This is a genomic window from Pseudomonas sp. PVC-5-1 (assembly GCF_057444345.1).
Map to the genome: position 1 here is coordinate 3,710,598 of NZ_CM172024.1, position 57,671 is coordinate 3,768,268.

Annotated in this window: 42 protein-coding genes (2 of these 42 cut by a window edge); 23 read left to right on the top strand and 19 right to left on the bottom strand. The window is 63.9% G+C overall.

Annotated features, from left to right (window positions below):
• Window positions 1-16, top strand: partial view of a P-loop NTPase family protein gene (locus AC2T3R_RS17120; RefSeq protein ID WP_085720536.1) — the end only. It extends 524 nt beyond the left edge of the window; only the last 16 of its 540 coding nucleotides appear in the window; its start codon lies off the left edge, out of view; it ends in the stop codon at window positions 14-16.
• 141 nt (window positions 17-157) lie between these two features.
• Here the strand turns inward: AC2T3R_RS17120 and AC2T3R_RS17125 are convergent, their stop codons facing one another.
• Window positions 158-1,441 (bottom strand): Zn-dependent hydrolase, encoded by a 1,284-nt coding sequence (locus AC2T3R_RS17125; RefSeq protein ID WP_486743997.1) that lies wholly within the window; start codon window positions 1,439-1,441, stop codon window positions 158-160.
• A 137-nt stretch (window positions 1,442-1,578) separates the two neighbouring features.
• Window positions 1,579-3,069, bottom strand: coding sequence for an NCS1 family nucleobase:cation symporter-1 (locus tag AC2T3R_RS17130; protein WP_410952364.1), 1,491 nt, complete (start codon window positions 3,067-3,069; stop codon window positions 1,579-1,581).
• Window positions 3,070-3,408: 339 nt separating this feature from the next.
• Between AC2T3R_RS17130 and hydA the strand changes: the two genes are divergently transcribed.
• From hydA to preA, 3 genes are all read left to right on the top strand, one after another.
• Complete coding sequence (gene hydA, locus AC2T3R_RS17135) at window positions 3,409-4,848, top strand: dihydropyrimidinase (protein WP_013973312.1); 1,440 nt, start codon at window positions 3,409-3,411, stop codon at window positions 4,846-4,848.
• 165 nt (window positions 4,849-5,013) lie between these two features.
• Entirely contained in the window at window positions 5,014-6,381 is a 1,368-nt protein-coding gene (locus tag AC2T3R_RS17140; protein WP_054573016.1) for an NAD(P)-dependent oxidoreductase, read from the top strand.
• A complete protein-coding gene (preA, locus tag AC2T3R_RS17145) occupies window positions 6,382-7,656 on the top strand; it encodes an NAD-dependent dihydropyrimidine dehydrogenase subunit PreA (RefSeq protein ID WP_102083428.1) in 1,275 nt (424 codons plus the stop codon).
• Window positions 7,657-7,803: 147 nt separating this feature from the next.
• Here the strand turns inward: preA and AC2T3R_RS17150 are convergent, their stop codons facing one another.
• The 4 genes from AC2T3R_RS17150 to gnd all read right to left on the bottom strand — a co-directional run bounded on the left by AC2T3R_RS17150 (window position 7,804) and on the right by gnd (window position 13,201).
• Entirely contained in the window at window positions 7,804-8,424 is a 621-nt protein-coding gene (locus AC2T3R_RS17150; protein WP_015270992.1) for a TetR/AcrR family transcriptional regulator, read from the bottom strand.
• Window positions 8,425-8,723: 299 nt separating this feature from the next.
• Window positions 8,724-10,520, bottom strand: coding sequence for a glycoside hydrolase family 15 protein (locus AC2T3R_RS17155; RefSeq protein ID WP_410952366.1), 1,797 nt, complete (start codon window positions 10,518-10,520; stop codon window positions 8,724-8,726).
• A 144-nt stretch (window positions 10,521-10,664) separates the two neighbouring features.
• Window positions 10,665-12,170, bottom strand: coding sequence for a glucose-6-phosphate dehydrogenase (gene zwf, locus AC2T3R_RS17160; RefSeq protein WP_410952367.1), 1,506 nt, complete (start codon window positions 12,168-12,170; stop codon window positions 10,665-10,667).
• Window positions 12,167-13,201: a phosphogluconate dehydrogenase (NAD(+)-dependent, decarboxylating) gene (gnd, locus tag AC2T3R_RS17165; RefSeq protein ID WP_137109124.1), complete on the bottom strand. Its 1,035-nt coding sequence runs from the start codon at window positions 13,199-13,201 to the stop codon at window positions 12,167-12,169. The genes zwf and gnd overlap by 4 nt, the downstream gene beginning before the upstream one ends.
• A 152-nt stretch (window positions 13,202-13,353) precedes the next feature.
• Between gnd and AC2T3R_RS17170 the strand changes: the two genes are divergently transcribed.
• The gene (locus tag AC2T3R_RS17170) at window positions 13,354-13,521 is read left to right on the top strand and encodes a DUF6026 family protein (RefSeq protein WP_003258397.1); all 168 of its coding nucleotides are present in this window, start codon (window positions 13,354-13,356) and stop codon (window positions 13,519-13,521) included.
• 42 nt (window positions 13,522-13,563) lie between these two features.
• On the opposite strand, the gene AC2T3R_RS17175 is transcribed toward AC2T3R_RS17170, so the two are convergent.
• The 5 genes from AC2T3R_RS17175 to AC2T3R_RS17195 are packed head-to-tail and all read right to left on the bottom strand — an operon-like array spanning window position 13,564 to window position 19,535.
• A complete protein-coding gene (locus AC2T3R_RS17175; protein ID WP_410952368.1) occupies window positions 13,564-13,821 on the bottom strand; it encodes a PAAR domain-containing protein in 258 nt (85 codons plus the stop codon).
• A gap of 54 nt (window positions 13,822-13,875) precedes the next feature.
• Window positions 13,876-14,838, bottom strand: a complete 963-nt coding sequence (locus AC2T3R_RS17180; RefSeq protein WP_410952369.1) for a PoNi-like cognate immunity protein — start codon at window positions 14,836-14,838, stop codon at window positions 13,876-13,878.
• A 15-nt stretch (window positions 14,839-14,853) separates the two neighbouring features.
• Window positions 14,854-15,810 carry a PoNi-like cognate immunity protein gene (locus tag AC2T3R_RS17185; protein ID WP_486743998.1) on the bottom strand — a complete coding sequence of 319 codons (957 nt, stop codon included), beginning with the start codon at window positions 15,808-15,810 and terminating at the stop codon, window positions 14,854-14,856.
• Between the two features lie 9 nt (window positions 15,811-15,819).
• Complete coding sequence (locus AC2T3R_RS17190) at window positions 15,820-17,223, bottom strand: hypothetical protein (protein ID WP_486743999.1); 1,404 nt, start codon at window positions 17,221-17,223, stop codon at window positions 15,820-15,822.
• Window positions 17,220-19,535 carry a type VI secretion system Vgr family protein gene (locus AC2T3R_RS17195; protein WP_486744000.1) on the bottom strand — a complete coding sequence of 772 codons (2,316 nt, stop codon included), beginning with the start codon at window positions 19,533-19,535 and terminating at the stop codon, window positions 17,220-17,222. The genes AC2T3R_RS17190 and AC2T3R_RS17195 overlap by 4 nt, the downstream gene beginning before the upstream one ends.
• A gap of 885 nt (window positions 19,536-20,420) precedes the next feature.
• Between AC2T3R_RS17195 and glgA the strand changes: the two genes are divergently transcribed.
• From glgA to AC2T3R_RS17235, 8 genes are all read left to right on the top strand, one after another.
• Entirely contained in the window at window positions 20,421-21,980 is a 1,560-nt protein-coding gene (gene glgA, locus AC2T3R_RS17200) for a glycogen synthase GlgA (RefSeq protein ID WP_013973326.1), read from the top strand.
• Window positions 21,981-21,994: 14 nt separating this feature from the next.
• Window positions 21,995-23,737 carry a malto-oligosyltrehalose trehalohydrolase gene (gene treZ, locus AC2T3R_RS17205; protein ID WP_486744001.1) on the top strand — a complete coding sequence of 581 codons (1,743 nt, stop codon included), beginning with the start codon at window positions 21,995-21,997 and terminating at the stop codon, window positions 23,735-23,737.
• Window positions 23,734-25,803, top strand: a complete 2,070-nt coding sequence (malQ, locus tag AC2T3R_RS17210; protein ID WP_486744002.1) for a 4-alpha-glucanotransferase — start codon at window positions 23,734-23,736, stop codon at window positions 25,801-25,803. The genes treZ and malQ overlap by 4 nt, the downstream gene beginning before the upstream one ends.
• Window positions 25,800-28,574, top strand: coding sequence for a malto-oligosyltrehalose synthase (locus AC2T3R_RS17215; RefSeq protein ID WP_486744003.1), 2,775 nt, complete (start codon window positions 25,800-25,802; stop codon window positions 28,572-28,574). Before malQ ends, AC2T3R_RS17215 begins: the two co-directional genes overlap by 4 nt.
• 14 nt (window positions 28,575-28,588) lie before the next feature.
• Window positions 28,589-28,873, top strand: coding sequence for a DUF2934 domain-containing protein (locus AC2T3R_RS17220; RefSeq protein WP_367244568.1), 285 nt, complete (start codon window positions 28,589-28,591; stop codon window positions 28,871-28,873).
• Window positions 28,874-29,027: 154 nt separating this feature from the next.
• The gene (gene glgX, locus AC2T3R_RS17225) at window positions 29,028-31,181 is read left to right on the top strand and encodes a glycogen debranching protein GlgX (protein ID WP_402950280.1); all 2,154 of its coding nucleotides are present in this window, start codon (window positions 29,028-29,030) and stop codon (window positions 31,179-31,181) included.
• A gap of 184 nt (window positions 31,182-31,365) precedes the next feature.
• Complete coding sequence (locus tag AC2T3R_RS17230) at window positions 31,366-32,175, top strand: endonuclease/exonuclease/phosphatase family protein (protein ID WP_013973332.1); 810 nt, start codon at window positions 31,366-31,368, stop codon at window positions 32,173-32,175.
• Between the two features lie 300 nt (window positions 32,176-32,475).
• Window positions 32,476-33,552 carry an autotransporter domain-containing protein gene (locus tag AC2T3R_RS17235; RefSeq protein WP_486744004.1) on the top strand — a complete coding sequence of 359 codons (1,077 nt, stop codon included), beginning with the start codon at window positions 32,476-32,478 and terminating at the stop codon, window positions 33,550-33,552.
• Between the two features lie 117 nt (window positions 33,553-33,669).
• On the opposite strand, the gene glgB is transcribed toward AC2T3R_RS17235, so the two are convergent.
• The 3 genes from glgB to AC2T3R_RS17250 all read right to left on the bottom strand — a co-directional run bounded on the left by glgB (window position 33,670) and on the right by AC2T3R_RS17250 (window position 41,356).
• Window positions 33,670-35,880 (bottom strand): 1,4-alpha-glucan branching protein GlgB, encoded by a 2,211-nt coding sequence (glgB, locus tag AC2T3R_RS17240; protein ID WP_367244566.1) that lies wholly within the window; start codon window positions 35,878-35,880, stop codon window positions 33,670-33,672.
• Complete coding sequence (gene treS, locus AC2T3R_RS17245; RefSeq protein ID WP_486744005.1) at window positions 35,881-39,198, bottom strand: maltose alpha-D-glucosyltransferase; 3,318 nt, start codon at window positions 39,196-39,198, stop codon at window positions 35,881-35,883. It abuts the gene before it with no gap.
• Window positions 39,199-39,337: 139 nt separating this feature from the next.
• A complete protein-coding gene (locus AC2T3R_RS17250) occupies window positions 39,338-41,356 on the bottom strand; it encodes an alpha-1,4-glucan--maltose-1-phosphate maltosyltransferase (protein WP_410952580.1) in 2,019 nt (672 codons plus the stop codon).
• A gap of 140 nt (window positions 41,357-41,496) precedes the next feature.
• Between AC2T3R_RS17250 and AC2T3R_RS17255 the strand changes: the two genes are divergently transcribed.
• A complete protein-coding gene (locus AC2T3R_RS17255; protein ID WP_015271006.1) occupies window positions 41,497-41,658 on the top strand; it encodes a hypothetical protein in 162 nt (53 codons plus the stop codon).
• Window positions 41,659-41,798: 140 nt separating this feature from the next.
• Here the strand turns inward: AC2T3R_RS17255 and AC2T3R_RS17260 are convergent, their stop codons facing one another.
• Window positions 41,799-43,481, bottom strand: a complete 1,683-nt coding sequence (locus tag AC2T3R_RS17260) for an AMP-binding protein (RefSeq protein ID WP_486744006.1) — start codon at window positions 43,479-43,481, stop codon at window positions 41,799-41,801.
• 323 nt (window positions 43,482-43,804) lie between these two features.
• Here AC2T3R_RS17260 and AC2T3R_RS17265 point away from each other — a divergent pair, with 323 nt between their 5' ends.
• The 4 genes from AC2T3R_RS17265 to AC2T3R_RS17280 are packed head-to-tail and all read left to right on the top strand — an operon-like array spanning window position 43,805 to window position 49,363.
• Window positions 43,805-44,968: an isovaleryl-CoA dehydrogenase gene (locus AC2T3R_RS17265; RefSeq protein WP_013973339.1), complete on the top strand. Its 1,164-nt coding sequence runs from the start codon at window positions 43,805-43,807 to the stop codon at window positions 44,966-44,968.
• A 19-nt stretch (window positions 44,969-44,987) separates the two neighbouring features.
• A complete protein-coding gene (locus AC2T3R_RS17270; protein ID WP_013973340.1) occupies window positions 44,988-46,595 on the top strand; it encodes a carboxyl transferase domain-containing protein in 1,608 nt (535 codons plus the stop codon).
• Window positions 46,596-46,598: 3 nt separating this feature from the next.
• On the top strand, window positions 46,599-47,414 hold the full coding sequence (locus AC2T3R_RS17275; protein WP_100412904.1) for a gamma-carboxygeranoyl-CoA hydratase: 816 nt from the start codon (window positions 46,599-46,601) through the stop codon (window positions 47,412-47,414).
• On the top strand, window positions 47,411-49,363 hold the full coding sequence (locus AC2T3R_RS17280; protein WP_486744007.1) for an acetyl/propionyl/methylcrotonyl-CoA carboxylase subunit alpha: 1,953 nt from the start codon (window positions 47,411-47,413) through the stop codon (window positions 49,361-49,363). The genes AC2T3R_RS17275 and AC2T3R_RS17280 overlap by 4 nt, the downstream gene beginning before the upstream one ends.
• Before the next feature lie 134 nt (window positions 49,364-49,497).
• On the opposite strand, the gene AC2T3R_RS17285 is transcribed toward AC2T3R_RS17280, so the two are convergent.
• The gene (locus AC2T3R_RS17285) at window positions 49,498-50,112 is read right to left on the bottom strand and encodes a LexA family protein (protein WP_238066610.1); all 615 of its coding nucleotides are present in this window, start codon (window positions 50,110-50,112) and stop codon (window positions 49,498-49,500) included.
• Between the two features lie 86 nt (window positions 50,113-50,198).
• Window positions 50,199-50,864 carry a LexA family transcriptional regulator gene (locus tag AC2T3R_RS17290; protein ID WP_054572480.1) on the bottom strand — a complete coding sequence of 222 codons (666 nt, stop codon included), beginning with the start codon at window positions 50,862-50,864 and terminating at the stop codon, window positions 50,199-50,201.
• A 130-nt stretch (window positions 50,865-50,994) separates the two neighbouring features.
• Here AC2T3R_RS17290 and AC2T3R_RS17295 point away from each other — a divergent pair, with 130 nt between their 5' ends.
• Entirely contained in the window at window positions 50,995-51,306 is a 312-nt protein-coding gene (locus tag AC2T3R_RS17295) for a DUF6124 family protein (protein WP_025339827.1), read from the top strand.
• A 438-nt stretch (window positions 51,307-51,744) separates the two neighbouring features.
• Entirely contained in the window at window positions 51,745-52,260 is a 516-nt protein-coding gene (locus tag AC2T3R_RS17300; RefSeq protein ID WP_486744008.1) for a DUF4880 domain-containing protein, read from the top strand.
• A 53-nt stretch (window positions 52,261-52,313) separates the two neighbouring features.
• Here AC2T3R_RS17300 and AC2T3R_RS17305 read toward each other — a convergent pair whose 3' ends face one another.
• Window positions 52,314-53,504, bottom strand: a complete 1,191-nt coding sequence (locus tag AC2T3R_RS17305; RefSeq protein WP_486744009.1) for an MFS transporter — start codon at window positions 53,502-53,504, stop codon at window positions 52,314-52,316.
• Between the two features lie 239 nt (window positions 53,505-53,743).
• The gene (locus AC2T3R_RS17310; protein WP_054572477.1) at window positions 53,744-54,664 is read right to left on the bottom strand and encodes a LysR substrate-binding domain-containing protein; all 921 of its coding nucleotides are present in this window, start codon (window positions 54,662-54,664) and stop codon (window positions 53,744-53,746) included.
• Between the two features lie 197 nt (window positions 54,665-54,861).
• Between AC2T3R_RS17310 and AC2T3R_RS17315 the strand changes: the two genes are divergently transcribed.
• From AC2T3R_RS17315 to AC2T3R_RS17325, 3 genes are all read left to right on the top strand, one after another.
• On the top strand, window positions 54,862-55,611 hold the full coding sequence (locus AC2T3R_RS17315) for an SDR family NAD(P)-dependent oxidoreductase (protein WP_013973349.1): 750 nt from the start codon (window positions 54,862-54,864) through the stop codon (window positions 55,609-55,611).
• 76 nt (window positions 55,612-55,687) lie between these two features.
• A complete protein-coding gene (locus tag AC2T3R_RS17320; protein WP_486744010.1) occupies window positions 55,688-56,986 on the top strand; it encodes an MFS transporter in 1,299 nt (432 codons plus the stop codon).
• 23 nt (window positions 56,987-57,009) lie between these two features.
• Window positions 57,010-57,671, top strand: partial view of a transketolase gene (locus AC2T3R_RS17325; protein WP_486744011.1) — the 5' portion only. The gene runs 187 nt beyond the window's last position; 662 of the gene's 849 nt are visible here — the first part of the coding sequence; its start codon is at window positions 57,010-57,012; the stop codon falls past the right edge of the window.

Here is a 57,671-nt window from a genome sequence, read left to right on the forward strand (position 1 = left end):
AGCGCGGCCCCTGTAGGAGCGGCCTTGTGTCGCGAAAGGGCCGCAAAGCGGCCCCGGCGATGCCCGCGTCTACTTCAAGATCCTGGGGCTGCTGCGCAGCCCGATCGCGACACAAGGCCGCTCCTACAAAAAGCGCGTACTCCTGATACTGACGGCGCTAGGCCGCCAATCGGCCACTGGCAATCGCCTCCGACGCCGCCAGCATCGCGCGCAGCAACACTGCGCAGCCCGCAGCCAGGTCCTCGGGCGTGGCGTTCTCGATCTCGTTATGGCTGATACCGTTCTCGCACGGCACGAATATCATCCCCGCCGGCCCCAGTTCGGCCAGGAAGATCGCGTCGTGCCCCGCGCCGCTGACGATGTCCATGTGCGGCAGGCCCAGCGCCTGCGCCGATTTGCGCACGGCATCGACACAGGCATTGTCGAAGTACAACGCCGGGAAATCGGCTGTGGGTACCAGTTCGTGGCTCAGGCCATGCCTGGCACAGGTCGCCTCGATCACCGCACGCACATCGGCAATCATCGCATTCAGCTGCTCACCCTCCAGATGACGGAAATCCAGGGTCATGCGCACTTCGCCCGGGATCACGTTGCGCGAGCCCGGGTAGGCCTGCAGGCACCCCACCGTCCCACAAGCATGGGGCTGGTGGCCGAGGGCGGTGCGGTTGACTGCCTCAACCACTGCCGCCGCGCCGACCAGGGCGTCCTTGCGCAGGTGCATGGGCGTAGGGCCGGCGTGGGCCTCGACACCGCGCAAGGTCAGGTCGAACCACTTCTGGCCCAGCGCACCCAGCACCACGCCGATGGTCTTGCCCTGATCTTCGAGGATCGGGCCTTGCTCGATATGCGCTTCGAAATAGGCCCCCACCGGGTGGCCTGATACAGCACGCGAGCCGGCGTAGCCGATGGCGTTCAACGCCTCACCAACACTGACACCCTGGGCGTCGCGCTTGGCCAGGGTTTCCTCCAGCGTGAACTTGCCGGCGAACACCCCGGAACCCATCATGCACGGCGCAAAGCGCGAGCCTTCCTCGTTGGTCCACACCACCACTTCCAGCGGTGCTTCGGTTTCCACGCCGAGATCGTTGAGGGTACGAATTACCTCCAGCCCGGCCATCACCCCGAAGCAACCGTCGAACTTGCCACCGGTGGGCTGGGTGTCGATATGGCTGCCGGTCATCACCGGGGGCAGCTTGGGGTTACGCCCAGGGCGACGGGCGAAGATGTTGCCGATGGCGTCGATGGTGACCGTGCAACCGGCGGCCTCGCACCACTGCACGAACAGGTCGCGGGCCTGGCGGTCGAGGTCGGTCAAGGCCAGGCGGCACACGCCGCCCTTGGCGGTAGCACCGAGGCGGGCCAGGTCCATCAGGGACTGCCACAGGCGGGTGCTGTCGATGTGGTGGGCGGTGGTCTTCAGGATCTCTTTGACTGGGGTCACGGGTTTCTCCTTCAGGCTTTTTGTTGTATGTGCCGGCCTCTTCGCGGGCATGCCCGCTCCCACAGGATCACCACAGGTCTGGAAAACCGTGCAGTACCTGTGGGAGCGGGCGAGCCCGCGAAGAAGCCGGCGCGGTCTCACGGCAAAGGCTTGACCACCCGCGCCGGGCTGCGCGCGACCACACGGGCCAAGAGGTAATACAGCGCCCCACCCAGCAGCGAACCGGTGAACCAACCGTAGTCGTAGAACCAGCTGAAACTGCTGTTGCCAATCGCCATGACGGTCAGCGCCACCGGCAACGCAAAGGCGGCAAAACCGGCCCAGTTCCATGCCGGGTATACGTCGTCACGGTACAGCCCGGCCAGGTCCAGCTCCTGCCGGCGGATCAGGAAGTAGTCCACCACCATGATCCCGGCGATCGGCCCCAGCAGGCTCGAATACCCCAGCAGCCAGTTGGAGTACACGCTCTCCAGGCTCAGGTCGGAAACGATCCAGCCCAGCTTCTTCAGCAGCTCATGGCCCATCAGCGCCAGGCCGATGAAGCCGGTCAGCCACACCGCGCGGCTGCGCCCGATCAGGCGTGGGGCGATGTTCTGGAAGTCGTTGGTCGGCGACACGATGTTCGCCGCGGTGTTGGTCGACAGCGTGGCGATCACGATCAGCGCCATGGCCAGGGCCACCCAGAACGGGCTGTGGATTTTGCCGATCAGGCTGACCGGGTCGGACACGGTCTCGCCAACCAGCGATGCCGAGGCTGCGGTCAGCACCACGCCCAGCGCAGCAAACAGGAACATGGTCAGCGGCAAGCCGAAGATCTGCCCGAGAATCTGGTCCTTCTGGCTGCGGGCATAGCGGCTGAAGTCGGGGATGTTCAGCGATAGCGTGGCCCAGAAACCGACCATGGCGGTAAGCCCGGCGCAGAAGTAGCCGAGCATGTTCGCCCCTTCCGGGCGCTTGGGCGGCTGGGCCAGCAGTTCGGTCATCGACATGTGCGGCAAGGCCCAGAACAGTAGGCCGACGCCGACCGCCACCAGCAGCGGTGCCGAAAGCGTTTCGAGCCACTTGATCGACTCGGCGCCGCGCAGCACCACCCACAGGTTCAGGCACCAGAAGATCATGAAGCCGATCACCTCGCCGGTGCCGCCCAGGGCTTTCCAGCCGTCGAACACCGAGCCGAGGAACAAATGGATGGCCAGGCCACCGAACATGGTCTGGATGCCGAACCAGCCACAGGCGACCACCGCCCGGATCAGGCATGGCACGTTTGAGCCGAGTATGCCGAACGACGAACGCAGCAGCACCGGGAACGGAATGCCATACTTGGTGCCAGGGAAGGCGTTGAGGGTGAGCGGGATCAGCACGATCAGGTTGGCCAGCAGAATAGCCAGCAAGGCCTCGCCCACGCTGAGGCCGAAGTAGGCGGTCAGCACGCCACCGAGGGTGTAGGTGGGCACGCAGATGGACATGCCCACCCACAGGGCGGTGATGTGCCATTTGTTCCAAGTGCGCTGGTGCACCTTGGTCGGGGCGATGTCGTGGTTGTAGCGCGGGCTGTCGAGGACATCGCTACCTTCGGACAGCTCGAACAGGCCATCGCGCTCGACCACTTCCGATCTGCTCTGCTGCATGGGGGCTCTCCAGATTTTCTTCTAGTTGCTGCCCATCGGGCTGATGCGATGGCCGGAGTACTCACGGTTCATGTGCTTGAAAATCTCGACCAGATTTTCATCTTGTCAAGTAAGTCAAAGCATCAGAAAGCTACGCAGCCAGCACCAATAATTAAATTAACCCATTAATTTCAATCAGTTAAAAACCACAAAATTAATGGGAAAATTTTCTTGCCGAATCCCGGATCAGCATCTAGCCTCGAATCTTGTCAGGCCTGACAGGATTAACCGCCCTGCCCGCCCTGCATCAAGAAAACTCCAAGAACCGGCCCAGACCGGTCAGCCTGCGAGGAAAACGGCATGTCCCTGTTGATCCGTGGCGCCACCGTGGTCACCCACGAAGAGAGTTACCCCGCTGATGTCCTGTGTGCCGATGGCCTGATCCGTGCCATTGGGCAAAACCTCGAACCGCCCACCGACTGCCAGATCCTCGACGGCAGTGGCCAGTACCTGATGCCCGGCGGCATCGACCCGCACACCCACATGCAGCTGCCGTTCATGGGCACGGTGGCCAGCGAGGATTTCTTCAGCGGCACCGCCGCGGGCCTGGCCGGTGGCACCACCTCGATCATCGACTTCGTCATCCCCAACCCGCAGCAGTCGTTGCTTGAGGCCTTTCACACCTGGCGCGGCTGGGCGCAGAAAAGCGCCAGCGACTACGGCTTCCATGTCGCCATTACCTGGTGGAGCGAGCAGGTAGCCGAAGAGATGGGCGAACTGGTGGCCAAACATGGGGTGAACAGCTTCAAGCACTTCATGGCCTACAAGAATGCGATCATGGCCGCCGACGACACCCTGGTGGCCAGCTTCGAGCGCTGCCTGCAACTGGGTGCAGTACCCACCGTGCATGCCGAGAACGGCGAGCTGGTGTACCACCTGCAAAAAAAACTGCTGGCCCAGGGCCTGACCGGGCCGGAAGCCCACCCGCTGTCACGCCCATCCCAGGTCGAGGGTGAAGCGGCCAGCCGAGCCATCCGCATTGCCGAGACGCTGGGCACACCACTGTATCTGGTGCACGTTTCCAGCCGCGAAGCGCTGGATGAAATCGCCTATGCCAGAGGCAAGGGCCAGCCGGTCTACGGCGAAGTCCTGCCCGGCCATCTGCTGCTGGATGACAGCGTCTACCGTGACCCTGACTGGGCCACCGCCGCAGGCTACGTGATGAGTCCCCCGTTCCGTCCGCGTGAACACCAGGAGGCGCTGTGGCGTGGGCTGCAATCGGGCAACCTGCACACCACCGCCACCGACCACTGCTGCTTCTGCGCCGAGCAGAAAGCCATGGGGCGCGACGATTTCAGCCGCATCCCCAACGGCACTGCCGGCATCGAGGACCGCATGGCAGTGCTGTGGGATGCAGGGGTCAACAGCGGGCGCCTGTCGATGCATGAGTTCGTTGCGCTGACCTCCACCAACACCGCGAAAATCTTCAACCTTTTCCCTCGCAAGGGTGCCATTCGTGTTGGTGCCGACGCCGACCTGGTGCTGTGGGACCCGCAAGGCACGCGCACCATCTCGGCCAAGACCCACCACCAGCAGGTGGACTTCAACATCTTCGAAGGCCGTACCGTGCGCGGCATCCCCAGCCATACCATCAGCCAGGGCAAAGTGCTCTGGGCCGATGGCGACCTGCGTGCGGAAAAAGGCGCGGGGCGGTATGTGGAACGGCCGGCGTATCCGTCGGTGTATGAAGTGCTGGGGCGCAGGGCCGAAGTGCAGCGGCCGACGCCCGTCCAGCGCTGAAGCCATTGGGGCTGCTGCGCAGCCCATCGCGACACAAGGCCGCTCCTACAGGAGTGCGCGGTTCCTTGTAGGAGCGGCCTTGGGTCGCGATGGGGCGCGCAGCGGCCCCAGAAACCACCGCAATGCTTGTCGCCTGCATCCATAAAAAATAGAGAGGCTACAACCGTGATCGACGCCCTGAACCACTTGCCGCGCCCACGGGCCGGCGCCGACCAGCTGGCCGAGCGCTTCAGCGACCTGGCCCCACCCCTCACCGCCCGCCAGGCCGCCGTCGAAAGCGCACGCTGCCTGTATTGCTATGACGCCCCCTGCGTCAACGCTTGCCCCAGTGACATCGACATCCCGTCGTTCATCCATCGCATCAGCGACGAAAACCTGCAAGGCGCCGCCGAGCGCATCCTCTCGGCCAACATCCTCGGCGGCAGTTGCGCCCGCGTCTGCCCCACCGAAATCCTTTGCCAGCAAGCCTGCGTGCGCAACAACGCGCAGGAATGCGCACCGGTGCTGATCGGCCAGCTGCAGCGCTATGCTCTGGACAACGCCCACTTCACCGAGCACCCGTTCCAGCGCTCGCCGGCCACCGGCAAGCGCATCGCCGTGGTCGGTGCCGGCCCTGCCGGGCTGTCGTGTGCCCACCGCCTGGCCATGCACGGGCATGATGTGGTGGTGTTCGAGGCCAGCGACAAGGCCGGTGGCCTCAACGAGTACGGCATCGCCCGCTACAAGCTGGTGGACGACTATGCCCAGCGTGAAGTGGAATTCCTGCTCGGCATCGGCGGCATCGAGATCCGCCATGGCCAGCGCCTGGGCAGCAACTTTGGCCTGGGCGAGCTGCGCGACCAGTTCGACGCAGTGTTCCTCGGCCTGGGCCTGAATGCCGTGCGCCAGCTCGGCCTGCCTGATGAAGAAGCCCCCGGCCTGCTCGCCGCCACCGCATACATCCGCGAACTGCGCCAGGCCGACGACCTGAGCCAGTTGCCCCTGGCCGACCGCTGCCTGGTGATCGGCGCCGGCAACACCGCGATCGACATGGCCGTGCAGATGAGCCGCTTGGGTGCCCGCGACGTCAACCTGGTGTACCGCCGTGGCCATGCCGACATGGGCGCCACCGGCCACGAGCAGGACATCGCCAAGGCCAACCAGGTGCGCCTGCATACCTGGGCCCGCCCCGATGCCGTGTTGCTGGACGACAGCGGCAAGGTGCGCGGTATGCGCTTTGCCCGCACCGAGCTGGCAGACGGCCGCCTGCGCGACACCGGCGAAACCTTCGAACTGGCTGCCGATGCCATCTTCAAGGCCATCGGCCAACGCTTCGACGACGCCAGCCTCGTCGACCCGGTGGCCGCACAACTGGCGCGCGACGGCGAGCGCATCCGCGTCGACGAAACGATGCAGACCAGCCTGCCGGGCGTCTATGCCGGCGGCGACTGCACCGCCCTGGGCCAGGACCTTACCGTCCAGGCCGTGCAACACGGCAAGCTGGCCGCCGAAGCCATCCATGCCCAACTCATGCTCAACGTGGAGGCTGCGTAAATGGCCGACCTGTCCATCGAATTTGCCGGCATCAAGGCACCCAACCCCTTCTGGCTGGCCTCCGCTCCGCCAACCGACAAGGCCTACAACGTGGTCCGCGCCTTCGAGGCCGGCTGGGGTGGCGTAGTGTGGAAAACACTCGGTGAAGACCCGGCGGCAGTCAACGTGTCGTCGCGCTACTCGGCGCATTACGGCCCCAACCGCCAGGTGCAGGGCATCAACAACATCGAGCTCATCACCGACCGCTCACTGGACATCAACCTGCGCGAAATCACCCAGGTGAAGAAGGACTGGCCCGACCGCGCACTGATCGTGTCGCTGATGGTGCCCTGCGTGGAAGACTCGTGGAAGTTCATACTGCCGCTGGTGGAAGCCACCGGGGCCGATGGCATCGAACTGAATTTCGGCTGCCCGCACGGCATGCCGGAGCGCGGCATGGGCGCGGCGGTCGGCCAGGTGCCGGATTACGTGGAAATGGTCACCCGCTGGTGCAAGACGTACTGCTCGCTGCCGGTGATCGTCAAACTCACGCCGAACATCACCGATATCCGCCAGTCGGCCCGCGCCGCGCACCGTGGCGGGGCGGATGCGGTGTCGTTGATCAATACCATCAACTCGATCACCAGCGTCGACCTCGATCGCATGGTCGCCCACCCCATCGTTGGCGACCAGAGCACCCATGGTGGTTATTGCGGTTCGGCGGTGAAGCCGATTGCCCTGAACATGGTCGCGGAAATCGCCCGCGACCCGCAAACGCTCGGCTTGCCCATCTGTGGTATTGGCGGCATCGGCAGTTGGCGTGACGCAGCCGAGTTCATGGCCCTGGGCAGTGGCGCTGTACAGGTGTGCACGGCAGCGATGCTGCACGGCTTCCGCATCGTCGAGGACATGAAGGACGGCCTGGCGCGCTGGATGGACCAGCACGGGCACCCCAACATCGAAGCGTTCCGCGGCCAGGCGGTGGGGCATACCACCGACTGGAAGTACCTGGACATGAACTACAAGTCGGTGGCGCACATCGACCAGCAAGCATGCATAGGCTGCGGGCGCTGCCACATTGCCTGTGAGGACACTTCGCACCAGGCGATTGCCAGTACGTTGCAGGCTGACGGGACGCATATCTACAGCGTGATCGAGGAGGAATGCGTGGGCTGCAACCTGTGCCAGATCACCTGCCCGGTGGAGAGCTGCATCGAGATGGTGGCCCAGGATACCGGCAAGCCGTACCTGAACTGGACGCAGGATCCGCGTAACCCCTACCGCGAGGCCAGTTGAGGCAATTGGGGCTGCCTTGCAGCCCTTCGCGGGCACGCCCGCTCCCACAGGGATCGCGCCGCTTGGGAGGGCAGCGAAACACCTGTGGGAGCGGGCGTGCCCGCGAAGGGCCGCAAAGCGGCCCCAATCGCTCAGCGTACACCGACCTCAAGGCTCCAGCCCGATCCCCCGCAAGATCACGCTGGTCACCGTCTGCACGGCATTTTCAAAGGCCATGTCCGACAACGCCTCCCCGCCATTGAGCAACGTCACCTGGTAACCAAAGTCGGCATAGTGCTGGGTCGAGGCCCAGATCATATACAAAAGCGCCGAGGGCTCCACGGGCAGGATGCGCCCCTCCTCCACCCAGCGACGGATCTTGGCTTCCTTCAGCTTGGCCCAGGGCACCAGGCTTTCATCCAGGTTCACCCCCAACACCGGCGCCCCGTGCAGCATCTCTTCGGCCCAGATCTTCGACCCCAGCGGCCGCGAGCGCGAGTGGCCCATCTTCGCCCGGATGTAACTGGTCAGCACCACGCGCGGGTCGTCGAAGTTCTCGAAGCACAGCGCGTCCTGCTTCCACACATCCAGCAGGTCCTGCAGCACTGCGCGGAACAGATCGTCCTTGGTGCTGAAGTAATAATGCAGGTTGGAACGCGGCAGCTCGGCCTGCTCGGCGATATCACCCATCGACGTGGCGCCGTAGCCCTTCTCGGCGAACACCTTTTCCGCCGCCTGCAGGATCTTCTCGATATTGCGCCGGCGGATTTCGATCTTGTGATTGGCCATCAGGCTTGGGCCGTCCACACCGCCAGCTCATAACCGTCTGGGTAGATGAAATTGAACTCGATGTTGTCGATCTGCCGATCAGTACCGCGAATGCCCATGTGTGCTCCGTGCCAAAGGGGTTTGCCCTAGTCTACTCCGCTTACTCCAAGCCAGCGCAATCCCTGTAGGAGCGGCCTTGTGTCGCGAAAGGGGTGCGTAGCGCCCCCGGGATTTCAGCCTCACTGCATGAATTGCCGGGGCTGCTTTGCAGCCCGATCGCGACACAAGGCCGCTCCTACAGGGGGAGACCGCCACCTGACTTAGCTACAGCTCGCCCGATCACGCACCGGGCACTGTGCGCGGTGCAGGTTCAGTGCGGTGTTGATGATGCCGATATGGCTGAACGCCTGGGGGAAGTTGCCAAGCATGCGCTGGCCCGCCGGGTCGTACTGTTCGGCCAGCAAGCCAAGGTCGTTGCACAGGCCGGTCAGGCGTTCGTACAGTGCCTGCGCTTCTGCCTGGCGACCTAGCAGAACATATACGTCGGCCAGCCAGAACGAACACACCAGGAAGGTGCCCTCCCCTGGAGTCAGGCCATCGCTGCAGCTGTCGCTGTCATAGCGCAGCAGAAGACCGTTTTTCATCAGGCGCTGTTCGACCTGTTCAAGCGTGCGCAAAAAGCGTGGGTCATCCGCCGGCAGGAAGCCGGTAAGGGCGATGTGCAACAAACTGGCGTCCATCTCGGTCGAGCCATAGGCCTGGACGAAAAAACGGCCGCTGGGGTCCAGGCCCCGCGCGCATACTTCACGACGAATCTCGTCAGCCACCTGGCGGTAGTGCTGCCCACGCTCGCGGCCTTCCTCGGTGGTGTCGGCCAGCCCTGCGGCGCGGTCGAAGGCAACCCAGGCCATGACCTTGGAGTGCACGAACTGCTGCCGGCCGCCGCGCACTTCCCAGATGCCCTCGTCCGGCTGGCGCCAGATGCGCTCGACGTAAGGCAGGATCAGTCGTGAGATGGCGGCGCTACGTGGATGGCGGGGCAAGCCACCCTTTATTGCCTGGGTCATGGCATCGGCGAGTTCGCCGTAGATGTCCAGTTGCATCTGCCCTGACGCTGCATTGCCCACCCGCACCGGTTGCGAGTGCTCGTAGCCGGCCAGCCACGGCAAGGTGTATTCCTGCAGGTCGCGCTCACCGGCCAGGCCGTACATGATCTGCATCTGCTCGGGGTTGCCGGCCACCGAGCGCAACAGCCATTCCCGCCAGGCCTGGGCTTCGTCGAAGTAGCCGAGGTTCATGAAGGCCAGCAGGGTCATGGTCGCGTCGCGCAGCCAACAGAAGCGGTAGTCCCAGTTGCGCTCGTGGCCGATGCGCTCGGGCAGCGATGTGGTGACGGCGGCAACGATGCCGCCGGTGGGCGCGTAGGTCATGGCCTTGAGGGTCAGCAGCGAACGGCGCACCAGGGCGGAATATGGGCCCACCTGTGGGCAGCGGGCGGCGAAGGCCTGCCATTGGTCGATGGTCTGCGCCAGCGCTTGGTCGATATCACAGCCGGGCTGCACCGGCAGGTGCGAAGGCTGGTGGCGCAGGCTGAACACCTGGCGTTCGCCCGCGCCAACGCGAAAGCGGGCGACCGTGTGCTGGTCGCGGGCATGCGGGGGGACGGTGCTGCACAGGATCAGCCGGTCGGGGCCGGCGACGGCGCTGAGGGTCCGCGGGTCGAGCCGTTCCACCCAGGGCACGCTGCGGCCATAGTCGAAGCGCATCACCAGGTCCATTTCGAAGTTGGTTTCGCCAGCGAGGCCCTCGACGATGCGCACCAGCGCGTTAACCTCGCCCAGCGGCATGAAGTCGAGCACACGGGCGCGGCCGGTGGCGGTCACCCAGGTGGTTTCCAGCACCAAGGTGTCGTCCACATATTGGCGGCTGCTGTGTTCGACCGGGTCGCAGGGGGCCAGGCGCCAGCGGCCGTTTTCTTCGTTGCCCAGCAGGGCGGCGAATACCGCGGGGGCGTCGAAGCGTGGCAGGCACAGCCAGTCGAGCGAGCCATCGCGGCTGACCAGGGCGGCGCTGCGGCAGTTGCCCAGCAGGGCATAGTCTTCGATGTGGGCAGGCATTGGGGCTCCTTTGTGTGTTTGCCTGTGACGGCCTCTTCGCGGGCACGCCCGCTCCCACAGGTGCACCACAGCCCGTGAAGGCGGTGCAATACCTGTGGGAGCGGGCGTGCCCGCGAAAGGGCCGGCACAGGCTCTACAAAAAACTCACCCCAACCGATGCCACTCGCGCTTGTCCCGCGCCAGCAATTCATTGCCGGCCTCGGGCCCGTCTTCACCGGCCGGGTACTCATGCACCTCGCCGCCCTGGGCCCAGGCATCGAGGAACGGCTGCACCGCGCGCCAGCCGTTCTCGATGTTGTCAGCCCGCTGGAACAAGGTCTGGTCACCGGTCAGGCAATCGTAGATCAGCGTTTCGTAGCCGGTCGCCGGGGTCATCTTGAAGAAGTCCTTGTAGGCAAAGCCCAGCTCGACATTCTCCATTACCAGCTCCGGCCCGGGGCGCTTGGCCTGCAGGTCGAACCACATGCCTTCGTTGGGCTGGATCTGGATCTTCAGGTAATTGGGCTTGGGCCGCTCCAGCTCCGACTCGCGGAACTGCGCATAGGGCGCAGGCTTGAAGCAGATGGCGATTTCGGTATCACGCACGCTCATGCGCTTGCCAGTACGCAGGTAGAACGGCACGCCGGCCCAGCGCCAGTTGTCGATCATCACCTTGAGCGCCACATAGGTCTCGGTCTGGCTATCCGCCGCGACGTTGGGCTCGTGGCGGTAGCCAGGCAACTGCTTGCGCCCCTGTTTGCCGGCGCCGTACTGGCCACGCACGGAATTTTTCAGGGCCATCTTCGCCGACCATGGGCGGATGGCGCCGACCACCTTGGCCTTTTCGCTGCGCACGGCATCGGCGGCGAACGCGGCCGGGGGCTCCATGGCCACCATCGCCAGCAACTGGAACAGGTGGTTGGGCACCATGTCGCGCAGCGCACCGGTGCTGTCATAGAACGCACCACGGGTCTCGACGCCGACGGTTTCCGCGGCGGTGATCTGCACATGGTCGATGTAGTGGTTGTTCCAGAACGATTCGAACAAGCCGTTGGAGAACCGGCTGACCAGGATGTTCTGCACCGTCTCTTTGCCCAGGTAATGGTCGATGCGGTAGATCTGCCGCTCACCCATCACCTTCAGCAGGCAGGCGTTGAGCGCCTCGGCGCTGGCCAGGTCGGTGCCAAAGGGCTTTTCCACCACGACCCGGCGAAAGCCACCGGCCGATTCGTCGAGCAGCCCGGCCTGGCCCAGGCGCTGCGCCACTTCGGGGAAGAAGCGCGGCGAGGTCGCCAGGTAGAAGATGGCGTTGCCATGGCGGGTCGTGTCGATGCGCTTGGCGAGGGTCTGGTAGGTGGCCGGGTCGAGGAAATCGCCGGTCTGGTAATCCAGGCGCTTGGCCAGGCGTGCCCAGAGCTTCTCATCCAGGCACTTGGCCGTGCCCTCGCCGCCTTTGTCACGCTCGACCATGAACGCGTGCAGGCGTTCGGCGAATTCCTCGGCAGTGGCCGGGTTATGGTCGACGCCAACAATGCGCAGGTTGCGGTCCAGCAGACCGTCACGGCTGAGGTTGTAAAGCGCCGGCATCAGCAGGCGCTTTACCAGGTCGCCATTGGCGCCGAACAGGAACAGGGTGCATGGCGGAGCAGCCGGAATGCTCTGTTTGGTCATTCGGCTTTTTTCTCGACGTGGCCACCGAAGCCCAGGCGCATGGCCGAGAGAATCTTGTCACCATAGGTGCCTTGCTGCTGGCGCGAGCGGAAGCGGGCGAACAACGCGCTGGACAGCACCGGCACCGGCACCGCCTGCTCGACGGCGGCGTCGATGGTCCAACGGCCCTCACCACTGTCGGACACCGAGCCACTGAATTGCGACAGCTGCGGGTCGGCCACCAGCGCATCGGCAGTGAGGTCGAGCAGCCACGAGGTAACCACGCTGCCACGCCGCCACACTTCGGCGATTTCGGCCACGTTCAGGTCGAAACGCTGGTCTTCCGGCAGTTCGTTGCCGCCCTTGCTGCGCAGCAGGTCGAAGCCTTCGGCGTATGCCTGCATCAGGCCGTATTCGATGCCGTTGTGCACCATTTTCACGTAGTGCCCGGCACCGGGTGGGCCGGCATGGATGTAGCCGTGCTCGGCACGCTGGTGCTCGCCGCTGCGGCCATGGGTACGCGGGATGTCACCCACGCCCGGGGCCAGCGCCTTGAACAGCGGCTCCAGGCGCTCGAACACTTCCTTTTCGCCACCGATCATCATGCAGTAGCCACGGTCCAGGCCCCACACACCGCCCGAGGTGCCGACATCCAGGTAATGCAGCCCGCGCTTGGCCAGTTCGGCGGCGCGGCGCATGTCGTCCTTGTAGAAGGTGTTGCCGCCGTCGATGATCGCATCGCCCGGCTCCAGCAGTTCGGCCAGTTGGGCGATGGTCTGCTCGGTGGGCTCGCCGGCGGGCAACATGACCCACACCGCGCGCGGCGCTTTCAGCTTCTGTACCAGCGCACCGAGGTCGTGCGCACCCTGGGCGCCCTCGCCCTCCAGACCGGTGATGGCCTCACGGTTGCGGTCATGCACCACAGTACGGTGGCCGGCGCGCATCAGGCGCCTTGCGATATTGCCGCCCATGCGGCCCAGCCCGATGATTCCCAGTTGCATGAGCCGATGCTCCCCTTTCGAAATAAATGACAACACAATCCAGCTTTTCAGATTAGTCCAGCGTACCGCTCGAGGGTTCAGCGACGAACGGCGGGACCACGATAAACAAAAAAGTTCCCAAGACCTGCGAAAGAATTCAGAATGCGCCCGCGTGAAGCGTCTACGCTTTAACTTGTCACCAGCCAAAACCGCGAGGTGTGTCCATGGGTACTTTGATGCCTGCAACCCCAACCCAGACCCTCTATGTCTCCGTGCGCCGTGATGAGCTGCGTAAACTGAAGGATGAACGTGACCAGCTGCGCCAGCAGGTCGCCCAACTGAACCTGCTGCTGGCGCAGGCGCGCACAGACGGCAAGGCCGTTACCCTCTGAGTTTGCCCCTCCCCTGTGGGAGCCGAACTGCTCCCACATCGCTCAATCGAGCAGCCAGCTATTATCCCCATTTTCCAAGGTACCGCCATGACTGGTGGCATCGCCGACCCTGGCAAGCGGCTGCCCATCATCCATCATCAGTGCCGAGCCGCTGGTAATCACCGCCCCACACCCAAGCCTGTCGCCAACCCTGGTGGCTGCCCTGCCGTTGACGAAGAACAGACTGGAGCCGCTGCTGATGCTGGTCGGGCCGCACAATGGGCAGTGGTGAGTGTGACCCAGCAGAACGATGGCAGGCATTGTTGCCACTCCCGAATCATGTGAGGCGCCAGGCACGCATGCCGGCAGCGCCAATCAGAACGTTCTCGACAGCCGCCAGTGCACGACCTGGCCATCGATCTCAGGGAAAGGTACCTGGTGCATGAACACTTGTTCGCCCACCATGCGCTCGACGCAGACGTAGTAACCGGGCCATGGGCAAGGCGTGCCGGAAGGCCAGCCTGGGGCATCCTCGCGCCTGGCGGTTTCCGGGTCGCGGAACTGCTTGCCCAGGCGTCGGTAATACGCCCTTTCGACGAGCGCCTGCGGGTAAAAGCGGGGAGCGCTTTCCAGGGCATCACCCTGCACAGACCATAAAAACGCCACCAGTGCCGCCTCGAAGGCCCAATAACCCAAGTGGTCACTCCGTGCCCGGGTGTGGCGCTCGTGCCAGTAGCAACCGTGCGCATTGGCGTACCACTGCCCGAGATAGTGCATGAGCGCGTCATGCTGCGCGGGGCCTTTCAGGTCGAGGCACTCCGACAAGGCGCCGTAAGGTTCGGGGTGAAGCAATGAGGTGCCTGGGTAGGCCTTGCCCAGCCGCTGGAACAGGCGATGCAGCAGCAGGTCGGGGCTGCGCTCGTCGTCCTGGTTCAGCCAGCCCAGTACCTGGTCGACACGCTCGGGGTAACCGCACAGCACCGCCAGCGACAGCAGCCACAAGGCAAGCCGGTATTCATCCGACACCCACGGGCGCAACTGCTCGCTGGTTGCCGGGTACGCCGAAAAATGCCGGGCGAACTGGGCGAACGCATAGTCTGCATAGGCCTCCACCAACTCCATCGGCTCGCCACCGGAATACCGCTGCACTGCCAGCTCCAGTGCCATGTGTGCCCAGTCGCGGCTAAGGCCACGGTAGTGATGCCTGTGCTCGGCTGGCCCGATCAGCAATGCCTGGGCGTCAGGGTCGGCGAATTCCTGCTCTTTTTCACGGGTCGAGGCCAGGTAATGCTGCTCGACCATCCACGGGTCGCGCTTGATGCTGTCGAACTGGCCCATTGGCCCTCCCGCACGCTATAAGCCTTTCACCAAGCGCCAAACCAGAGAGCGCCCATTTTCGCTCGGCATCTCTACGCCTTGCATGAATGTCTGGGGCCCCACCGCCCATTCATCACATACCCACACGCCCGTGCGCGGGCAAATTTCGCCCGACCTGGCAAGCGCATCCGAATACGGCGCGCTTTGCAGTTGTTCAGGGAAGCTTTTGATAACTTGACGCTTGCGAGCATCGTCTACCAAATCCTTCGGGTAGAAAGGAAGATCTCTATAGGGCGTATCGTCGACGCCCCACAACACAGTGACCAATCCTGCCTCAAAGGCCCAATAGCCAAAGAAACCCGCATCGCTTCGTGCCTTGTGCCGGTCATGCCAATAACAGTTGCGCATGCCGCGATACCACTGCTTCAGGTAACTACGCACTGCCTGTTGCTGCTCATCCTTCACAGTAGTTACGGCATTGAGCAATTCATGGTAGGGGCACTCATGAATCAACGTACTCCCGGGGATCGTCACCCCCACACGGGAAAACAGTTGCCGCAACAGGATGTCCTCACCGTCATCTGGGTCCTCACTCAAAAAACCTGCGATTTGCCTGATGCGAACGGGCTTGTTGAACAGCACTGCAAACGACAGAAGCCAGAGTGTGTACTGATAGGCATCCGGCTCCCACAGTTTCAAGCTGAAAGCCGGATAAGCTTGCTTGTGACGTTGAAATTGGGAAAACATGTGATCCACATAAAATTCAAGAGACTCAACGGGCTCGCCCCCCGAATAAAGTGCAACTAGCAATTCCAGAGATTCAAAGCACCAATCCCAACTCAACCCTTCCACATTTACGTAATCTGGGCGTTCCAACACCAGGAAATCTTCAGCCTTTAGCTCCACATAGTATTTCTTCCAAAAATCAACAGAGTCGAGATAGGCTACCTCTTGCAGCAAAGGCTCACGCTTGATCTCATCAAATTTTTTCATTTTCAGACCCTACTGAATTACATCACCTATAGATCTCGCATGCCCATCAAGCTTGACTATCTGGGTTACAGCACCCTTCTCATCTACGGTTATCAACCAACGTTCATATCCAGCCGAGCGAATATTCATTGCCTGTTCTTTCCCCAAACTTTCGGAAAGCCTTGGACGAATCCACGCATCACTCATCTGCCTGGCACTCGGAAACCCCTTACTCCCCTTTGTAACCGGCAAACTACCCGTCGAAAACGCGCCCCCCGTTCGATACTTGGTCTCGGTAATGATGAACGGCGGCGGTGGATGGGCATTACGATAGACGCCATCCATCCCGCGCCCGGTGGGTTTCATTTGCAGGCTGCGAGGCCCACGAGCGGCCGACAGCAGGTTCTCATGGCCTTTGCCGAGCATGTACTGATCACTGACCACCTCCCCATAAATGCCCTTCTGCGTCCGGGTCGCCGTGGAATGATCGAACACGTGCACATTGGCGCCATGCGTGGCAGCTGCCGCAGAGGTGGGCACTGGCGGGCCGAGCGCACCTTCGGGGCGCTCGAGGTAACGCGGACGCATGCCAATGCCAGAAGTCACCCGCCCACCACTCATCGCCATGGGCACCGGCTTAGGCGCATGCACCCCGGCCTGCGCAACCTGCGCGGGCAGATCGCTGGCCTGTTCCAGCACCTTGGCCAGCCTGGCGTCGAGGTGCATCAACGCCCGTGGGATTTCCCGCACTGCATGCACCTGCACCGCGTAGAACTGCGCTTCCATGGCTTGCAGCCGCACCAACAGGTGCGAGGCCGCCTGGTTGAAGGGCCAGTTGCCCAGGTAGCTGCGAAGCTTCGCCGTTGCCGCGATGACCTTGGTCAGGAACTGATTCAGATAGGTCAGCAAATCCTTTTCATAGCTCGCGAACCTGACCTGGCGCAGCCAGAACTCCACGCTGCCGCGGGTGAACTTGCCAAGAAACGCAACCACGGTCCGCAAGATGATCTGGCTTTCACGAATAAGCAGCAGGCACAAACCTCGCAGAAACGCTGCCGCTTCCTGGCCGACCAATGCACCTGCCACCGAGCCCACGGGGGTACCCACCGCCCCCACCACGGCACCGATGATCGGCGCGATCAAGGTAAGCAGGCAGGCAACCAGCAGCACCCACTCCTGCCACTGTGGCGGCTGCGCCGTTGCCTGGCTGCCATCCGCCGTGTAGCGCTTGCCCAGGCGCAGGCACACTGCGGCCAGGTCACGGGCGCTGAGCACGATCACCACCCCAGGCACCAACGACAGCAGCATGTCGGCAATGACCACGCTCAGTGGCCGTTCCTCGGCAAACTCGCCCAGCACCAGGTCACGCAGCCAGCCAAAGCCGCCTGCCACCCTTTCCACCGCTTCATCCAGCCAGTCAGCAGCGGAGTTCATGGCTGGCCACCTGCCGAGGTGCAGCCGGCAAGCAATGCCTGCAAGGCAGCATCCGGCTCGATTGCGGTCGTCAGTTGCAGCGAGCCTTGGCCAACCTCGTAGCGCACCTGGGCGCTGCAACCGGGGGTAACGCCAGCCAGGCGGGCATAGCCGTTCTGGTCGACCATACCCTGGCGCTGGGTGCCATCGGACAACGTCGCCACGTAGGCCGTGCCCGCAATCGGCGTACCGTCGGCATGCACCAGGCGAAACTCGATTTCCTCCTGCGACGGTGCAGGCGGCTCACCGTAACGTGCAGGCGCCTTTACCTGGGCGATGGCATGCAACAGCAGAGGCTCGGGGCAACCGATTTCGATGCGGCCATCACCCAGTTTGATGAAGGCCCCGCCGCAACTCAGGGTCAGCGACGTTCGGCTATCGATGTGCACATGGCCGTGATGGCTGGTGATCGACACATCGTCATTGGCATCGACCCGCAGTTGCCCGCCGACCTGCACACGCTTGTCCTGCGCGACCTGCTCGCTGGCCTCGAGGCCAACCATCACGCTCAACGCCCCGCCAACGGCCAACGACTTGCCCAGGCCTATGCTTTCGACTTTGCCAAGGGCGACCGTTTCGCTCTTGCTGGCGCCGACCTTGACACTGCGGTTGCCACCTATGTGCACCACTTCGTCATGCTCGACGCGCTCGCTACGATCATTGCCGATGAGCGTGGTTTCGTTGTGTTTCACGACGTTGTTCTGGTCGCGCTCGGCATGAATGAATACTTCCTGCCGCCCCAGTTCGTCCTCGAAGCGCAACTCGTTGAAGCCATCGCCTTTATGGGTCTGGCTCTTGATGGTCATGCGGGTCTTGTGTTCGGGCAGGTCGTAAGGCGGCAGCTGGTCACCGCAGTAGGTGCGCCCGGTGATCATCGGCTGGTCAGGGTCGCCATTGACGTACTGGACAATCACATCCTGGCCAATACGCGGAATGGCCATCGAACCCCAACTGCCACCGGCCCAGCCTTGCGACACCCGCACCCAGCAGGAACTGAATTCGTTGTTGCTGCTTTCACGATCCCAGGGGAAGCTGACCTTGACCCGCCCCCACTGGTCGCAAAAAATCTCTTCGCCCGGCGGGCCGACCACGGTGGCCATGTGCGGGCCATCGATGCGCGGCTTGGCCAAGGGTGCCGGGCGCCATTCGGCCATGCCTTGCACCAGCAGCGCATCGTTCACATAGCGGGTACCTTGTCCGGCGCCGGCGGCTTCTTCCTGCAGGCTGGTGAACTGCGTACCTTCGTGGCACAGGCTGATCACGCGCCAGTGCACATTGAGGTCTTCGCGCGGGGGGCCGACGAGGGTGAAGCTCAGGCCTGGCTGCAGGCGCACGTCATCGCCCTGTACTTCGGCCAGGCGGGCGTCATGTCGCAGCGCCGTCAGCCGCGTTTCAGTGAAGGGCTTGCCGACCGCATCGCGCTTGTAGCGCCCCGGGTAATCAAAAAACTCATAGTCCAGCGACTGGTGCGTGATTCCGCTGGCCTGGGCCTTGTGCTCCTGGCGATAGGCCGGGTTGGTGAAGGTGTAGTCGCGCTGCACCTGCTGCGCAGTACGCACCTGCTCGCAGTAGCGCAAACGCCGCAGGCAAGCACGGGCCTGGTCGCCACCGCTACTGGCGTGGTACAGCACCTTGTCGGGGCCGAGATCATCTTCATCCAGCCAAAGCGCTTCATCATCTACGGGCCTTAGCGTGCCCCGGCTGAGCAACCCAAGCGATAGCAGGCGATCGGTAACGATCAGCGTGTGGTGCCTGGCGCAGTGTGCAAAGCGGTAGACGAAGCCCTCTTCAGCGGCAAGGCGATGGATGAAGTCGAGGTCGGTTTCCCCCGCCTGGACACAAAACTCACGCACCTGGTGATCGGCGCTGCTATTGAGCTCAAACCGGGCAATGCCCTGACGCTTGAACATCAGTTCAAGAATCTGCGGCACGGTTTTCTGCTGGAAGATGCGCCAGTTCGAACGCAAGCGGGCACGGGCCAGTTGCGGCTCGACCACAGCGTGGTAGCGCGTGCGACAGAAGCCGGTTTCACCTTGGCTGAAGGCACTGACCAAGCCATGCACATGACGCAGTGGCCGGTCTGCGCAATAAAGGGTGAATAGCGCAGGCTTGTCGAGCACCTGGCCGAAGTCGACATCACTGTCGTAGCTGACAAGTTCAAGGCTCAGCACAAATGGCTGGCTGATAGCTTCTTCCAGCTTGAATGAAACCACTTCGAACTCCGTGCGCCCGGCGAGCGCCTGAAATCCGAAACGAAAGTCCGACTGTTTCATGAGTTGCTCTACCCGCCATCATGTTTACCGGCGAAAAAACAACCACATCCTGGCTTTCTTCAAAATGAGTACGTCGAATGAAATTGCCCGTCGCCAACGTTCAAGCCGGCTAGATCCGTGGCATTGGCGGACTTTACCGATGACGACAGTGAGGATGAGGCAGTGACTGAAGAGCAACTTAAACCGTACCGCCCCGCCATGACAGGAACGATGGGTTTCATGTATTGACGGTTTCGTAGGAAGTTTCCTAAAGCATCAACTTACAAACTTTTGCGCGTGCGAGTCTGCTCACTGAAACACAAGAAATTCAAGCCAGGAAAATAATAAATACAGATACTGAAAGTTCGCGAAACAGCCCCTTTCATTCCTCCTGAAATCACGTGCACCATTCTGTTCGAGGGCGATGACCTTGGCACCCCTAAAGCGCACCAAAAAGGTGCATGACTGGCAGGAATTGGGGCATTCCGTCTGACCCTCATCCACCGCTCCAGCCCCTGCATTTACATCCGGTCACAACCGCCAACGTTTGCGTCTACTCCGCGGCATGACAATAGTGACCAGCGGGTCACCTTTTCATCTATTTCTCTCCTACACTCGGGTTTCGGCCCGCCATTTGCTCAACGGAAGAGTGACGAAAAAAAGTCGAACTTTCCGGAACGCGGGCAGGTCAGGAACTAAGTAGGCCAAACGCAAAGGGACTTCCCAGCATCGGCCCACATACCCCACCAGCCCAATCGCCTTCGGCCGGAATGCCGATCGCGCCGTGCCTGCGTGCACGACCCTGGGGCATGGAACGCACTACGCAGAATCCAGAATCAGAGAGAACCAACACGAAACATCGCCACGGGTGCCAGCACCCGGCCAAGCATAGGGACGGAGAGAAGTATGATCAGTGCCGCTGTCGAGCCTCACGTAGATTCATTCAACCCGGACAACCGCGAACCGCTCACCCCGGACTTCGCCACGACAGGCAAGGCACCCGGCGCCCAGCGCCAGCACAACCGCAACAAGCGCAAGATTTTGTTCGTGACCTCGGAAATCGCCGACCTGGTGAAAACCGGTGGCCTGGGAGACGTGTCCGCAGCCCTGCCCCGTGCCCTGGCGCACCTGCACGATGTGCGGGTGCTGATCCCCGGCTACCGGCAGGTGATGGAAAGCGACAACCCCATCCACATCGTCGGTGAACTGGGTGGCCACGCCGCACTGCCGCCGTGCAAGATCGGGCGCATGGACATGGCCGACGGCCTGGTCATCTATGTGCTGATCTGCCCCGAGCTGTACCAGCGTGACGGCACTCCCTATGGTGCCAACAACGGCCGCGACTGGCCCGACAACCACATCCGCTTCGCCCGCCTGGGCCTGGCCGCCGCCGAAATCGCCGCCGGCGAAGGCAGGATCCACTGGAAGCCCGAAGTGGTGCACGCCCACGATTGGCCCGCCGGCCTGGCACCGGCCTACATGCACTGGCGCGGGCTGAGCACGCCAACCCTGTTCACCATCCACAACCTGGCCTACCAAGGTGTGTACAGCCGCGGCTGCAGCCCGGAACTGGCAATCCCCGAACACGCCATGCAGCAGGAAGGCATGGAGTTCTACGGCAAGCTGTCGTTCCTCAAGGCCGGCCTGGCCTACGCTAGCCACATCACCACGGTCAGCGCCACCTATGCCCGGGAAATCACTACCCCGGAATTTGGCTGCGGCCTGGACGGTTTCCTCGCCAGCAAGGCCCAGCAAGGCCTGCTCGGCGGCATTCCCAACGGCATCGACGAAAGCTGGGACTCGGCCACCGACAAGCACCTGCAGCACAACTTCAGCATCAACGACTGGGAAGGCAAGGCGCGCAATGCCCAGGAAGTACGCGCGCTGTTCGAACTGCAGCCCTCCGAAGGGCCCTTGTTCGCAGTGGTTTCGCGCCTGGTCTACCAGAAAGGCCTGGACCTGACCCTGGGTGTGGCCGACTACATCGTCGAGCAAGGCGGGCAAATCGCGATCATCGGCCGCGGCGAGCCGGAAGAAGAGCAGGCCATGCGCGAACTGGCGCTACGCCACCCGGGCCGTATCGGCGTGCGCATCGGCTTCAACGAAACCGATGCCCGGCGCATGTTCGCCGGCAGCGACTTCCTGCTGATGCCGTCTCGCTACGAGCCATGCGGCCTCAGCCAGATGTACGCACAGCGCTTCGGCTCGCTGCCGGTAGCGCGCAAGACCGGTGGCCTGGCCGACACCATCGAGTGCGGCGTTACCGGCTTCCTGTTCAACGAGTCTACCGTCGAGAGCTATCGCGAGGCACTCAGCCGCGCCTTCTATGTATATGGCAAGAAGGACCTGCTGAACGCCATGCGCTGCCTGTCGATGACCCAACCGTTCAACTGGTGCCAGGCCGTGGAGCCCTATGCACGTCTGTACGAGGACCTGGTCAAGCAGGCGCAGCACAGCCACTACTGAACGGGGAGTTGAAGATGCACAGGCATGGCGCACACCTGCTGGACGCCACGTCGGCGCGCTTCGCCCTCTGGGCCCCGGATGCGCGCAGCGTGAGCGTGGAACTGGAGCAGCAGCCGGCCATCGAGCTGTTGCCCGACGATGATGGCTGGTTCACCGGCGTGGCCCCGTGCCAGGCCGGTGACCGTTACCACTACCGTATCGACGGTGCACTGAAGGTGGCCGACCCGGCCTCGCGCTATCAGCCCGATGGCGTGCAGGGGCCGAGCCAGGTGGTGAATGTGGCCAGCTATGCCTGGCGACACCCCTGGCAAGGCCGGCCCTGGCACGAGGCGGTCATACAGGAGCTGCATGTCGGCCTGCTCGACGGCTACGCCGGGGTCGCCCGGCAACTGCCGCGGCTGGCCGAACTGGGCATCAGTGCCGTCGAACTGATGCCGCTGGGGCAGTTCCCCGGCGAGCGCAACTGGGGTTACGACGGCGTGTTGCCCTATGCGCCGCAAAACACCTATGGCAGCCCCGAGCAGCTGTGTGCGCTGGTCGACCAGGCACATGGCCACGGGCTGATGGTGCTGGTCGATGTGGTGTACAACCACTTCGGCCCTGACGGCAATTACCTGCACCAGTACGCCAGCCCGTTCTTCCGCGAAGACCGGCAGACCCCCTGGGGCGCAGCCATCGACTTCCGTCGCCCGCAGGTGCGCGAGTTCTTCATCCAGAACGCCCTGATGTGGCTGTGCGACTACCGCTTTGACGGCCTGCGCCTGGATGCCGTGCACGCCATCGACCAGCCCGACTTTCTGGTCGAGCTGGCGCAAAGGGTACGCGCTGCGGTGGAACCGGGCCGCCACGTATGGCTGGTACTGGAGAACGAACACAACCAGGCCTTCCTGCTGGAGCAAGGCTTCGATGCCCAGTGGAACGACGACGGCCACAATGCCCTGCATGTGCTGCTGACCGGCGAAACCGAAGGCTACTACGGCGACTACCAGCAGCGCCCCATCGACCAGCTGGCCCGCTGCCTTGCCGAAGGTTTCGTGTTCCAGGGCCAGGCCAACCGCCATGGCACGCCCCGCGGCGAGCCCAGCGCGCACCTGCCACCCAGCGCTTTCGTGCTGTTCCTGCAGAACCATGACCAGGTCGGCAACCGCGCCCTTGGCGAGCGCCTGACCCGTCTGTGCCCACCGCAGGCGCTGCGGGCGGCCACCGGGCTGTTGCTGCTGGCGCCGATGATTCCGCTGCTGTTCATGGGCGACGACGATGGCAGCTGCCGGCCGTTCCTGTTCTTCACCGACTTCCATGACCAGCTGGCCGACGCCGTGCGCGAAGGCCGGCGCGGCGAGTTCGCCCATTTCGCCGCCTTCGCCGACCCCGAGCAGCGCCAACGCATCCCCGACCCCAACGCCGAACAGACCTTCGAGGCCTCCCGCCCGCAAGGCAAGGAAGTGATCGCCGGCTGGCACGGCCTGTACCAGCACCTGCTCGAACTGCGCCGCCGCCATGTGATCCCGCACCTGCCGGGCAGCCGTGCGCTGGGTGCCGAAGTACACGGCGACAAGGCCCTGACCGCACGCTGGTGCCTGGGCAATGGCACCACCCTGCGCATCGACCTGAACCTGGCCGCCACCCCGCAGGTGGTCGAGTTGCCCGCGCCGGCCAACCGCCTGTTCGACAGCAGCGACACCCGGCACCCCGATACCCATCTGGCCGCATACAGCTGCGTGGTCAGCCTGCTTCCCCCTGCCCAGGAGCGCCCATGAGCGAAACCGCCCTGCACCGTCTGGCGAGCCGCGTCGGGCTGAGCCGCGACTGGATCGACGCCAATGCCCGGCCCCAGCGTGTCAGCGACGAGGTACTGCGCAACATCCTTGAAGGCCTTGGCCACCCGGCCAGCGATGACGCCGCCATTGCCGCCAGCCTGCGCGCCGTGGACGCTGCCGAAGACAGTGAGCACCTGCCGCCGCTGCTGACCGCCGACCTCGGCCAGCCACTGGCACTGGCGCGCTACTTCAGCGCCGCCAGCGTCGCGTATTGCACCCTGGAGGACCACAGCGCCCTCACCCTCAGCCTTGACGACCAGGCCCGCCTGCCCGGTGCGCTGCCCATCGGCTACCATCAGGTGGAAATCGACAGCCGCCGCTTCACCGTGGCCGTGGCCCCACCACGCTGCCACAGCCTTGAAGACCGCGTGCAGCAGCCGCCACCGCGCTGCTGGGGCCTGGCGGTGCAGCTGTACAGCTTGCGCCGCCCCTGCGATGGCGGCTATGGCGACTGCCTGGCCCTGGAACAACTGGCCCGCGCGGCTGCCGAACGCGGCGCCGATGCCTTGGCCATCAGCCCGATCCACGCCCTGTCGGCCATCGACCAGACGCACTACAGCCCCTACTCACCCTCCAGCCGCCTGCTGCTCAATACCCTGTACGCCAGCCCAGCCGCGCTGCTGGGCGAGCGGGAGGTGCGCGTGGCCATCGAAGCCTGCGGCCTGGAGCAACAGCTCGAAGACCTTGAGCAAGGCCCGCTGGTAGACTGGCCGCGTGCCGCCAGCGCCCGACAGCGCCTGCTCGAAGCCCTGTACCAGGGCTTCAGCCAGGGCGACCACCCGCTACGCAAGGACTTCGACAGTTTCCGCAAAGCCGGTGGCCAGACGCTGGAGCACCATTGCCGCTTCGAAGTGCTGCAGGCGCAAGCCGTGGAGCATGGCCTGGGCGCCGACTGGCGCCACTGGCCCAAGGCCTGGCACGACCCATACCACCCGGAAGTGGAGGCCTTCGCCAACGCCTACCCGGCCAAGGTCGAGTTCCATGCCTTCTGCCAATGGCTGACCGAACGGGGCCTGCAACGCGCCCAGGAAGCAGCGCGCGGCAACGGCATGGCGGTCGGCCTGATCGCTGACCTGGCGGTGGGCGCCGACGGTGCCGGCAGCCAGGCCTGGAGCCGCCAGGACGAGCTGCTGGCAGGCCTGAAGGTAGGCGCACCGCCCGACATCCTCAACCGTGCTGGCCAGGACTGGGGCATCTGCGCCTTCTCGCCTGAAGGGCTCAAGCGCAACGGCTACCGCGCTTTCATCGAAATGCTGCGGGCCAACCTCGCCCACGCCGGCGGCCTGCGCATTGACCATGTCATGGGCCTGCGTCGGTTGTGGCTGATCCCGCAGGGAGCCAAGCCCAGCGAAGGCGCCTACCTCAACTACCCGCTGGACGACCTGCTGCGCCTGCTGGCGCTGGAGTCGGTGCGCCACCAGGCAATCATCCTCGGCGAAGACCTGGGCACCGTGCCGGACGGCCTGCGTGAGCAACTGGCGGCCAAGGCCGTGCTGGGCATGCGCGTGCTGCCCTTCGAGCAGACCCAGCCCGGCCATTTCAAGCCGATTCTCGACTGGCCGGACAACGCCCTGGCCACCACCGGCACCCACGACCTGGCGCCGCTGGCCGGCTGGCTGGAAAACCGCGACATCGACTGGAGCCACCGCCTGCAACTGATCGATGCTGCCACCGAACTGCACTGGCGCCACGAGCGGCAGAAGGAGCACGACGGCCTGCGCCGCACCCTGGAGGCCAACTACGGCACGCTGCCGGACAACGACGCGCTGATCGACGCCGCCATTCGCTACGTTGGCCACACCCGCGCACCGCTGGTGCTGGTACCGCTTGAAGACCTGCTGGGTTGCGACGAGCAACCCAACCTGCCGGGCACCACCTCCGGCCACCCCAACTGGCGCCGACGCTTCGCCCGGCCGGTACGTGAACTGCTCGACGACGAAGACGCCGCACGGCGCCTGGAACTGCTGGCCCAGGCCCGCGAACAAGCCTGGGAGCGTGACCGATGAAAGCGCTGACCTCGACCCTGCGCCTGCAGTTTCACAGTGATTTCACCCTCGATCACGCCGTGCCGCTGGTGCCGTACTTCGCCCAGTTGGGTATCAGCCACCTGTATGCCTCGCCCATCCTCAAGGCTCGCGCCGGTTCGCGCCACGGCTACGACGTGGTCGACCCAACCTGCGTCAACCCCGAGCTGGGCGGCGAAGCGGCGCTGGAACGGCTGGTCGCCGCCCTGCGCCAGCACGGCATGGGGCTGATCCTCGACACGGTGTCCAACCACATGGCCGTGGGCGGTGCCGACAACCCCTGGTGGCAGAGCCTGCTGGCCTGGGGCCGGCGCAGCCCCTATGCAGAATTCTTCGACATCCAGTGGCACTCCAGCGACCCGCTGCTGGCCGGTCAGCTGCTGCTGCCGTTCCTCGCCAGCGACTATGGCGTGGCACTGAAAAATGGCGAGATACCGCTTGAGTTCGACAAGCACCATGGGCTGCTGCAGGTCGCCCATTACCAACACCGCTTCCCGATCTGCCCGGTCGACTATGGCTGGATTCTCGCGCTCAGCCCGGAGCCGGCGCTCAAGGCCCTGGCCGAACGCTTCACCGCGTTGAACGCATCGGCCACGCCGCTGGCCGACGCCCTGCCCCTGCAAGCTGAACTGGCGCGCCTGGCGGGCGAAGGCGCCGACCTCGAATCGGCCCTGGTGGCGTTCGACAGCCGTAGCGAGAATGGCTTCAAGCGCCTGCACCTGCTGCTGGAACGCCAGACCTACCGCCTGGCCAGCTGGCGTACCGCCGCCGACGACATCAACTGGCGGCGCTTCTTCGACATCAACGAGCTGGGCGGCCTGCGGGTGGAACGCGCGGTGGTGTTCGAGGCCACCCACGCCAAGCTGTTCGAACTGATCGAGCGCGGCCTGGTGGACGGCCTGCGCATCGACCATATCGACGGCCTGGCCGACCCGCGCGGTTACTGCCGCAAGCTGCGCCGACGGGTCGATGGCCTGCTGGCACGGCGGCCGTTGAATGCCGCCCTGGAGCATTTCCCGATCTACGTGGAGAAGATCCTCGGCGCCAACGAGCACCTGCACCGCGACTGGCTTACCGATGGCACTACCGGCTATGAGTTCATGAACCAGGTCTCGCTGTTGCAGCACGACCCGGCAGGCGAAGCAGCGCTGACCGAGCTGTGGGCCAATGTGAGCGAACGCCCCGACTTCCCCGAAGAAGTACGTCAGGCCCGCCACCTGGTACTCAATGCCAGTCTGGCCGGCGACTGCGAGTCGGTGGCCCAGGCACTGTTGCAGGTGGCGCGCAACGACCTGATGACCCGCGACCTGACCCTGGGCGCGATTCGCCGTGCCTTGCAGGCGCTGGTGGCGCATTACCCGGTGTATCGCACCTACTTCAATGCCTGCGGGCGCCCGGCAGAAGACGAAGGGTTTTTCCAGCAGGCCCTGGCCAATGCCCGCCTCGACCTCGGCGAAGCCGACTGGCCACTGCTCGAGCACCTGCAACAATGGCTGGGCGGGCAAGCCTGGCGCCGCCTGCCAGCAGGCCGGGCGCGCAAGCAGCTACGCCACGCCTGCGTGCGCTTCCAGCAGCTGACCGCGCCCAGCGCCGCCAAGGCCGTGGAAGACACCGCCTTCTACCGCAGCGCGCGGCTGCTGTCGCGCAACGATGTGGGCTTCGACGCCGAGCGTTTCAGCGCCCCGCTCGAGCACTTCCACAACGAGGCCCAGCGGCGCCTGCGCGACTTCCCCGACAACCTGCTGGCCAGCGCCACCCATGACCACAAGCGCGGCGAAGACACTCGTGCACGCCTGGCCGTGCTCAGCGAGCGCGGCCCGTGGCTGGCCAGCCGAATGGAACACTGGCGCGAACTGGCCACGCCGTTGCGCACGCAACTGGATGACGGCCTGGCGCCCAGCCACGGCGACGAGCTGATGCTGTTGCAGACCTTGCTGGGCAGCTGGCCGCTGGACCTCGACCTGCACGATGTCAACGCCCTTGGCCAGTACGCCGAACGCATTCGCCAGTGGCAGCAGAAAGCCCTGCGCGAGGCCAAGCTGCGCAGCAGCTGGAGCGCGCCGAACGAAGCCTACGAAAGCGCCTGTGCCCGCTACATCGATGGCCTGCTGCTGGACGGCGAGAACCAGCAGCTGCGCAAGTCGCTGGCCGACGCCGCGCATCTGCTGGCCTGCCCCGGTGCCCTCAACGGCCTGGTCCAGGCCCTGTTGCGCATGACCACGCCGGGCGTACCGGACCTGTACCAGGGCAACGAATACTGGGATTTCAGCCTGGTCGACCCGGATAACCGGCGCGCCGTGGACTACGCGTGCCGGCGTCGCACCCTGGACGATGCAACGCCGGTTGCCGAGCTGCTGGAGCACTGGCGCGATGGCCGCCTCAAGCAGGCGCTGATCGCCCGGGTGCTGGACTGCCGCCAGGCCCATGCCGAGCTGTTCCGACGTGGCGCCTACCTGCCCCTGACCGTGCAGGGTCGGCATGCCGACAAGGTGATCGCGTTCGCTCGCCTTGGCGAGGGCGAACGGGCCGTCATCATCGCACCACGCCTGGCCAGTACCCTGCTGGCAGGTGCACCGATACCCCTGATCCCGGCACAGAACTGGGACGACACCCGGGTAAACCTGCCGTTTGCCTTGTCGCCTGCCAACTCGACGGGACTTTTCCCCAGTGCTGCGGTCAGCTCTTGCAGGGAGCTGATGTTGAGCGCCGTGCTGGCGGAGTTTCCGGTCAACCTGCTGATACAACAATCTTGAACATCAGGAGCGTCATGATGAGTGTTGATGAAAAACGTATCCGCGAATTTGCCTACCAGATCTGGGAGTCCGAGGGTAAGCCCGTCGGCCAGGAAGACCGCCATTGGGACATGGCTCGCAAGCTGGCCGAAGCCGAGGCACTGGCACCCAAGGCGGCGCCGCGCAAACGGGCCCCGGCCAAGCCCAAGGTAGCGGCTGAACCGAAGGCGCCTGCCGAGCCCAAAGTGGCTGCCCTGCCGGGGGTTGAACCGGCTGTGGCGAAAAAGACCCGGGCGGTGAAAAAGCCTTCTGCCGGTTAAGCCTGTCCTGGCCCTATCGCCGGCAAGCCAGCTCCCACAAGTACAGCGCCGGTTTTGAAACCTGTGGAGACCTTGTGGGAGCTGGCTTGCCGGCGATAGGGCCAGGACAGGACTACACAACCCTCCCCTTCACCACGGCCACTAGAGGACCGCCATGAGCCCCCGCACCCCGAAGAAAACCCGCTCGGTCGCCCCGTCGCGTATCCGCGAAGGCCTGCCTTTCCCCCTCGGCGCCACCTGGGATGGCCTTGGGGTCAACTTTGCCCTGTTCTCGGCCAATGCCACCAAGGTCGAGCTGTGCCTGTTCGACTCCACCGGCGAGCACGAAATCGAACGCATCGAGCTCCCCGAATACACCGACGAGATCTACCACGGCTACCTGCCTGACGCTCACCCAGGGCTGGTCTACGGCTACCGCGTGCACGGCCCCTACGAGCCGGAGAACGGCCACCGCTTCAACCCCAATAAACTGCTGATCGACCCGTATGCCAAGCAACTGGTCGGCAGCCTGCAATGGTCCGAAGCACTGTTCGGCTACACCATCGGCCACCCCGACGGTGACCTGTCGTTCGACGAGCGCGACAGCGCGCCCTTCGTGCCCAAGTGCAAGGTGATCGACCCTGCATTCACCTGGGGCCGCGACCAGCGCGTGCAGATCCCCTGGGAGCGTACGATCATTTATGAGGCCCACACCCGTGGCATCAGCATGCGCCACCCGGCGGTGCCGGAAAAACTGCGCGGCACCTTCGCCGGCCTGGCCAATGACGAGTTGCTCAAGCACATCAAGGAGCTGGGCGTTTCCAGCATCGAGTTGCTGCCGATTCACGCCTTCGTCAACGACCAGCACCTGCTGGACAAGGGCCTGAACAACTACTGGGGCTACAACAGCATCGCCTTCTTTGCGCCCCACCCGCGTTACCTGGCTAGCGGCAAGATCGCCGAGTTCAAGGAAATGGTCGCACACCTGCACGACGCGGGGCTGGAGGTGATCCTGGATGTGGTCTACAACCACACCGCCGAAGGCAACGAGCGCGGCCCCACGCTGTCGATGCGCGGTATCGACAACGCCTCGTACTACCGCCTGATGCCGGACGACAAGCGCTATTACATCAACGATTCCGGCACCGGCAACACCCTGGACCTGAGCCACCCCTGCGTGCTGCAGCTGGTCACCGACTCGCTGCGCTACTGGGCCGGCGAAATGCACGTGGACGGCTTCCGCTTCGACCTGGCGACCATCCTTGGCCGCTACCACGACGGCTACAGCGAACGCCACGGCTTCCTCGTCGCCTGCCGCCAGGACCCGATGCTGAGCCAGGTGAAGCTGATTGCCGAGCCCTGGGACTGCGGCCCGGGCGGCTACCAGGTGGGCAACTTTGCCCCGGGCTGGGCAGAGTGGAACGACCGCTTCCGCGACACCGTGCGCGCCTTCTGGAAAGGCGACGAAGGCCAACTGGCCGACTTTGCCTCGCGCATGACAGCCTCGGGGGACATGTTCAACAACCGTGGCCGGCGTCCCTATGCCTCGGTCAACTTCGTCACCGCCCACGATGGTTTCACCTTGCGCGACCTGGTGTCGTACAACCACAAGCACAACGAGGACAACGACGAGAACAACCAGGACGGCACCGATAACAACCTGTCATGGAACTGCGGTGTCGAGGGGCCAACCGACGACCCGGCCGTGAATGCCCTGCGCATGCGCCAGATGCGCAACTACTTCGCTACCCTGCTGCTGGCCCAGGGCACGCCGATGATCGTCGCCGGCGATGAGTTCAGCCGTACCCAGCACGGCAACAACAATGCCTATTGCCAGGACAGCGAAATCGGCTGGGTGAACTGGGACCTGGACCAGGAGGGCGAAGAGCTGCTGGCCTTCGTCAAGCGCCTCACCCGCCTGCGTCTGGCCTACCCGGTACTGCGCCGCTCGCGCTTCCTGGTGGGCGACTACAATGAGGCGATCGGCGTCAAGGATGTGACCTGGCTGGCACCGGATGGCAACGAGATGAGCGTGGAGCAATGGGAAGACCCGCACGGGCGTTGCCTGGGCATGTTGATCGATGGCCGTGCCCAGGTCAGCGGCATTGCCAGGCCAGGCGCCGAGGCCACCGTGCTGCTGATCGTCAATGCCCACCATGACATCGTACCGTTCGAGTTGCCGACCGTGCCCGAGGGGGATTACTGGAGCTGCCTGGTCGATACCGACCGGCCAGAGCTGCGCAAGGGGCAGCATCTGCAGTTCGACAGCACCTTCGAGGTGAAGGGGCGGTCGTTGCTGCTGATGGTGTTGCAGCGTGATGAGGAGTGAACCCCGGGGGACCATCGTCGGTCCCATTGTGTATCGGTTGCCTGTACTGGCCTCATCGCCGGCAAGCCAGCTCCCACAGGTAATCCGCTGGCCGACGGGCCTGTGCGTGACCTGTGGGAGCCGGCTTGCCGGAGATAGGGCCGGGACATACGCCCCCCCATGCACCCGCCATTGAGGAGTAACCGTGAACCCCGAAGCCGGCAGTAAAGGTTTCGCCAGTGTCAACCAGGCCCCGGCCGTGAAGCGGCTGCGGGTGCTGACGGTGAATACCCACAAGGGCTTCACCGCCTTCAACCGACGCTTCATCCTGCCGGAACTGCGCGAGGCGGTGCGCAGCACCCAGGCCGACATCGTCTTTCTCCAGGAGGTGCTCGGCAGCCACGACCGCCACGCCGCGCGCTACCCCGGCTGGCCGCAGACCTCGCAGTACGAGTTCCTCGCCGACAGCATGTGGAGCGACTTCGCCTACGGGCGCAACGCGGTCTATCCTGACGGCCACCACGGCAACGCGCTGCTGTCCAAATACCCGATCATCGAACATCGCAACCTCGACGTGTCGATCACCGGCCCCGAACGACGTGGCCTGCTGCACTGCGTCCTCGACGTGCCTGGCCAGCATCAGGTGCATGCCATCTGCGTGCACCTGTCGTTACTGGAAAGCCACCGCCAGAAGCAGCTGCAACTGCTGCGCAAGCTGCTCGAATCCTTGCCCACCGACGCCCCGGTGATCATCGCTGGCGACTTCAACGACTGGAAATCCCACGGCAACCGCACCTTGGGCCTGCAGCGTGACCTGCACGAGGCCTTCGAACGCCACCATGGCCACCTGGCCCGCACCTATCCTGCGCGGCTGCCGCTGTTGCGCCTGGACCGTGTCTACCTGCGCAACGCCGAAAGCCATGGGCCGCGGATTCTGGGGCACAAACCTTGGTCGCACCTGTCGGACCACCTGCCGTTGTCGGTCGAAGTCAGGCTTAGCAATCATTCTTCATAGCCGCAGCACGGCAAATAGCGAACCTGGCTATACCTGGCCGAATTATCTTGTGATTCAACAAGTTGAACAAAGCCACGGAACCTGAACACATCCTTCACGCTTTCTTGACGCAAGCGGCGCCCTCTCCTTAGCTGAACATATCAAGCAGTAATGATCTCGCGCAGGGCCTCTAGCTCGCGCCTTCGTGCGCGTTGCACAAAGCCAGGCGTGCTGGTTTGGGTCGCCCACTGTTTTTGCCGTACAGCTCGTGACAACAGGCCAGGTCCTAGGGCTGTAACACAAAAACAAAGGAGATCCGCCATGAAAAGCACCTCGAACCCCTTGCGCTTCGAAAGCATTTTCTACGCGGTTTCCACGTCGCTGCTTCTGGCAACCCCGGTGGAAACTATCGCGTATGAACTGCAGGACGACCCGACCTCGCCCGGCTTCCTGCACCAACCGGCAGTACCACAGCTTACGCTTGACCCGGTGAGCGCCAGTGGCTTGAGTATCGGTACCTTGAACGCGTTCTCGCAAAAGATGAGCGAACGCCATGGGCAGGCTGCACCGGACCTGGTCGCCAGCCAGTGGGCGCAGTTCTTCCCCACCACCGCGCGCAGTAGCGCGCAGCCTCCGGACCAGCTGGAGGCCCCCAGCCAGCAACTGATGATCGGCCCGGACCTGTTCGTGCGTGAAACTGCAGCGGGCAATGTGCACCGCGCGGGGATCTTCGTGGGGCAAAACAACCTGCAGACCAACTTCAACGGCATGCGCCAGCTGTTGGGCGACAAGCAACGCAACGCCGTGAACCTCAGCGGTGAAAGCCTGGGGGTGTACTGGAGCATGACCCATGAACAGGGCTGGCACCTGGATGCCGTGGCCATGGGGTCGCGCATCGACGTCAATGGCCGTGGCGAGAACGGCCAGCGACTGGACGACAGCGGCCACGCGATGACCTTCTCGCTGGAAGGCGGCATCCCCATCGGCCTGGGTGGCGGCTGGGTGATCGAGCCGCAGGCGCAGTTGATCAACCAGCAGTTCTTCCCCGGCAGCCGGGCACAGGAGGAGACCTTGCAGGCCTTCGACAGCCAGCCGAGCTGGAGCGGCCGGGTCGGTGCCAGGCTGTCCGGGCGTTATGAAGTACGCGGCATGCCGATCGAACCCTATGTGCGGACCAACGTGTGGTATGACTTCAGCAATGCCGATGAGGTGAAGCTGGACCAGGTCGACAAGATCTCCAGCTCGCGCTACTCGACCACGGTGGAACTGGGGTTGGGGCTGGTGGCGCGGGTGACACCCACGGTGGCGCTGTTTGTCAGTGCCGATTACAGCAGTGACGTCGACGACAATGATCTGAACGGGTTGATTGGCAGCCTTGGGGTGCGGATGCGGTGGTAGGCAGGGTCGGCCCTTTCGCGGGCACGCCCGCTCCCACAGGGATAGCACAGGGCCAGAGGTTGGCGCCGTACCTGTGGGAGCGGGCATGCCCGCGAAGAGGCCAGTACAGGCAGAAGATCAGACCGGCTTCATCACCAGCACACCCAGCGGCGGCAGGTTCAGGGCCAGCGACTGCGGCTGCCCATGGCTGGCTATCTCGTCACTTTGCACGACCCCCAGGTTGCCGACATTGGACCCGGCATACAGCTCTGCATCACTGTTCAACAGCTCCTGCCAGCGTTCGCCAAACGGCACGCCAATGCGATACCCCTCGCGCGGCACCGGGGTGAAGTTGGCCACCACCAGCACCGGCTCGCCACTGCTGCTCCAGCGCAGCCAGGCATACACGCTGTTCTGCGCATCGTCACCAATCAGCCACTGGAAACCCTGCGGCTGGCAATCCTGCTCATGCAACGCCGGCACCTCGCGGTACAGGCGGTTGAGGTCGCCTACCAGGCGCTGTACCCCCTGGTGCTCAGGGTACTGCAACAGGTACCAGTCCAGCTCGCCATCGTGGTCCCACTCGCGCCACTGGCCGAACTCGCAGCCCATGAACAGCAGCTTCTTGCCCGGATGCGCCCACATGAAGGTGAGGTAGGCACGCAGGTTGGCGAACTTCTGCCAGCGGTCGCCGGGCATCTTGTCGATCAGCGAATGCTTGCCGTGCACCACTTCGTCGTGGGAGATGGGCAGGATGAAATGCTCGGAATAGGCATAGATCAGCCCAAAGCTCATCTCGTTGTGATGATAAGTGCGGTGCACCGGGTCGTTCTGGATGTAATGCAAGGTGTCGTGCATCCAGCCCATGTTCCACTTGTAGGCAAAGCCCAGGCCGCCCTGCTGGGTCGGCTGGCTGACGCCGGGCCAGGCGGTGGACTCCTCGGCGATGATCAGCGCACCCGGGGCCTCGTGGGCCGCCACGCCGTTGAGGTGGCGGATGAAGTCGATGGCCTCCAGGTTCTCGCGCCCGCCGTGGCGGTTGGGCACCCATTCGCCGGCCTTGCGCGAATAGTCGCGGTACAGCATCGAGGCCACCGCATCGACACGCAGGCCATCGATGTGGAAGTGCTTCAGCCAGTGCAGCGCCGAGGCCATCATGAAGCCGCGCACTTCGTTGCGGCCAAGGTTGTAGATCAGCGTGTTCCAGTCCTGGTGGTAGCCCTCCAGGGGGTTGTCGTATTCGTACAGGGCGGTGCCGTCGAAACGCGCCAGGCCGTGTTCGTCGGTGGGGAAATGCGCCGGTACCCAGTCCAGCAGTACACCAATGCCCCCTTGATGGCAGGCGTCGATGAAGGCGGCGAAGTCCTCGGCGCTGCCGTAGCGCGAGGTGGGCGCGAACAGCGACAGCGGCTGGTAGCCCCAGGAGCCGCCGAACGGGTGCTCCATGATCGGCAGCAGTTCGATGTGGGTGAAGCCCAGTTCCTGAACGTACGGCACCAGGCGCTCGGCCAGCTCGCGCCAGTTGTAATAGCGCCCGACCTCGCCCGCCTCATCCAGCTCGCAGCGCCACGACCCCGGGTGCAGTTCGTAGATCGACAGCGGCGCACTGTAGGCATGGCGTTGCGCGCGTTGCGCCATCCAGTCGTGGTCTTGCCAGTCGTGGCTGAGCGCCCCTGCCACCTTGGATGCGGTGCTCGGCGGCAGTTCGGTAGCGCGCGCCAGCGGGTCGGCCTTCAGGGGCAGTATGCCGTCCTTGCCCAGCACCTCGAACTTGTAGGTTTCGCCCACGCCCAGGCGCGGCACGAACAGCTCCCACACCCCGGCGCTGTGGCGCAGGCGCATGGGGTGGCGGCGGCCATCCCAGTTGTTGAAGTCACCCACCACCGACACGCGCCGCGCGTTCGGTGCCCACACCGAGAAACACACGCCGTCGACGCCATCGACCTGGATGGGTTGCGCACCGAAGCGCCCGGACAGGTCGCGGTGGTTGCCTTCGGCGAACAGGTACAGGTCCATGTCGCCCAGTTGCGGGCCGAAGCTGTAGGGGTCTTCGGTGACCTGCTCGCCACCGGCCCAGCCGATCTGCAGCAGGTACGGGTGTGCCTCATCGAGGTGCGCGGTGAACAGCCCCGGCAGGCTGCCCTGCTCCATTTCGGCGAGGATGCGCCCGTCATGCCGGGCCAGGATGCACACATTCAGGGCGTTGGGCAGGAAGGCGCGGACCACCTGCCCGCCGGCGCCATCGCCATGGGGGCCGAGTACCGCAAATGGATCGGCGTGCTCGGCGCGGGCCAGGGCGTCGAGGTCCCGTTGCCGAAGGCCGCCGTTTTCACGCGTGGTTGCATTCATCTATGACTCTCCCCAGGTACTGATCAGTCCATGCAGGCCATGCAAAGGCACGGCCAGCCAGCTCGGACGGTTCTCGGCTTCGTATGCGATTTCGTAGGCAGCTTTTTCCAGGCAGAACAGCTCCAGTGCAGCACGCTCGCCCTCGGCCTGTTGCCAGGCGTGAGGCATGGCCGCGGTGGCCAGGCCATAGGCTTCGACAAAGGCATGCCGCGACTGGTGCAGGTACTGCCTGGCAACCCGTTGCCGGGCTTGGCGCGCCGGGTCGGAAAGGTCGACCGCAGACGCGCTGCGCAAGATCATGGCAGCAGCATAGTCGAAGGATCGCAGCACGCCGCTGACATCCTTGTACGGGCTGTGTTTTGCCCGACGCTCTTGCAGCGGCCGGGCCGGTTCACCTTCGAAATCGATGAGGTAGGCGTCGCCCTGCACCACCAGCACCTGGCCCAGGTGCAGGTCGCCGTGCACGCGCATCAGCAGGCCGCCCTGGGCCTGGCGGGTCAGGTTGGCGATGTGCTGGGCCAGGCCGTCGCGCTGTTGCTGCAAGTCGTCGACCAGCGCCTGGCTTTCGCTGTCGAGGCTGTCGCGGTGCTGGGCCAGCAGGTCGAGGGCATGGGTGAGTTCGGCGCTGATCTGCGCACTCCAGCGTTCGCTGTCGTCGGCATCGCTCGGGCGCGGCTGGAAGGCCTCGTCGTTGGTCGGTGCGGCCAGCAGCAGGTGCATCTCGCCCAGGCGCTGGCCGAGCAAGGCGGCAAAGCCGGTGAGTTCGGCCAGTGCATCGGTGTGCGCATCGGCGTCGAGGCTGGAGGGCTCCATCTGGTCGCGGATGGCCCGTTCCAGGGTGTTCTGGGTCCAGGCCCAGGCGTCACCCTGGTTGCTCAGGTAGCCCTGGGCGATCATCAGCAGGTGTGGCGCGCCCTGCTCGTCCACCCGGCTGACCCAGGCCAGCAACGGCGAAATATTGGCAAAGCCTGCGGCGGTCAGGTAGGCACTCATTTCCAGCTCGGGGTGCACACCCGGGTTGACCCGGCGAATCAGCTTGAGCACCACCTGGTCGCCAATCACCACCGAGCTGTTGGACTGCTCGGCGCTGAGGTAGCGCACGCTGCTTTCGTCGTTCAACGCCAGGCTCGCCAACTGCTGCGTGCTTTCGAAGCGCAGCTCGCCCTCGCCGTTGCCACAAGGCAGATGCATGCCGCCCTCACAGGCACGCAGCACCGCGCGGATGAATGGCTCGAGGACGAAGGCATCGGTGATCAGGCCAACCTGATGGGCACGGCGCACCCGCGCCAGGGCCAGCTGCTGCGGCAGTGCGGTACTGATCTGCTCTTCAGGCAGCAGGCCGAACGGCAGCTGGTAGCGGGTAGCCATACCCTCGCTGAGCACTTCGATTTCACCGAGCAGCACCGGCGTGGTGGTGGTGCCGAAACGCACGCCGTAGCACAGGCGCACCTGGTCGATCGGCCCTTCCTTGCCGGCGAACCAGCGCCGCTTGGGCAGGTACTGCGGCAGGATGGCGCTTTGCAGGGTATCGCTGGAGGGGGCCTCCAGCAGTTCTTCCATGCGCTTGCGCAATACCAGTGTGGTCAATTCGGGTAACCCCTCGGTGGCCTGGATGTGCCAGCTTGGCATGCGGTCGTGGCTGGCCAGCAGGAACCAGTAGAAGGCGTAGGGTGGCAATGTCAGCATGAACGGCAGTTGCCCGATTGGCGGGAAGGCGCTGCCGCCGAGCATCTCCACCGGTACTTTGTCGGCGTATTGTGACAATTCCAGTTCAGCTGCCTGGGCGGCGCGGGAAACGTTGGCCACGCACAGGATGACTTCAGTGTTGCCATCGGCGTCGGTGTACTCGCGCAAGTAGGCGAGGATGCGCCGGTTGTTCGGCGTGAGGGTGCGCAGGCTGCCGCGGCCGAAGGCCTTCTGCTGCTTGCGCACCGCCAGCATGCGCCGGGTCCAGTTCAGCAGCGAATGCGGGTCGTTGGCCTGGGCTTCGACGTTGACGGTCTGGTAACCATACAGCGGGTCCATGATCGGCGGCAGTACCAGGCGCTGCGGGTCTGCACGGGAGAAACCGCCGTTGCGGTCCGGCGACCATTGCATGGGCGTGCGCACGCCGTCGCGGTCGCCCAGGTAGATGTTGTCGCCCATGCCCAGTTCGTCGCCGTAATACAGGGTGGGCGTGCCGGGCATCGACAGCAGCAGGCTGGTGAGCAGTTCGATGCGCCGGCGGTCGCGCTGCAGCAGCGGCGCGAGGCGGCGGCGGATGCCCAGGTTGATGCGGGCGCGGCGGTCTTCGGCGTAGTAGTTCCACAGGTAATCGCGCTCGCGGTCGGTAACCATTTCGAGGGTCAGCTCATCGTGGTTGCGCAGGAAGATCGCCCATTGGCAGTTGGCGGGGATTTCCGGAGTCTGGCGCAGGATGTCGGTGATCGGGAAACGGTCTTCCATGGCCAGGGCCATGTACATGCGCGGCATCAACGGGAAGTGGAAGGCCATGTGGCATTCGTCGCCCTCGCCTTCGCCGAAGTACGGGCGGGTGTCCTCGGGCCATTGGTTAGCCTCGGCCAGCAGCATGCGGTCGGGGTAGTTGGCGTCGATTTCGGCGCGGATCGCCTTGAGCACGTCGTGGGTTTCGGCAAGGTTCTCGTTGTTGGTGCCGTCGCGCTCGATCAGGTAGGGGATGGCGTCCAGGCGCAGGCCATCCACACCCAGGTCGAGCCAGAAACGCATCACCTTGATCACAGCCTTGAGCACTTGCGGGTTGTCGAAGTTGAGGTCGGGCTGGTGCGAGTAGAAGCGGTGCCAGAAGTACTGGCCGGCGACCGGGTCCCAGGTCCAGTTGGACTTCTCGGTGTCGAGGAAGATGATGCGCGTGCCGTCGTACTTCTGGTCATCATCCGACCACACGTAGAAGTCCCGTGCCTTGCTGCCGCGCTTGGCATGGCGGGCGCGCTGGAACCAGGGGTGCTGGTCGCTGGTGTGGTTGATGACCAACTCGGTGATTACCCGCAGGCCGCGTTTGTGCGCCTCGGCGATGAAGCGGCGGGCATCGGCCAGGTTGCCGTAGTCGGGGTGCACGGCCTTGTATTCGGCGATGTCGTAGCCGTCGTCGCGGCGTGGCGAGGGATAGAACGGCAGCAGCCACAGGGTATTGACGCCCAGCTCGGCAATGTAGTCGAGCTTGCTGATCAGGCCGGCGAAGTCGCCGATGCCGTCGTTGTTCGAATCGAAGAACGACTTGATGTGCAGCTGGTAGATGACGGCGTCCTTGTACCACAGCGGGTCGTCGATGAAGGCTGCCGGGCGGGAACGCTTGGCCATGTGCGACTCCTTTCAATTTCTGGTTGCTCTGGCCCCTGTAGGAGCGGGCTTGCCCGCGAAACAGACACCGCGGTGTATGGCACCGGCTGTGCCGGTGTTCGCGGGCAAGCCCGCTCCTACAGAGGAGCGCGAACCACCGTTAGCGGGCCTTTTCGATGCGCCAGATACCGAAAGGCAGATGCCAGGGTTCGATGCGCATCCATTGGGTCTTGCCGTACCACGACCAGCGATGTCCGGTCATCAAGTCCTCACCATGGGTTTCGGCGTTGTCATCCAGCCCCAGCTCCCACAGCGGCAACTCGAAATGCGCCTCCTGGGCGTTGTGCGGGTCGAGGCTGATTGCCACCAGAATGTAGTTGTCGCGCTCGGGCGTGCGCTTGGCGAAGTACAGGATGTTGTCGTTCCAGCAGTTGAAGAACGCCACGCCCAGGTGGGTCTGCAAGGCGCGGTTCTGCCGGCGGATGCGGTTGAGCTGGGCGATCTCGGCAATGATGTTGCCGGGTTGGCTGAAATCGCGTGGGCGGATTTCGTACTTCTCCGAATCCAGGTACTCCTCCTTGCCCGGCAGCGGTGTGCCTTCGCACAGTTCGAAGCCCGAATACATGCCCCACAGCCCCGACCCCATGGTGGCCAGTGCAGCACGTATGAGGAAGCCGGCACGGCCGGAGGTATGCAGGAAGTACGGGTTGATGTCGGGCGTGTTGACGAAGAAGTTGGGCCGGTAGCACTGGCTCCATGGCGGCTGGTTGAGCTGCTCGAAGTACTCGCGCAGTTCCTGTTTGTGATTGCGCCAGGTGAAGTAGGTATAGCTCTGCGCGTACCCGACCTTGCCCAGGCGGGCCATCATCGCCGGTTTGGTGAAGGCTTCGGCGAGGAAGATGACCTCCGGGTGCCGGCTGCGCACATTGGCGATCAGCCATTGCCAGAATGGCAGTGGTTTGGTGTGCGGGTTGTCGACGCGGAAGGTCTTGACACCCTCCTCGACCCAGCCGACCACTACGTCACGCAAAGCCAGCCACAGCGAGGGCACGGCCTCGGGCGCGTAGAAATCGACGTTGACGATGTCCTGGTATTTCTTCGGCGGGTTCTCGGCATAGCGGATGGTGCCATCCGGTCGCCAGCTGAACCAGCCGGGGTGCTCCTTGAGCCAGGGGTGGTCCTGGGAGCACTGGATCGCGAAGTCGAGGGCGATTTCCAGGCCATGCTCGGCCGCCGCGGCCACCAGGCGGCGGAAGTCGTCGCGGCTGCCCAGCTGCGGGTGAATTGCCTCGTGGCCGCCTTCCGCGCTGCCGATGGCATACGGGCTGCCCGGGTCGCCGGGCTCTGCCGTGAGGGCGTTGTTGCGGCCCTTGCGGTGCTGCATGCCGATCGGATGGATGGGCGGGAAGTACAGCACGTCAAAGCCCATGTCGCGGATCATCGGCAGGCGCTCGTGCACATCATTGAAGGTGCCGTGGCGCTCGGGGCTGTCGGTGATCGAGCGCGGGAACAGCTCGTACCAGCTGGCGAACTGCGCGGCCGGGCGGTCGACATCGACGGGGAATTCGCGGCTGCGGGCCAGGTAGCTGCGGTGCTCGGCGTCGCTCATCAGGCGGGCGGTAGCGGGGTCGAGAAACAGTGCCACCTGGTCGTCGGCATTAAGCGTGGGCAGGCGCTGCTGCAACGCCTGGAGCTCCTCGCGCAGGGCACCGTTGCACAGCTCGATGCCCTTGCCCAGCATCAATCGACCTTCCTCCAGTTCCAACCGGACCTCGACACCGGCGTGGTACTTCTTCTCCAGGTCGTGGCAGTAGGTAGCGAACGGGTCGATCCAGGCCTCGATGCTGAACAGGTGCGGGCCCAGTTCAGTGGGGGTGAATTCGGCCAGCCACAGGTCGTTGCCCGGCGAGTGCATGGGCACGCAATGCCAGCGCCGGCTGTGGGCCTGGCGCCAGTTGAGCATCACGGCCAGGCGGTCGTGGCCGTCGCTGTAGACCTTGCTGCTGACCGCCACCGGCTGGCCACTGATGGCCTTGGCGGCGAAAGTGCCGCCTTCGAGCACGGGTTGGGTGTCTTCGATCACGATGCGCGGCGCCAGCAGCGCCTGGGACAGGCTGATGGCCTGGTCCGGGTGATCGTTGGCCATGGGCACGCTTTCGAAGGGCTCGTTTCGTGACATCGGACCTTGCTCCCTCAGGCTGGTAGCGGTAAGGGTTCAGAGCCGGGCACAGGCGTGGGGTTCAAAAAAATTGAGCGAACGGCAGCTGCGAGGGGTCGAAGCCTGCAGCACCTCTTCAATTACCCAAGCGAGGTCAGGCCATGAACATTCCCATTCCACCGGAGACTCCCGATCCCAACATCGACGACCCGAGCCTGCCGCCGCCCGTGCCGGAGGAAGAGCCGGACGAGCTGCCGATCAAACCGACCGTGCCGCCGACAGTGGGCGACCCGCCGAGCCAGGAACCACCGGTGAAGGCTTAAGGGTAGACCAGGATCTTGTGCTGGCAGGGCCGGCCTCTTCGCGGGCACGCCCGCTCCCACAGGTATTTCACAGAGCCCGAGGGCAGTGAAGTACCTGTGGGAGCGGGCGTGCCCGCGAAAGGGTCGGAACGGCCAATGCATCAACCAGCAGTAACCGCCGAGATCTCCGCCACACTGATCTCCCGCATGCGGAACTTCTGCACCTTGCCGGTCACCGTCATCGGGTACTCGTCGACAAAGCGGATATGCCGCGGCACCTTGAAGTGTGCGATGCGCGCCTTGCACCAGCCCTGCAGTTCCTCCACCGTGGCACTGTGCCCCGGGTGCAGCTTGATCCAGGCGACGATCTCCTCGCCATAACGGCTGCACGGGATGCCGATCACCTGCGCATCAGCTACCGCCGGGTGGGTGTAGAAGAACTCTTCCAGTTCACGCGGGTAGATGTTCTCGCCGCCGCGAATGATCATGTCCTTGTTGCGCCCGACAATGCGCACGTAGCCGTGCTCGTCCATCACCGCCAGGTCGCCAGAATGCATCCAGCCGGCCGGGTCGATGGCATCTGCCGTGGCCTGGGGGTTGTCCCAGTAGCCGAGCATCACGCTGTAGCCGCGGGTGCACAGCTCGCCGATCTCGCCGCGCGGGACGATGCAGCCGTCGGCGTCCACCAGCTTGTTCTCCAGCTGCGGCTGGGTGCGGCCGACGGTGGTCACGCGCAGCTCAAGGTCGTCGTCCGGGCCGGTCTGCAGTGACACCGGGCTGGTTTCGGTCATGCCGTAGGCGATCTGCACTTCGGCCATGTGCATCTGGTCGATGACCCGGCGCATCACCTCGATCGGGCAGGTGGCGCCGGCCATGATGCCGCTGCGCAAGGTCGACAGGTCCATTTGCGCGCGCGCGGGGTGGTCGAGCATGGCGATGAACATGGTCGGCACGCCATAGAGGATGCTGGCGCGCTCTTCGGCCACGGCGCGCAGGGTGAGCTCGGCGTCGAAGGCGTCGTTGGGATAGATCATGGTGCTGCCATGGGTGATGCAGCCGAGGTTGGCCATGACCATGCCGAAGCAGTGGTACAGCGGTACCGGGATCACCATGCGGTCGCATGCGGTCAGGCCCAGGCTTTCGCCGACCATGAAGCCGTTGTTGAGGATGTTGTAGTGGCTGAGCGTGGCGCCCTTGGGAGCGCCTGTGGTGCCGGAGGTGTACTGGATGTTCACCGGCTGGTCGAACTGCAGGCTTTGCTGGCGCTTCGCGTAAGCCTCGACGGAGGTCTGCCCTGCCCGCTCGGCCAGCGCTTGCCAAGGCAGGAAGCCTGCCGGCGGGTTGGCGGCCAGGCTGACCACACCACGCAGGTCGGGCAGGCGTTCACTGGCCATTTCACCGGGGGTGGCGCTGGCCAGCTCCGGCGCCAGTTCCTGGACCATGGCGTGGTAGTCGGACGTCTTGAAGGCATCGGCACACACCAGCCAGCGGCAACCGGACTGGCGCAGCACGTATTCCAGCTCGCCCACGCGGTAGGCCGGGTTGATGTTGACCAGAATCGCACCGACCTTGGCGCTGGCCAGCTGCAGGATGCACCACTGGGCGCAGTTGGGCGACCAGATGCCGACCCGATCGCCGGTGTTCACGCCCAGGGCCATCAGGGCACGAGCATGCACCTCGACCTGCTCGGCCAACTGCCGCCAGCTGTAGCGCAGGCCCTGATGGCGCGACACCAGGGCCTCGCCGTCGGCACAACGGGCCACGGTGGCGTCGAAGGCCTGGCCGATGGTCTGGGTCAGCAAGGCTTGGTCCTGGCGACCGCGGGTATAGCTTGGTTGACTCATGGGTGTCCCTTCTTGTGGTTGTTCTGGGCACGACTGAAGCAAGCGGGAATACTCTGGCGCAGATTTACGTTTACGTAAAGGTGATGAGTCGATTGACAGTGAGCGCACGCAGGTTTACGTTAACGTAAAGGTGATGAACGACACCGCCCCTCAGGCATGACGCCGAACCCTGTGGGAGCGGGCGTGCCCGCGAATGCGATCACTCAGGCAATGACGGTGGTCCTGCTGAGGCATTCGCGGGCAAGCCCGCTCCCACAGGGTCCGGCGCCAGATCCTTGAGCCAGAGTGTTTCCCATATTTCAAGAACAACAAGGTGCCCCAGCATGCATTACCCCACCCTGAACTTCGCCCTGGGCGAAACCATCGACATGCTCCGCGACCAGGTGCGCACCTTCGTCGCCGCCGAACTGGCTCCGCGCGCCGCGCAAATCGACCACGACAACCTGTTCCCTGCCGACATGTGGCGCAAGTTCGGCGACATGGGCCTGCTGGGCATCACCGTGCCGGAAGAATACGGCGGTGCCGGCCTGGGCTACCTGGCCCACGTGGTTTCGATGGAAGAAATCAGCCGTGGCTCGGCCTCGGTGGCCCTGTCCTACGGTGCCCACTCCAACCTCTGCGTCAACCAGATCAACCGCAACGGCAGCCACGAGCAGAAGCTCAAGTACCTGCCCAAGCTGATCAGCGGCGAGCACATCGGCGCCCTGGCCATGAGCGAGCCCAACGCCGGTTCCGACGTGGTGTCGATGAAGCTGCGCGCGGAAAAGCGCGGCGACCACTACGTGCTCAACGGCAGCAAGACCTGGATCACCAACGGCCCGGACGCCAATACCTACGTGATCTACGCCAAGACCGACCTGGAAAAGGGCGCACACGGCATCACCGCGTTCATCGTCGAGCGTGACTGGAAAGGCTTCAGCCGCAGCAACAAGTTCGACAAGCTGGGCATGCGTGGCTCCAACACCTGCGAGCTGTTCTTCGACGGCGTCGAAGTGCCGGAAGAAAACATCCTCGGCCAGCTCAACGGTGGCGTGCGCGTGCTGATGAGCGGCCTGGACTACGAGCGCGTGGTGCTGTCCGGCGGCCCGACCGGCATCATGCAGAGCTGCATGGACCTGGTAGTGCCCTACATTCACGACCGCAAGCAGTTCGGCCAGAGCATCGGCGAGTTTCAGCTGATCCAGGGCAAGATCGCCGACATGTACACCCAGCTCAACGCCAGCCGCGCCTACCTGTATGCCGTGGCCCAAGCCTGCGACCGTGGCGAGACCACCCGCAAGGACGCCGCCGGAGTGATCCTGTACACCGCCGAGCGCGCCACGCAAATGGCCCTGGAGGCGATCCAGATTCTCGGCGGCAACGGCTATATCAACGAATTCCCGGCAGGCCGCCTGCTGCGCGACGCCAAGCTGTACGAGATCGGTGCCGGCACCAGCGAAATCCGCCGGATGCTGATCGGCCGCGAACTGTTCAACGAAACCCGCTGAGCACAAGGGACGGGCGCACATGGCTACCTTGCACACCCAGATCAACCCGCGTTCGGCGGAGTTCGCCGGCAACAGCGCGGCCATGCTCGAACAGGTCCAGGCCCTGCGCGGCCTGCTCGCCCAAGTGGCCCAGGGCGGTGGGCCCAAGGCTCAGGAGCGGCACACTTCGCGTGGCAAGCTGTTGCCACGCGAGCGTATCGACCGCCTGCTGGACCCGGGCTCGCCGTTCCTCGAAATCGGCCAACTGGCTGCCCATGAGGTGTATGGCGAAGACGTGCCCGCTGCGGGCGTGATCGCCGGCATCGGCCGCGTCGAAGGCGTGGAATGCATGATCGTGGCCAACGACGCCACGGTCAAAGGCGGTTCCTACTACCCGCTGACGGTGAAGAAGCACCTGCGTGCGCAGACCATCGCCCTGCAGAACCGCCTGCCGTGCATTTACCTGGTGGACTCCGGCGGCGCCAACTTGCCACGGCAGGACGAAGTGTTCCCCGACCGCGAGCACTTCGGGCGGATCTTCTTCAACCAGGCCAACATGAGCGCACTGGGTATTCCGCAGATTGCCGTGGTGATGGGCTCGTGCACCGCCGGCGGTGCCTACGTGCCCGCGATGGCCGACGAAGCGATCATGGTGCGCCAGCAGGCGACCATCTTCCTCGCCGGCCCGCCACTGGTGAAGGCGGCCACCGGCGAGGTGGTTAGCGCCGAAGACCTTGGCGGTGCCGATGTGCACTGCCGCACCAGCGGCGTGGCCGACCACTATGCCGACAACGACGAACACGCCCTGGCCCTGGCCCGACGCAGCGTGGCCAACCTCAACTGGCACAAGCTGGGCAAGCTGCAGCGCCTGGCCCCGGTGGCACCGCTGTATGCCGCCGATGAGCTGTATGGCGTGGTGCCGGCCGACGCCAAGCAACCGTTCGACGTGCGCGAGGTGATCGCGCGCCTGGTCGACGGCTCGGTGTTCGACGAGTTCAAGGCGCTGTTCGGTACCACCCTGGTGTGCGGCTTCGCCCACCTGCACGGCTACCCGGTGGCGATCCTCGCCAACAACGGCATCCTGTTCGCCGAAGCGGCGCAAAAAGGCGCGCACTTCATCGAACTGGCCTGCCAGCGCGGCATCCCGCTGCTGTTCCTGCAGAACATCACCGGCTTCATGGTCGGCAAAAAGTACGAAGAAGGCGGCATTGCCAAGCACGGCGCCAAGCTGGTCACTGCCGTGGCCTGCGCCCAGGTGCCGAAGTTCACGGTGATCATTGGCGGCAGCTTTGGCGCCGGCAACTACGGCATGTGCGGCCGTGCCTACGACCCGCGCTTCCTGTGGATGTGGCCCAATGCGCGGATCGGCGTGATGGGGGCCGAACAGGCCGCCGGCGTGCTGGCCCAGGTCAAGCGCGAACAGAGCGAGCGCAGTGGCCACCCGTTCAGCGCCGAAGACGAAGCCCGGCTCAAACAGCCGATCCTTGACCAGTACGAGCACCAGGGCCACCCCTACTACTCCAGCGCCCGCCTGTGGGACGACGGTGTCATCGACCCGGCCCAGACCCGCGACGTGCTCGGCCTGGCGTTGTCCGCCGCGCTGAACGCACCGATCGAACAGAGCCGCTTCGGCATTTTCCGGATGTGATCCATGAGCGATTTCAGCACCCTCGAAGTGATCCGCGACCCGCGCGGCTTCGCCACCCTGTGGCTGAGCCGCGAGGACAAGAACAACGCCTTCAACGCCTTGATGATCCGCGAGCTGATCGTCGCCCTCGACCAGTTGGCCGAGGACGCCAGCCTGCGCTTCGTGCTGCTGCGCGGCCGCGGCCGGCACTTCAGCGCCGGCGCCGATCTGGCCTGGATGCAGCAGTCGGCGCAGCTGGACTTCAACACCAACCTGGATGATGCCCGCGAGCTGGGCGAGCTGATGTACGCCCTGCACCGCCTCAAGGCGCCGACCCTGGCCGTGGTGCAAGGCGCGGCCTTTGGCGGCGCGCTGGGCCTGATCAGTTGCTGCGACATGGCCATCGGTACCGAAGACGCCCAGCTGTGCCTGTCGGAAGTGCGCATCGGCCTGGCCCCGGCAGTGATCAGCCCGTTCGTGGTCAAGGCCATCGGCGAGCGTGCCGCGCGCCGCTATGCCCTCACCGCCGAGCGTTTCAGCGGCGTGCGGGCCCGCGAGCTGGGCCTGCTGGCCGAGGTCTACCCGGCCAGCGAACTGGACGCCCAGGTCGAAGCCTGGGTGAGCAACCTGCTGCAGAACAGCCCGCAAGCGCTGCGCGCCACCAAGGACCTGCTGCGTGAAGTGGACGACGGTGAACTCAGCCCGGCCCTGCGCCGCTACTGCGAAAACACCATCGCCCGCATCCGCGTCAGCGCCGAAGGCCAGGAGGGCCTGCGCGCCTTCCTGGAAAAACGCCGCCCCGCCTGGCAAACCGACGACAAGAAGGAGCCGCGCCCATGAGCCGCCCCGCTTTGACCACCCTGCTGGTCGCCAACCGCGGCGAAATCGCCTGCCGGGTGATGCGCACCGCCAAGGCCATGGGCCTGACCACCGTGGCCGTGCACAGTGCCACCGACCGAGATGCCCGGCACAGCCGCGAAGCCGATATCCGCGTCGACCTCGGCGGCACCAAGGCTGCCGAAAGCTACCTGCTGGTCGACAAGCTGCTGGCCGCAGCCAAGGCCAGCGGTGCCCAGGCCATCCACCCGGGCTATGGCTTCCTGTCCGAGAACGCAGGCTTCGCCCGTGCCATCGAAGAGGCCGGGTTGATCTTCCTCGGCCCACCGGCCAGCGCCATCGACGCCATGGGCAGCAAGTCGGCGGCCAAGGCGCTGATGGAAGCCGCCGGCGTGCCGCTGGTGCCGGGCTACCACGGCGAAGCCCAGGACCTGGACACCTTCCGCGCCGCCGCCGAACGCATCGGCTACCCGGTGCTGCTCAAGGCCAGCGCCGGCGGCGGTGGCAAGGGCATGAAAGTGGTCGAGGAAGAAAGCCAGCTGGCCGACGCCCTGGCCTCGGCCCAGCGTGAGGCGCAGTCGTCGTTCGGCGATGCGCGCATGCTGGTAGAAAAGTACGTGCTCAAGCCGCGCCATGTGGAAATCCAGGTATTCGCCGACCAGCACGGCAACTGCCTGTACCTCAACGAGCGTGACTGCTCGATCCAGCGCCGCCACCAGAAGGTGGTGGAAGAAGCCCCTGCGCCAGGCCTGTCAGCCGAATTGCGCCGGGCCATGGGTGAGGCGGCGGTACGCGCGGCCCAGGCCATCGGCTACGTGGGCGCCGGCACCGTTGAGTTCCTGCTCGATGCCCGTGGCGAGTTCTTCTTCATGGAGATGAACACCCGCCTGCAGGTGGAGCACCCGGTTACCGAGGCCATTACCGGGCTCGACCTGGTGGCCTGGCAGATTCGCGTGGCCTGCGGCGAGGCTCTGCCGATCACCCAGGACCAGGTGCCGCTGATCGGCCATGCCATCGAAGTGCGCCTGTATGCCGAGGACCCGGCCAACGAATTCCTGCCCGCGACCGGCAAGCTGGCGCTGTACCGCGAGTCGGCGGCCGGCGAAGGGCGACGGGTGGACAGCGGGGTCAGCGAAGGTGATGTGGTGTCGCCGTTCTACGACCCGATGCTGGGCAAGCTGATCGCCTGGGGCGAAGACCGCGAGCAGGCGCGCCTCCGTTTGCTGGCCATGCTCGACGAATTTGCCATTGGCGGGTTGAAGACCAACATCGCCTTCCTGCGGCGCATTCTCGCCCACCCGGCGTTTGCTGCAGCGGAACTGGATACTGGCTTCATTCCGCGTCACCAGGAGGTTTTGCTGCCCGCGCCTCAAGCGCTGCCGGCAGGCTTCTGGGAAGCCGCGGCCGAGGCCTGGTTGCAGGGCCAGGCCGCACACCAGCGGGAGGACGACCGCAGTTCGCCGTGGGCCGAGCGCAACGGCCTGCGCCTGGGCCTGCCGGCGCGCAGCAGCCTGCACCTGGTCAGTGGCGGGCAGGACCAGGCAGTTGCCCTGGAGCGCAGCGCTGCGTCTACCTGGCAGCTGGTGGGCGAGCAGTTGGTACATGACCAGGCGGGCGTGCGTCGCCAGCATCTGGCGATCCGCCGCGGTGGCACGCTGTACTTGCACTGGGACGGCGAGATGCATGCCATCGAAGCCTTCGACCCGATCGCCGAAGCCGAGGCCAGCCACAGCCACCAGGGCGGCCTGGGCGCGCCCATGAACGGCAGCATCGTGCGGGTGCTGGTGGAGCCTGGGCAGGTGGTGGAAGCAGGTACGCCGCTGGTAGTGCTGGAGGCCATGAAGATGGAGCACAGCATCCGCGCGCCGCATGGCGGCACGGTGAAGGCGTTGTTCTGCCAGGAAGGGGATATGGTCAGCGAAGGGACGGTGCTGGTCGAACTGGCGGAGTAAGTCCTGGGGGCCGCCTTGCGGCCCTTTCGCGACACAAGGTCGCTCCTACAGGTACGTTGCATACCCTGAGGTTGGTGCGGTACTTGTAGGAGCGGCCTTGTGTCGCGAAAGGGCTGCGCAGCAGCCCCGGCAATCTAGAAGGAGCCATGCACTCGCACGACCACACCCAAAAACTCGCAGCCTTCCTCACACAGGACTGTCGGATAGCGCGTATTCAGCGGATTGAGCATCCTGTCTCCGCCCTCCTCGACCAACTGCCGCAACACTGCCGGCCGCCCGGGCTGCCGCGCAATCACCAACCGACCGGGCTCTGCCGGAAGGCCAGTATCCACCAGCACACGCATACCCACAGGCACGCTCCTGCCATTGGCGGCATTCATCGAGTCGTTTTCCACCATCAGCCAGAAGGCATTGCCGGCGGGCATATAGTCCGTCTGTTCATGGGATTTGCTCGCCTCAGGCAAAGGCCCCTGCAAATCGGCCCAGCTCAGCACGGGGAAACGATAGCTCGCACTACCCCCTGAGGCTTCAGACGCAATGCCACGCTCGACCACCATGACTTGGGCCTCAAGAGACACCAACCCAAGCTTCTCGAGCTTTTCGTTGATGGTCTCCAGTGTCGGCCGCCGTGTACCGCGCAACCAATGCCCTACGCCGCCCTGTGTCATCCCCAGGCGTTCGGCCAGCTTGAGCTGGCTGAGGTTGTGTTCACGCTTGTAGCGCTTGAGAAATGCGATCCAGTTTTCCATGAGCGGATACTGCGGCTCCAAGACTTGCGCCATCCCTGTAGGAGCGGCCTTGTGTCGCGAAAGGGCTGCGCAGCAGCCCCGGCAATCTAGAAGGAGCCATGCACTCGCACGACCACCCCCAGAAACTCGCAACCATCCTCACACAGCAGCGCCGGGTAGTTGCTGTTGAGTGCCTTCAGGTACCGTTGCCCACCTTCCTCCGCCAGCTCACGGAAAATCGCCGGTTTGCCCGGCTGACGAGCGATAACCAGACGCCCTGGCTCGGCATCTACCCCAGGGTCCACCAACATCCGCATGCCCTGCGGCACACTGCGGCCACTGGCGGCACTCATCGCATCATTCTCGACAGTCAGCCAGAACGCCTTGCCTTGGGCCAGATAGTCCGTCTGCTCGAACACACCTGGCTCCGCCCCATCTGCGATACCTAGCTCATCCCAGCCCAGCACCGGGTAGCGGAAGCACACGATGTATTGCATGAGGTCCAGGTCATCATCGGAGTCATCGACCTCGTAAATGCCACGCTCCTCGCCAACCTGACCAACAATGCGCAACTGTAGGCTGACGTTGTAATGGGGCATGCCAATCTCGACGAATGTGCGATTCATCGACTCGATCTTCGGCTGACGCCGCTTGTTCACCCAATGCCCCACGCTGCCTTGAGACACGCCAACGCGCTCGGCAAGCTGCTCTTGAGTAAGCCCTAGCTCCTCCATCCGGTCACGGACGAGGGCAATCCATTTATCCATATTCATCGCTGGCACGATACGGACTGCCTTCTAGCGCTCAATAAACATTCAGTATTATTTATCGGAAAGCACAAAAATACTTTAGGTATTAGTATCGACCTGAACCCTTTCCCTACTGGTGTTAGCAGGTATCAGGATGAAACCACCGAAAAACGACGAAACAGATCTCGACAGCGAAGCCGCCCGCCGCGCCCTCGACTACTACCTCAACCCCAACCCGCCGCGCCCCACCCTGGACAACAGGATCTGGACCCTGCACGAGGGTGTAACCGGCGACCAGGCCCAGGAACATGCCATCGCCCTGCTGCGCTGCGCCGCCGCCACCGCGCAGGAAACCGCCACCCACCAGCACGGTAGCCAGCGCGAACTGACCTTTGCCCTGATGCACATGATGGACATGGCGCGCGCACTGCTCGAGCACAAACGCACCGTGGAATCGGGTTTGTAAACAAGAAAGAAGGGAGAGAACGTGATGGCCGGGTAACGGCGAAGGCCCCGATTGCCGGGACAAGGAAGCGCGCCGGTAAAACTTTTTTACCGGATTACCGAAAATTCATTTGACTGGCAAATGATAACGATTATTATTGCACTCAGCTGATCGCAAGATCTGCTGGATAACCTGGAGCTTAGGTCGCTCTCAGATTATCTCCTCATCAGGCTAATCACGGTTTTTGACCCAGCTTTTTGCTGGGTCTTTTTTTTGGCTCTTCAGGCTAATGAAGATCGTGATGGCGCGCATGATAGCAAAGGTGTTTCAGGGCGTGAACGCTCATTACAAAACTTTGCGGAATCAGCACTTGAGAATCAATCTCGTTTCACCTACGCTGATCACGCATCACGGAAGATGCCCCCATCCCTCCCCCCTCCATAGAGCAAGGAGCTGTCCATGAGCCGTCTGCTGCTGCCCCTTGAACACCCAACCTCTGCTGCCGAACATCATGCCGACGACGCCCTGCTGCACGCCCTGAAACGCCTGCCACGGCGTGTGCAACAAGTATTCCTGCTCAACCGCCTCGACCAGCTGGACTTCGCCATCATCGCCGCCCGCCTCGACCTGCCATTGGCGAGCATCGAGCGGCACATGGACCAGGCACTGCAGGCCGGTCGCTCGCGCCGGGATGTGCTGGCGAGTGTTGCCGGGCAATGGTATGTGCGCTTGCAGAGCCCACAGGTGACGGCGTGCGAGCGGATCGATTTTCGCCGTTGGCTGGATGCGGACACGGCGAACTTGCAAGCGTTTCATGACACGGAACTGCACTGGCGCAGCCTGTTGGCACCGGCACGGCAGCTGGGCCAGGATGGTTGGTACCGGCAAGGTCGGGCGGCACTGTCGTTGGGCGGCTGTTCGGTTGCGGTCGGGCTTGGCGTGGCGGCGTTGGTGCTGTTTGGTTTCTGGGCCTGATCAACACCTGCGCTACACCGTTATCGTTTTCACCGCGGATGGCTCGGTCGTTATCAAGTTCGAGTGCTGGTCAGCGTTTCCGTCAGGCATGCAAGCAGTAGCCATCCGCACAAACTGATACCCAGGAACAGAAGCCCCAGGCTCATCGGCAGCTCGCTTTCGACGCCAGCAACAAGACTGCCGGCCAAACCACCACCTGCGAACAACAATGTCGTATTGAGCGACGCTGCCGCACCGGCTTGCTGCGGGTAACGCGCCAAGGCCTGGGTCGTTGCAGCCGGACGCACCAGCGTTGTCCCGGTCGTGCAAATGATCATCGGCAGCAGCAGCCCCGCCACCGTCAATCCCGCTACCTGTTCCCAGATCACCAGTGTGATGCCCCCGGCAGCAATCAGCAGGAATCCCGTCTTGATCTGAAACTGCGGGGTTACGCGATTGTTCAAGTAGGTCGCGGTTGCTCCGCCAGCGATATACGCAAGCCCATAGGCGATAAATACCACCGAGAATTGATATGGCGTCAGCCCCAGGCTGTCCATCAACGCCAATGGCGCGACAACGATGAAGGAAAAATGGCAGGCAAACGCCAGGCTGGCCAGCAGGGAGTGCGCAAGATAGGTCGCATCACGCAGCATGACCCAGTAGCAGCGCATGCCCGACGTACGGCCTCGCGATGCAGGCGTGTCCTGCAGCAATGCATATGACAGGCATGAAACGGTCACGGCTATGAAAGCGAATACCGTAAAACTGCCCTTCCAGCCAAAGGATTGTTGGAGAAAAGCGCCTGCGACCGGTGACAACGAGATGAACAGCCCACTTGCGCTGGTCAGCAGGATACGCATGGCATTGCGCTGCCTACCACTGTACAGATCCTGCACGAGCGCCTGGCCCAGCACGAAACTCCCGCAACCCAAGGCCTGCAGCAAACGGAACGCCATGAACGTCTCATAGCGGGTTGAAAGTACACAACCCACTGCCCCTGCAATGGACACTCCCAACCCAGCGAGCAACAACCGCTTGCGCCCCATGCCATCCGACAATGGCCCGATCACGATTTGCGCCAAGGCGACACCAAACGCAAAGAAGCTCACCGAGTAAGCTATCTGCTGTGGCTCGACGTGAAACTCGCCTGCGAGCGCCGGGAATGACGGCAGGATCACATCCAGAGGGAATACGCCCAATAGACACAATAGAATCAGCAAGGCCGAGCGCAGAAAGCTACTGAGCGAACCCAAGGGCTGATTCACGCTACCAACCTCGCCTTCTTGTATTGCCGGAAGTAGTCACTGGAAACTCCATGAAAGCGCCGAGCCCTGATGGTAGCGACACCCTGAAGATGTACAACCCGAACCGGGCAGCGAAACTTCCGATAGCGTTGTAGGGCTTTTCCCTTGTTGCTTATTACCGTTGAGTTCTGGTGCTATCCAGCCTTCTGCTGACTCGATAGCCGGCCCCTAGCGCAGTTGATCTGTTGTGCAAACTGCTCTCAGTAATTGAAGTCATGACCGAGCTGGCCCTGCACCCATTCAAGGAACTGGCGAACCCTGGGAGCTTCAGCATGGCCTCGCGGAAATACCAGGTGGTGGGCACTGACGGGCGTCGCCAAGTCTTCCGCAAATACCGGTACCAACTCGCCCCGGGCGATATAGTCCTGCGCCAACAGGGAACTCTCCAAGGCCAACCCATACCCATGGCTGGCGGCCTCCAGGCTCATGTAGGAGCGATCGAAGCTCAGGGCGTAGGGGGTTTGTGGCAACGCCACGCCTTGCTGTGCGAACCATTGGGGCCATTGCACCAATGCGGCTTCCGACAGGATCAGGTTCTGCCCCAGCAGATCGCCCGGCTGCTTGATAGGCGTACGCTCGAGAAGCTGTGGCGAGGCCAGCACAGTTGCACGTTCATGCCGGATGGTACGCACTTCCAGGCTGGGCCAGTTGGGGTAGCCATGACGGATATCCAGATCGATCTGATGGCGGCCGAAGTGCAGCGACTCGTAGGAGCACGACAGGTTGATCTGGATCTGCGGATGACTGTTACGAAAATGGTCCAGGCGCGGCAGCAACCAGAGCAGGCCGAAGCTGGGCGCGGAATGAAGCCGCAAGCAATCGAAGCCCACCGAGTTGCCGGCGCGCTCGGTGGCCGTAGCCAGGCTTTGCAATATGCCTGATACCTCGCGCAGGTACTGCTCTCCGGCCGGGGTCAATGCAACACCGCGCGCCTCGCGAATGAACAATGGACGACCGATCAAGGCTTCCAGGTTAGCGATCTGGTGGCTCACCGCAGAGGGCGTGAGGTTCAACTGCTCTGCGGCCCGTGCAACGTTGGCGAAGCGAGCGACTTGCTCGAAGGCCTGAATTGCTTTCAGGGAAGGGATCTGAGGCGATTTTCTGAGGATGTCCAGGCTCATGACCATTTCCTGAAGGATTCGAAGCGATACCAAGGCTTTTACCTTCCTGTAAGCCCAAGGCACAAGTCGAGGGCTGAATTTTTTTCAGCACCGGGTGAAGGAGGCAGCGTTGCTCGGGGTGCTGTCCGGGACGAAGCTGTGCCTATCGGTTCTGCCTGAACCGCCGCTCACAACAACAACCATCTGGAGCACCTTCGATGCTGTTAACAGGAAAATTTGCCGTGATCACTGGCGCGGCCTCTGCCCGCGGCATCGGCCGCGCAACAGCCCAGGCGTTTGCCGCTCAGGGCGCCAAAGTCGCGATCCTGGACCTGGACGCCTCCGCCGCGACCGAGGCTGCCGCTTCACTGGGCGAAGGCCACCTCGGCGTGGCTGCCAACGTTGCCGATGAAGCACAAGTGCGTGATGCCATCGCTCAAGTGCTCGCGCAATTCGGTCGGATCGACGTGCTGGTAAACAATGCCGGCATCACTCAGCCGGTGAAAACCCTGGAAATCACCGGGGCTGACTATGACCGGATTCTCAACGTGAACCTGCGTGGCACATTGTTGATGTCCCAGGCGGTGATCCCAACCATGCGGGCGCAACGCGCCGGCAGCATCATCTGCATGTCATCTGTGTCTGCCCAGCGTGGTGGCGGCATCTTCGGTGGCCCTCACTACAGCGCGGCGAAGGCTGGCGTGCTTGGCTTGGGCAAGGCGATGGCCCGCGAGCTGGGGCCGGACAATATTCGCGTCAACTCGATCACGCCAGGCCTGATTCACACTGACATCACCGGTGGCCTCATGCAGGATGAACGCCGTCACGCCATCATCGAAGGCATCCCCTTGGGCCGCCTGGGCGAGGCGCGCGATGTCGCCAATGCAGCTTTGTTCCTGGCCAGTGACCTGTCCAGCTACCTGACGGGCATTACCCTGGATGTCAACGGCGGGATGCTGATCCACTGAGCACCTGGTGTAATCGTGACCTGCACCCGAGCCCGGCGCAGGCCACGCGTTCGATAACAACAAGAGATCAGAACGAATGACCACAATAGCGCTCGATGCGGCATCCGCCGCACGCAGCAGCGCCTACCGTAAAACGGCCTGGCGACTGATGCCTTTTCTCATGCTCTGCTACCTGTGCGCCTATCTGGACAGGGTCAATGTCGGCTTTGCGAAGCTGCAGATGATGGACGACCTGGCCCTTTCCGAAGCGGTCTACGGGCTGGGCGCCGGCATGTTCTTCATTGGCTACTTTCTCTGCGAGGTGCCCAGCAACATCATTCTGCACAAAGTGGGCGCTCGACGCTGGATCGCTCGCATCATGATCACCTGGGGCATCATCTCGGCGATGTTCGCCCTGGTGGAGACAGCCTGGCAATTCTATACCCTGCGGTTTTTGCTGGGGATCGCCGAAGCAGGCCTGGCACCAGGGCTTCTGCTGTACCTGACCTATTGGTTCCCGTCTTACCGCCGAGCGAAGATGACCGCGCTGTGGTTCATCGCGATTCCGCTGTCGGGCATGATCGGCGGCCCCTTGTCGGGTTGGATCATGGAGCGCTTTGCCGGCGTTCACGGCTGGGCGGGCTGGCAGTGGATGTTCCTGCTCGAAGCCATCCCCACGGTACTGGTGGGCGTTCTGGTGCTGAGCTACCTGAAGGATGGCGTCGATCAGGCTCACTGGTTGAGCGACGAAGAAAAAGCCCTGGTGCGCAAGGAGCTGGCTGAAGACGAACAACACAAGGTAAACCACGGCTCGGTGGCCGACTTCATCCGCGACCGTCGGCTCTGGTTGCTGGCGGGCATCTACTTCTGCGTAGTGATGGGCCAGTACGCAATCACGTTCTGGCTACCCACACTGGTACGCAATGCCGGCGTCAGCGAACCTTTGCACATCGGCCTGCTGACCAGCCTGCCGTACCTGTGTGCCATCGTCGCGATGCTGTGGGCCGGGCACAGCGGCGACCGTCACCGTGAACGCCGCTGGCACCTGGCGATCCCCATGTTGATCGGTGCACTGGGCCTGAGCCTCGCCGCAGCACTGGGCAGCAACCTGACGTTGTCGATCCTCAGCCTGTGCCTCGCTGCGGCTGGAGTGCTATCCGCCTCTTCACTGTTCTGGATGCTGCCCACCACGCTGTTGGGAGGTGTATCGGCGGCGGCAGGCATCGCGGCGGTGAACAGTTTCGCCAACCTCGCCGGCTTCTGCTCGCCCTACCTGATCGGCTGGGTCACTACCACCTTGGGCAGCAATGCCATCGGCATGTATCTCATCACGGCGGTACTCATGTCTGGCGCCTTCCTGGTGTCGCGAGTACCGGCCCATCTGGTCAATCGTTGATTCGAAAAAAAGGAGTCACTTCAATGACTGCTGTGCCTACCTACACCGAGGCGCTGCCGCTGGCTGTGCGCGCTCGCAATATCCGCCGCCACGCATTGCGCATGGGGCAAGTCCAGGGCCAGGGCTATGTCGGCCAGGCGCTGGGCGCCGCCGACCTGCTGGCGGTCGCGTATTTCCATGCGCTGCGCCTCGACCCCGGCAACCCCGAATGGGAGCAGCGCGACCGTTTCTACCTGTCCATCGGGCACTACGCGATTGCCCTCTATGCCGCACTGATCGAGGCCGGCGTAATCCCAGAGGATGAGCTTGAAACCTACGGTAGCGACGATAGCCGCTTGCCCATGTCTGGTATGGCTGCCTATACCCCAGGCATGGAGATCACCGGTGGCTCGCTCGGCCACGGCTTGGGCATCGCCGTCGGCGCCTGCCTCGGGCTCAAACGCAAGGGGTCGGACAGCTGGGTGTACAACCTGCTGTCCGATGGCGAGCTCAACGAGGGCTCGACCTGGGAGGCCGCCATGTCGGCCAGCCATTGGCGCCTGGACAACCTGATCGCCATCATCGATGTGAACAACCAGCAGGCGGATGGCCATTCCAGCGAAGTGCTGGCCTTCGAGCCAATCGCCGACCGCTGGCAAGCCTTTGGCTGGTTCGTTCAACGCGTGGACGGCAATGACCTGGATGC

Bases quoted from the DNA above. Each gene is read 5' to 3' on its own strand.
- AC2T3R_RS17280 (WP_486744007.1), top strand. From the start codon at position 47,411: ATGAGCCGCCCCGCTTTGACCACCCTGCTGGTCGCCAACCGCGGCGAA.
- AC2T3R_RS17190 (WP_486743999.1), bottom strand. From the start codon at position 17,223: ATGAACTCCGCTGCTGACTGGCTGGATGAAGCGGTGGAAAGGGTGGCA.
- AC2T3R_RS17185 (WP_486743998.1), bottom strand. From the start codon at position 15,810: ATGAAAAAATTTGATGAGATCAAGCGTGAGCCTTTGCTGCAAGAGGTA.
- AC2T3R_RS17310 (WP_054572477.1), bottom strand. From the start codon at position 54,664: ATGAGCCTGGACATCCTCAGAAAATCGCCTCAGATCCCTTCCCTGAAA.
- AC2T3R_RS17180 (WP_410952369.1), bottom strand. From the start codon at position 14,838: ATGGGCCAGTTCGACAGCATCAAGCGCGACCCGTGGATGGTCGAGCAG.
- AC2T3R_RS17290 (WP_054572480.1), bottom strand. From the start codon at position 50,864: ATGAATATGGATAAATGGATTGCCCTCGTCCGTGACCGGATGGAGGAG.
- AC2T3R_RS17320 (WP_486744010.1), top strand. From the start codon at position 55,688: ATGACCACAATAGCGCTCGATGCGGCATCCGCCGCACGCAGCAGCGCC.
- AC2T3R_RS17235 (WP_486744004.1), top strand. From the start codon at position 32,476: ATGAAAAGCACCTCGAACCCCTTGCGCTTCGAAAGCATTTTCTACGCG.
- AC2T3R_RS17260 (WP_486744006.1), bottom strand. From the start codon at position 43,481: ATGAGTCAACCAAGCTATACCCGCGGTCGCCAGGACCAAGCCTTGCTG.
- treZ (WP_486744001.1), top strand. From the start codon at position 21,995: ATGCACAGGCATGGCGCACACCTGCTGGACGCCACGTCGGCGCGCTTC.
- AC2T3R_RS17285 (WP_238066610.1), bottom strand. From the start codon at position 50,112: ATGGAAAACTGGATCGCATTTCTCAAGCGCTACAAGCGTGAACACAAC.
- AC2T3R_RS17255 (WP_015271006.1), top strand. From the start codon at position 41,497: ATGAACATTCCCATTCCACCGGAGACTCCCGATCCCAACATCGACGAC.
- AC2T3R_RS17295 (WP_025339827.1), top strand. From the start codon at position 50,995: ATGAAACCACCGAAAAACGACGAAACAGATCTCGACAGCGAAGCCGCC.
- AC2T3R_RS17275 (WP_100412904.1), top strand. From the start codon at position 46,599: ATGAGCGATTTCAGCACCCTCGAAGTGATCCGCGACCCGCGCGGCTTC.
- treS (WP_486744005.1), bottom strand. From the start codon at position 39,198: ATGGCCAAGCGTTCCCGCCCGGCAGCCTTCATCGACGACCCGCTGTGG.
- AC2T3R_RS17155 (WP_410952366.1), bottom strand. From the start codon at position 10,520: ATGCCTGCCCACATCGAAGACTATGCCCTGCTGGGCAACTGCCGCAGC.
- AC2T3R_RS17175 (WP_410952368.1), bottom strand. From the start codon at position 13,821: ATGCCTGCCATCGTTCTGCTGGGTCACACTCACCACTGCCCATTGTGC.
- AC2T3R_RS17170 (WP_003258397.1), top strand. From the start codon at position 13,354: ATGGGTACTTTGATGCCTGCAACCCCAACCCAGACCCTCTATGTCTCC.
- hydA (WP_013973312.1), top strand. From the start codon at position 3,409: ATGTCCCTGTTGATCCGTGGCGCCACCGTGGTCACCCACGAAGAGAGT.
- zwf (WP_410952367.1), bottom strand. From the start codon at position 12,170: ATGACCAAACAGAGCATTCCGGCTGCTCCGCCATGCACCCTGTTCCTG.
- AC2T3R_RS17265 (WP_013973339.1), top strand. From the start codon at position 43,805: ATGCATTACCCCACCCTGAACTTCGCCCTGGGCGAAACCATCGACATG.
- AC2T3R_RS17250 (WP_410952580.1), bottom strand. From the start codon at position 41,356: ATGTCACGAAACGAGCCCTTCGAAAGCGTGCCCATGGCCAACGATCAC.
- glgB (WP_367244566.1), bottom strand. From the start codon at position 35,880: ATGAATGCAACCACGCGTGAAAACGGCGGCCTTCGGCAACGGGACCTC.
- AC2T3R_RS17315 (WP_013973349.1), top strand. From the start codon at position 54,862: ATGCTGTTAACAGGAAAATTTGCCGTGATCACTGGCGCGGCCTCTGCC.
- AC2T3R_RS17300 (WP_486744008.1), top strand. From the start codon at position 51,745: ATGAGCCGTCTGCTGCTGCCCCTTGAACACCCAACCTCTGCTGCCGAA.
- AC2T3R_RS17130 (WP_410952364.1), bottom strand. From the start codon at position 3,069: ATGCAGCAGAGCAGATCGGAAGTGGTCGAGCGCGATGGCCTGTTCGAG.
- AC2T3R_RS17195 (WP_486744000.1), bottom strand. From the start codon at position 19,535: ATGAAACAGTCGGACTTTCGTTTCGGATTTCAGGCGCTCGCCGGGCGC.
- malQ (WP_486744002.1), top strand. From the start codon at position 23,734: ATGAGCGAAACCGCCCTGCACCGTCTGGCGAGCCGCGTCGGGCTGAGC.
- AC2T3R_RS17150 (WP_015270992.1), bottom strand. From the start codon at position 8,424: ATGGCCAATCACAAGATCGAAATCCGCCGGCGCAATATCGAGAAGATC.
- AC2T3R_RS17215 (WP_486744003.1), top strand. From the start codon at position 25,800: ATGAAAGCGCTGACCTCGACCCTGCGCCTGCAGTTTCACAGTGATTTC.
- glgA (WP_013973326.1), top strand. From the start codon at position 20,421: ATGATCAGTGCCGCTGTCGAGCCTCACGTAGATTCATTCAACCCGGAC.
- AC2T3R_RS17270 (WP_013973340.1), top strand. From the start codon at position 44,988: ATGGCTACCTTGCACACCCAGATCAACCCGCGTTCGGCGGAGTTCGCC.
- AC2T3R_RS17220 (WP_367244568.1), top strand. From the start codon at position 28,589: ATGATGAGTGTTGATGAAAAACGTATCCGCGAATTTGCCTACCAGATC.
- preA (WP_102083428.1), top strand. From the start codon at position 6,382: ATGGCCGACCTGTCCATCGAATTTGCCGGCATCAAGGCACCCAACCCC.
- glgX (WP_402950280.1), top strand. From the start codon at position 29,028: ATGAGCCCCCGCACCCCGAAGAAAACCCGCTCGGTCGCCCCGTCGCGT.